Below are 56,160 nucleotides of genomic sequence, written 5' to 3' on the forward strand. Positions count from 1 at the left end.
TCCCCCACCCCCCGGCGACAAACCCACCCCCCCCCCCCCCCCCCTCCTCCCCCCCCCCCCCCCTCCCCCCCCCCCCCCCCCCCCCCCCCCCCCCCCCACAGCCGTGTGTACGGCCGGACGGGCCGGCCCCGTGCGCCGGGGTGCGCCCGTACCCGGGTACGCGAAAGCCGTCCCTGCCGGGGCAACTCCCTCGGCGTGGACGGCTCTTGCGTACCCGGGTACGGGCGGCGGTCGGGTCAGCGGCCGCCGTTGAGGTGCACGCCGCCGAGCAGCGGGGTGGCCTGGGTCAGGAGGTTGCCGGTCTTCAGGGCCTCGGCCGGCAGGTCGTTCTTGGCCTTGTTGACGTCCCCGACGGTTTCCACGGCCGTGTTCACGGCGGAGCCCTGCTCGTCGAACGCGTTGATGAGGTGTCCGCCGAGGTTCTCGCCGAGCGGTGCCGCGGCCTCGGCCACCTCGAACGCGCCCCCGTTCAGGCTCATGGGGACGGCGCCGGCCGCGTCGGCGGCGAAGGCGGGGGCACCGGCGCCGAGAACCGCCACCGAACCCGCGACGACAGCGGCGACCTTCGAGAACTTCATTTCGAATCCCTTTCCCGAAGCGGCGCCCGGTGCGCCGCTTTCGTCCTGGGTAACGAGCCCCGTCCGCCCCGGAAACTCCACCCCTCGCGCTTTCTTGCGGACGTCGGAACGGCAAACGGCCGGAGAATCCGTACGGGGGATTCTCCGGCCGTTTTTCGGATGGCCGTTCTTCCGATCAAACGGAGATACGGGAACGGCGGTAGAGAACGGCTCCGCCGAGCAGCATCGCGGCACCGAACGCGGCCGCGGTCAGCGGCTCACCCGCACCGGTCTCGGCGAGGACGGGGACGTCCGCGGCCGGCCGGGGCGCCGGGGCGGGCGCCGGTGCGGGAGCGGGCGCCGGGAGCGGGGTGACGGCCGGGCCGCCGGGGGCCGGGACGGGCGCGGCCGGCGGCAGGGAGACCGGCCGGTCCTCGTTGGGCCCGGACGGGGGCTGGTCCGCCTGCGGAGCCGCGGGGGCCGCGGGGGCCGCGGGGGCCTCCGGGACCGCGGGGACCTCCGGAGCCTGCGGGGCGGGACGCACGGCCTCCGGTGCCGCGGGCGCCGGGGCGGGGGCGGGGACGACCGGGGCGGGCGCCGGGGCCTCTTCTTCCACGTGCCCGCGGCGGGGACGGGGCTCGGGGACCTCGGCGGGCACCGGGGCGGGGGCCGGGGGCTTCACCTCCGGCACCGGGACGGGTGCCGGGGCCGGGGCCGGAAGGGTGTGCGCCTCGTGGACCGGCTCGGCCGCGGGCTTCGGTGCGGGCGCCGGGGCGGGCGGGGCCTCGTGGACCACCGGGGCGGGGGCCGGCTTCGCCTCCGGCTGCGGCTTCGGGTGGGGCTTGGGGTGCGGGTGGGGCTGCGGCTTCGGGGCCGGCTTGGCGTGCTTGGGCTTGTGCGGCCTGGGCGCGGGCGGGGCCTCGTGGGCGGGCCCAGGCTTGGCGTGCGCCGGGCCGGGCTTCGCGTGGTGCGGCCGGGGGCGCGGGGCGGGAGCGGTGTGGTGCGCCGGCGGGCCCGCGTGGTCGTCGCACTCCTCCTCCTCGGAGCCGTAGCCGGGGCCGGGCTCGTGGCGGGGAGGGGATGCGTGGCGGGGTGCGGGCCGGTGGCCGCGGGGGCCGCCGTAGCCGCCCTCGTCCTCGTGGCGGTCCTCGTGCCGCGCCTCCTGCTCGTGCCGCGGGGGGTAGCGGTCGGCGAGGTAGCGCTCGTAGTCGCGGGCGGTGCCCGGCTCCAGGTAGCGCTCGTAGTCGTAGCCGTGCCCGTATCCGCGGGGCTCGTGCGAGGTGACGTTCGCACAGTTGTTGCCCATCGCCGGGTTGAGCATCCCGACGCCGTCGATGCTGTTGCCGCAGACGTTCGGGGACACCGTGACCGGTACCGCGACGCTGTTGCCGGACAGCACGCCCGGGGAGTGCGAGGCCTCGGCAGTGGCGCCGGGATGCGCGAACGCCGCACCCGCCCCGAGGGACAGCAGGCTCGACGCAGCCGCGGCCGTGAGCATCCCCTTGCTCAGCACCTGTCGGCTCAGTACCTGTCGCATGGGTCCTTCCCTGTCTGCCGGCTCCCTGGCCGGCGCTGGAATTCAAGGTGGCCTCGGAGTGCACCGCCGTGCACTCCGAGGCCACCCCGAGGAGGTTTGCCCTTGCGGGCGCAGACGCGTCGCTGTGTCAGTCGTTGACGCAGACGTTGCCGAACGCGGGGTTCAGCAGGGCGATCAGGTTGGCCGAGTTGCCGCAGACGTTCACCGGGATGTGGACCGGGACCTGCACGAGGTTGCCGGAGAGCACGCCGGGGGAGTGGGCGGCCTTGCCCATGGCCTCGGAGTCGGCCATGGCGGGGGTGGCGGCACCGGCGGCCATCAGGACGCCCGCGGTGACCGCGGCTGCCTTCGTGTACTTCATTTTCTTCAATCCTTCCCGCAGTGGTGGATGCCGTCGCACGCACGACCATCGTGGTGCGCCCACAGTTTTCTGTCCGTCGACACCGCTGCAGTATGAGAACGAGTCCGGAGGGGAAAAGAAACCGGGTTTTGCAGGGGAGGTCGGAGGATTTCACCCCAATGCCCCCGAGGAGGAATTCCGGGACCGGCGTAGCGTTTTTTCGAGATCTTTTTCCGGGGTTCCGGAAGTGCTCGGAATTCGGAATTCCATACGACGAGGCCGCCGCGACCCGCGAGGGTGCGGCGGCCTCGGGTGAGGGGAGCCGGAGGCTCAGCTGCCGGCGGAGACGTTGCCGGACAGGATCGGGATGTTGTCCAGGATGTGCGAGAGCGGCTCGTCGCCCTTGGCCTGGGTGCTGTTCTCGGTGCACTGCTGGGTCTGCGGCGCGGACAGGATCGGGATGTCCTGGACACCGACGTTGAGCAGAGCGACCAGCGACTGGGCGTTGACCTTGGCCGGCAGGGCGACACACGGCTTGTTCAGCGAGCCCTGGATCAGCGCCATCTGCGGGCTCATGTGCCCGTAGGTGGCCTGGTTGCCGTAGACCTGGGCGGCACCGTTGCCGTTGACGGTGGTGACCCCGCCGTCGTTCCCGATAGCCATAGCCTGCGTCGCGCCCATGCCCACGACGGAGGCCGCGGCCACCGCCGTGGCCATCATCTTCTTGATCACTGTCGTCCCTTTTCTGCAGGATTGCCCGGTACAGGAGCACCCGGATCAACGTCCGGCCGCTGGTTTGGGTTGCGTGTGTTCACCCGATTGGCGGCGCCGGCGGAGCAGCCCGGGCGGGTGCTCGAACGGTCGCCTTCGTGGACAAGTGCCTTGTCCGGCGGGCTACTTGCCGCCGCGGGCGGAGCCGGACGCGGGGTCCGGCAGGGCGCACGCGCGCGCGGCGCTGCCACACGCGTTCGCCGGCCCGGCCGCCGGAACCCGGTGCGGGCCGCGGCTCAGGACATCCGGATTCATCTCCGTATTTCCTTTCGTCCGGGGCCTGGTGCCCGGCCTTAACGACGCGCCGTGCGCAAGGGTGCGCACGATCGCCCAAAAGGCCGTACGCGCGAGTCCGGCGTGATTTCCACCCCGATTTCTGACAAAGTGCACTCCTGTTTTGACGCCTTGATCAAAAATGGAGGCCGGGACATGTCGAAGGCTGTGAAGTCGACCGGGCGCACCGCTTTCCGGGCACTTGCCGCACTGTCCTGCCTCGGAGTTTCGATGGCCCTTCCGACGGCCCGGGCGGCCGTCCCCGCGGCGGACGGACCGGGGGAGTCGGCCCGGCTCCCCTTCACTCAGCGCTACCACGCCGTCCAGCACGGCGGGCTGGTGCGCGCCTCCAACTCGGGCATCAGCTGCGGCCGCCGGGCCGACCAGGACTCGCAGTCCTGCCGTGAGGTCAAGCGGGGTGCGGCGGGGGTCAACAGCGAGTTCGACATGTTCTACAGCGACCTGGACAAGGACCCGAACACGTACAACTCCACGCGGGCCGAGCTGCGCGTCCCGGCCGGGGCCAAGGTGACGTACGCACGGCTCTACTGGGGCGGGAACCTGCGGGTCGGCGAGCAGAAGCCGCCGGAGGACAACGGGCGGGTCCTGGTGGCGGAGCCCGGCGGGGAGTACAAGGAGGTCCTGGCCGACACCCGGATCGGCCACCGCACGGGCGGCGGCAGCGACGCCTACCAGGCCTCCGCGGACGTCACCGCCCTGGTGCAGGCGCGCGGGGCCGGGGTGTGGACGGTGGCCCAGCTGAACATCGCGATGGGCCAGTCGGAGGTCGGCGCCTGGGGCGGCTGGACGCTCGTGGCCGCGTACGAGCACGAGAAGGAGCCGCTGCGCGAGCTGTCGCTGTGGGACGGCTTCGAGCCGCTCGCGGGCCGTGCGGACCCCGGCGGGGAGGACGCCGACCGGGAGGCGGGCCGGACCCGGGGGCCGGGGCTGGCGCTGCGGCTCGACGGGATGGCCGTGCCCGCCGGCGGTGGCGGGAAGGTGGGGATCGTCGGCTACGACGGGGACCGCGGGGCCCTCGGGGACTCACTCTCCGTCACGGCGGACAGCGGCAGGCGCGTGAACCTCAGCGATGCCGAAAACCCGTTCAATGATGTGATGAATTCTACTATCACAGAATTCGGCCGACCTGCCTTCAAGCGGCAGCCCGAACACATGAACAGCCTCGGATACGACGCGGACGTCTTCGATCTCGCTCCCGCGCTGTCCAGCGGGGCCCGCAGCCTGAATTTCGGGTTCGAGGCCGAAAGTCAGGGACATTTCCTCGGCGTGCTCTTCGTACAGGCAGACGCACGCCGCTGAACGTACGGAGATCACTCCTCGTGCAGTCGGACTCACACCAGCTCAGCAGCGCGCCGGCCGGGCACCGGCCGACCGTCCTCCACCTCGTCCAGCCCGTGGACGGAGGGGTCGCCCGGGTCGTCACGGACCTGGTCCGGGCCCAGGCACGGGAAGGACTGCGGCCCGTCGTGGGCTGCCCGCCCGGCGGCGAACTCGCCGCCGCCGCCCGCGAGGCCGGGGCGGAGGTGCACGCCTGGCGGGCCGGCCGGGCCCCCGGACCGGCGCTGGCCTCCGAAGTCCTCGGCGCCGGCCGCCTGGTCCGGCGCATCCGCCCGGACCTGCTGCACGCCCACAGCGCCAAGGCCGGGCTGGCCGGCCGGCTCGCCGTACGGGGCGCCCTGCCCACCGTCTTCCAGCCGCACGCCTGGTCGTTCGACGCCGTCGGCGGCACCACCGCGGCCCTCGCCCTGCGCTGGGAGCGGCTCGGGGCCCGCTGGGCCGACCGGGTGCTGTGCGTCAGCGAGTCCGAGCGCCGGGCGGGTGAAGCCGCCGGGATCGCCGCCCGCTGGGCGGTGGTCCGCAACGGGGTGGACCTCGAACGGTTCCGCCCCGGCGGCGGTGAGGAGCAGGCCGTGGCCCGCGCCGCCCTGCCGCTGCTGTCCCAGTCCTCCCCGCAGGGCCCGCTGGCCGTCTGCGTCGGACGCCTGTGCCAGCAGAAGGGGCAGGACGTCCTGCTGCGCGCCTGGCCCGAGGTCACCGCGCACGCCCCGACCGCCCGACTGGTGCTGGTCGGCGACGGGCCGGACGGCGAGCGGCTGCGCCGTTCGGCCCCGCCGGGCGTCCTCTTCGCGGGAGCCGCCACCGACATCAGGCCGTGGCTTCAGGCCGCCGATCTCGTTGTATTGCCGTCGCGTTGGGAGGGCATGGCACTCGCCCCCCTGGAGGCGATGGCCTGCGGCCGGCCGGTCGTGGTCTCCGATGTCAGCGGCGCCCGCGAGAGCCTGCCGCCCGGTCAGGCGCAGCTGTGCCTCGTACCCCCGGAGGACCCCACGGCCCTCGCCAAGGCGCTGGGCCGGCTGCTCTCCGAACCGCGGCTGCTCGACACGCTGGGGCGCCAGGCCCAGGAGCACGCGCGTACGGAGTTCGACGTGCGGCGCACCGCGGCCGCGGTCACCGGCCTGTACCACGAACTGCTGGGCCGGCCCCGGCCCTTGACCGAGGAGCACGACAGCCGATGACCATGGAGAGCGCACACGCTCCGCACACCGGGCGGAAGGCGCGCAGCACCCTGCGGAAGGGCCCCGGCCCCGCCCCGGCCGGAGGCACCGCCCTCCGCCCCTCGGTGACCTCGATCCACCCGCCCCGCGGGCCGCAGGCCGAGCAGGCCCGGCCCGCGGTCCGCCCGCAGCGGGTGCGCCGCCGGTCCCTCGTCCTGCCCCTGATCACCGCCGATGCCCTCGCCACCCTGCTCACCGCCGCGGCCGCACCCGGGCTGGACTGGCCCCGGGAGGCGGCCGCCCCGCTCGCGGTGGGGCTCGCCGCACTGCACGCCCAGGCGGGGCTCTACCGGCCGCGGCTCTCCCCGTCCGCGCTCTTCGAACTCCCCGCGCTGCTCGGACGTTCGGTGGTGCTCTGGTGTACGGCCGCGGCCCTCGTCGCCGCCGCACTGCCCGGCCAGGCCCTCGGCTGGCAGGCGCTCGCCACCGCCGTCGCCCTCCAGACCGTGCTGACCTGCGCCGCCCGCGGGGCCGTCCACCAGCTGCGCCGCCGCTCCGCGGTCCGCCGCCCGCGCTCGGCCCTCGTGGTCGGCACCGGCGCCGGGGCCCGGGCGGTGGCCGCAGCGCTGCACGGGCGCGCCGAGTACGGGCTGCGGCCGGTCGGGCTCGCGGACCCGGGGCCCGCCCCGGAGGGCGAGCCCGGCGGGGCGCTGCCGGTGCTCTGCACCCACGAGGACGTGCGCCGGGCGGTCATCCAGAACTCCGTGCGCGAGGCCGTGTTCACCCGGCCGCCCGAGGCCGACGAGCGCACCGCCGCCCTGGTCCGGCTCTTCCACGACCACGGCTGCCGGCTCTGGCTCGCCGACCCGGCCGGCACCGCCAAGGTCACCGGCATGCGGGTGGCCCAGCCCCACGACCAGCTGTGGGGCTTCGCCGTGCAGGCGATGCTGCCGCGGCCCGCGCGCCCGGTGGAGCGGCTGGCCAAGCGGCTCATCGACACCGTGCTCGCCTCCGTGGCACTGCTCTTCGCGGCGCCCGTGATGGGCCTGTGCGCACTCGCCGTCCGGCTCTCCGACGGGCCCGGGGTGATCTTCCGCCAGGAGCGCGTCGGCCTCTACGGGCGGCCCTTCACCCTGCTGAAGTTCCGCACCCTGCGCCCCGAGAACGAGCACGAGTCCGCCACCCGCTGGACCGTCGCCAACGACCACCGGATGAGCCTGGTCGGCAGCCTCCTGCGCAAGTCCTCCCTCGACGAGCTGCCCCAGCTGTGGAACGTCGTACGAGGTGACATGAGCCTGGTCGGACCGCGCCCCGAACGCCCCTTCTTCGTGGCCAAGTTCGCGAGCGTGCACCCCGGCTACGAGGCCCGGCACCGGATGCCCGTCGGCATCACCGGCCTCGCCCAGATCAACGGCCTGCGCGGGGACACCTCCATCGAGGACCGGGCCCGCTTCGACAACCACTACATCGACACCTGGTCGCTGTGGCAGGACCTGTGGATCCTGGCTCGCACCGCCGCCTCCTTCTTCCGCTTCCGCCTGGGAGGCAGCTGACCATGAGCAGCCTCGCACCCGGCGCAGCGCTCCCGCTGCCCGCCCTCACCGCACTCCGCCGCCACTGGCCGCTGCTGCCGCTCGCCGCCACCGTCCTGCTCCTGCTGCTGCCGCTGCCCGCCGGGGACGCCACCGCCTCCGGCAAGGTGACCCCCGCCGACGCGGCCTCGCTGCTGCTGGTGGCGGTGTGCGCCCTGCAGGCGCTGCGCGGCCGGGTGCAGCCGCTGACCCCGCTCGCCGCGCTGGTGCTCGGCGGGCCCGCCGCCGGGCTGGCCGTGGCCACCGCCACCGCCGGGGACCCGTACGCCGCCCTGCCCGGCTTCGTGCGCTACCTCCAGGTGTTCGTGCTCGTCCCGGCCGCCGTGGTGCTGCTGGTGCGCGACCGGAGCGAGTTCAGGCTCGCGGCCGGCTGCTTCTTCGTCCTGGCGCTGGTGCAGGGCGCGGTCGGCGTGGTCCAGTACGCCACCCACACCGGAGCCTCCTACCAGGGCGAGGACATCCGGGCCGTCGGCACCTTCGGACCCGGCGACGTCATGGGCATGGCCACGGTGGTCGCGTACGGGCTGATCGCCGCCACCGGCGTGGCCCTGGCCCCCGAGGGCACCGTCTCCCGGCGGCTGCGCACCGCGGCCACCGCCGGGGCCCTCGTACTCGTGGTGCCGCTGGTGCTCTCCTTCAGCCGCGGCGCGTGGATCGCGACCGCCGGGGCCGGGGTGGTCCTCATGCTGCTGACCGGCATCCGCCGGGCGGCCGTGGTGCTCGCCGCCCTCACCGCCGCCGGGGTCGTGCTCGTCGGCGGCTTCGGCGTGGGCTCCGCGATGATGGCCGAGCGGCTCACCAGCATCACCCAGGTGAGCAGCGCCCCCGACCAGTCGGTCGTGGACCGGTACACGATGTGGGCCGCCGCCGGCACGATGTGGCAGGAGCGCCCGGCCGCCGGTGTCGGCCTCAAGGGCTTCCCCGCCCACCGCGACGGCCACTCCGGCATCGGCCTGTCCGCCGGCAGCGACACCGCCGGCGCCGGCCAGGCCTTCGTCAAGCAGCCGCTGCTCTCCCCGCACAACATGTACCTGCTGGTGCTCAGCGAGCAGGGGCTGATCGGGCTGACCGCGCTCGCCGGCGGCTGGGCGGCCCTGCTCGTCGCCGGGGTCCGCCGGCTCCTCGCGCCCGACCCCGCGGCCCGCCGGATGCGCGACTGCGGGCTGGTCGCCACCGGCCTGCTGATCTGGCAGCTCACCGACTTCCTGTACGCCGACATCGGCGGCCCCTCCACCGTCCTCACCGGCGTGATCATCGGCCTGGCCGGCTGGTGGGCCCTCAGCTCCCGGGACACCCTCGAAGGAGCGCCCGCGCGGTGACCGACACGACGCCCGCGATGGGGACCCGGCTGCCCGGAGGGCCGCCCGGGAGCCCGCGCGCGGGCCGCCCGCCGGGAAAGCCCGGCCCGCAGCCCTCCGGGCCTGCGGGCCCGGTCCTGCCCTTCAAGGAGCTGGGCCGGCCCCCGGTGCCACCCCGCGAACCCGAGCCCGAGCGGCAGCCGGAAGCCCCGGCCCCGCTCGGGCGGTTCCTCGCCAAAGCGGCCGCGGTCACTGCCGTGATGACCGCGGCCGGAGCCGTGCTGGGACTGCTGCGGGACCAGACCATCGCGCACCTCTTCGGCGCCGGGCACGACAGCGACGCCTTCCTGATCGCCTGGACCGTGCCCGAGATGGCCTCCACCCTGCTGATCGAGGACGCCATGGCACTGCTCATGGTGCCCGCCTTCAGCCACGCCCTGGCCCGGCGGGCGGCCGGCCGGGCCGGGCTGACCCGCCGGGAGGCGCGCGCCCAGGACCCCGTACGGCTGCTCGTCGGGGCCACCCTGCCGCGGCTGGCCGTGGTCCTCGCCTGCGTGGCCGCCGTCCTCGTGGTCGCCGCGCCCCTGGTGGTCGCCGTCCTCGCCCCCGGCCTGCCCGATCCCCAACTCGCGGTCCAGTGCACCCGGCTGACCGCCCTGACCGTGCTCACCTTCGGGATCGCCGGGTACTTCAGCGCCGCCCTGCGCGCCCACCGCAGCTTCCTGCCGCCCGCCTCGATCTACGTCGCGTACAACGTCGGGATCATCGGGACCATGCTCACCCTCCACACCGTGTGGGGGGTGCGGGCCGCGGCCGCGGGGGTGGCCGTCGGCGGGCTGCTCATGATCCTCGTCCAGCTCCCCGGCTTCCTGCGGAACGTGGGCTTCGGCATTCCCCGGCCCCGCCGGGCCGACCGGCACGCCCGCGACCGGGACCGGCCCACCCTCCTCGCGCTCGGCATGCTCGCCCCCGTCATCGTCTTCGCCGTCTGCCGCCAGTCGCAGGTGCTCGTCGAACGCTTCCTCGCCGCCTCCCTGGAGCCGGGGGCCATCTCGCACCTCAACTACGCGCAGAAGGTCGCGCAGATGCCGATGGTGCTGTCCCTGATGATCTGCACCGTCACCTTCCCGGTGGTGGCCCAGGCCATGGCCGGCGGGGAGCGCGAGAAGGCCCGGCGGCGGGTGGAGCAGGACCTCGCCCTCGCCTCCCTCGCCGTGCTGATGGGCACCGCCCTCGTGATCGGCTACGCCCCGCAGATCATCCAGATCCTGTTCGAGCGCGGCGCGTTCACCCACGCCGACACCCTCGCCACCGCCGGGGTCATGCGCGTGTACGCCGTCGGGCTGCTCGGGCACTGCCTGGTCGGGGCGCTCAGCAGGCCCTTCTTCTCCACCGCCAGTCCCACCTGGTTCCCGATGGCCGCCATGGCCGCCGGACTCCTGATCAACATCGTGGCGGGGGCCTTCGCCGTGGACTGGTGGGGCACGTACGGGATCGCCGCCGCCAACGCGGCCGGCATCTCCACCACCGCCGCCCTGCTGCTCCACGGCCTCGGCTCCCGCGTCATCGCCATCCAGGTCCGCCGGGTCGCCACCAGCATCGGCCGGCTCGCCGTGGCCGCCGCCGCGGCCTGCGGCACGGGCTGGCTGGCCGGTCCGATGATCCCGAACCCGCTGCTCAGCACGGCCCTCGGCGCCCTGCTCGTGCCCGCCATGTTCGGGGCCACCGGCATGGCCATACGCGCACTCGAAGTCACCGCCCTGCCCGCCCTCATCACCCAGAGGTTCCGTCATGTCCGCTGAGACGGCGACAGCCGGCGCCCCGCCCGCGCCACCCGCCCGCGCCCCCAGGACCCCCTGGGTGCTGATGTACCACTCGGTCTCCGAGTTCACCGACCCCGCCGAGGACCCGTACGGGATCACCGTCACCCCCCGGGCCCTGGAGCAGCAGCTGCTGTGGCTGCGCGCCCGCGGGCTGCGCGGGGTGTCCGTGCGCGAGCTGCGCGCCGCGCGCGCCGCCGGCCGGGGGGCCGGGCTGGTCGGCCTGACCTTCGACGACGGGTACACCGACTTCCTCGTGCAGGCCCTGCCGCTGCTGCGCCGCCACGAGTGCACCGCCACCCTCTTCGTGCTGCCCGGCCGGCTCGGCGCGGAGAACGTGTGGGACCCGCTGGGCCCGCGCAAGCCGCTGCTCACCGCCGAGGGCATCCGCGAAGTGGCCGCCGCCGGGCAGGAGATCGGCTCGCACGGCCTGCTGCACCAGCACCTCACCGAGCTCCCCGACGACGTGCTGCGCCAGGAGCTCCAGGGCAGCCGCGAACTGCTGCGCGAGCTGACCGGCAGCGCCCCGGAGGGCTTCTGCTACCCGTACGGGACCATCGACCGCCGGGTGGTCGAGGCCACGCGCGCCGCCGGGTACGCGTACGCCTGCGCCATCGGGCCCGGCCGCCTCGGCGGGGCGTACGCCATGCCGCGCACCCACATCAGCCAGGCCGACGGCGCCGCCCGGCTGCGCGTGAAGCAGCTGCGCCACCGGGTGAAATACGCACGGGGGGCCGCCGCGTGAAGGCCCTGCACGTGATCACCGGGCTCGGCATCGGCGGGGCCGAGCAGCAGCTGCGGCTGCTGCTGCGGCACCTGCCCGTGCAGTGCGACGTGGTCACCCTCACCAACCCCGGCCCGGTCGCCGAGGGGCTGCGGGCCGACGGGGTCCGCGTGGTGCACCTCGACATGCAGGGCAACCGGGATCTGCGCGCCCTGCCCCGCCTGGTGTCGTTCATCCGCAGCGGCCGCTACGACCTGGTCCACACCCACCTGTACCGGGCCTGCGTGTACGGGCGGATCGCCGCCCGGCTGGCCGGGGTGGGCGCGGCCGTGGCCACCGAGCACTCGCTCGGCGAGGCCGAGATCGAGGGCCGCGCGCTGACCCGCGGGGTCCGCACCCTCTACCTGGCCAGCGAGAAGCTGGGGGCGGCCACCATCGCCGTCTCGGACACGGTCGCCGCGCGGCTGCGCGGCTGGGGGGTGCCCGCCGCCCGGGTGCACGTGGTCCCCAACGGGATCGAGGCCGTCCGCTTCCGCTTCGACCCGCGGGCGCGGGCCGCCGCCCGGGCCCGCGCCGGGCTGCCCGAGGACGCGTTCGTCGTCGGCGGGGTCGGCCGGCTGGTGCCCGGCAAGCGCTTCGACGTGCTGGTGCGGGCGGTTGCCGCACTCCCCGGCGCGCACCTCGTGATCGCCGGGGACGGGCCGGAGCGGGCCGCGCTGCGGCGGCTGGCCGCCGAGCTCGGCGCCGAGGGCCGGATCCACCTGCTGGGGGAGCGGGACCCGCTCGGCGACAGCGCCGACGGCCGCACCCCGGGGATCCCCGCGCTGCTCTCGGCGATGGACGTGTTCGTCTCCCCGTCCCGCGAGGAGGCCTTCGGGCTGGCCGTGGTCGAGGCCCTCGCCGCCGGGCTGCCCGTCCTGCACGTCACCTGCCCCGCCATCGACGACCTGCCCGCCGAACAGGCCCCCGGGGCCCGCCGGATCGGCACCTCCACCGAAGAACTCGTGGCCGCGCTGCGCGCGCAGCAGGAGGCCGGCCCCCGCCGGCTGCCCCCGCCGCCCGTGGTCCGCCGCTACGACATCGCGCACAGCGCCGAACGCCTGCTCGACGTCTACGCGCACGCCCTGGCATCCCCCTCCCACCCCGCCCCCTCCACGAAGAAGTGAGCACCCCCATGGCAGAGTCGCCCGCCGCCAAGAACACCAAGCCCGCAGCCAAGGGCGAGCCGCCCGCCGCCGCCCGCCCCGCCCGCAGGGGATCCCGGCTGCCCCTGTGGTGGCCGCTGCCCGCCTGCGCGGTCCTCGGCCTCGCCGCGGGGGGCGCGTACGGGGTCCTGAAGACCCCCGAGTACGCGGCCACCAGCTATGTCGTCGCGGTCCCGGACGAGAGCACCGAGCCCGCCACCGCCCTCGGCTTCTCCCAGGCGTACGCACGCATCGCGACCAGCCAGTCCACCCTGGCGTACGCCCAGCCGCGGGCCGGTCTGACCGTGCAGCAGCTGCGCACGCAGGTGCGGGCGGAGACCTCGCCGGAATCCCCGATGATCGCGATCACGGGCACGGCCTCGAAGGGTGCGGCGGCCGCCGACATCGCCAACGCGGTGGCCGACGCCCTGACCCTGAGCAGCAACCAGCAGGCGAAGAACACCGGGGTCCGGCTGCTGCTGTTCAACCAGGCGGTGGCCCCCGCCTCCCCGGCCTCCCCGTCCGCCCCCGTCAGCGGGGCCGTCGGGCTCTGCGCGGGCGGGCTGATCGGCGGGCTGGCCATGCTGGCCCGGCCGCGCGGGCGCCGCGGGGAGCAGGCCGCCGCAACCGCCGCCGCGGGCGCCGCGCAGGGCCCGGCGGAGAGCGCCGCGTACACCTCCGTGCCCTCCCCGGCGCAGGGCGACGCCGCCGAGGCCGCCGCGGTCGCCGCGGTGAAGGAGTCGGTGCGATGACCACGTGCTCCACGGGGACCCGGACCGGGTCCCGGGAGCTGGCGGTGACGCTGTGCCGCGACCCGCGGCAGTTCGCCGCGCTGGAGGAGCCGTGGAACCGGCTGCTGCGGCGCTGTCCCACGGCCACTCCGTTCCAGAGCCACGCATGGGTGCACTCGTGGTGGCTCTCGTACGGCCGGGAGGGGCGGCTGCGGATCCTGCTGGTGCGGCGGGCCGGGGAGCTGGTCGGGGTGGCCGCGCTGATGCTGGTGCACCGGCCGCTGCCGCTGCTGGTGCCCCTGGGCGGCGGGATCACCGACTACTTCGACGTGCTCGTGGACGAGCGGTACGCCGGCGAGGTGGTCCCGGCCCTGGCCCAGGGCCTGCACCGGGCCGCCCGGGCCGCGGTGGTGGACCTGCGGGAGGTGCGGCCCGGGGCGGCGGTCGAGGCGCTGGCCGAGGCGTGGCCGGGGAGCGTGGACACGCTGCCCGACTCCTCGTGCGCGGAGTTCCCCGTGGTGCCGTTCGACGAGCTGGTCAAGCGGATGCCCTCGGCGGGGGCCCAGCGCACCCGGGCCAAGGTCCGCAAGATCGACGCGCTGGGCATCCAGGAGCACCGGGTCTCCGAGCACGAAGTGCCGGACACGGTGCGCACGATGCTGCGGCTGCACGAGAAGCAGTGGCGGGGCCGCGGGGTGACCCCCGAGCACCTGCGGCCCCGGTTCGCGGAGCACCTGACCCGGGCCACCCGGCGGATGGTGCGCACCGGGGACGCCCGGCTCACCGAGTTCAGGCTGGACGGGCAGGTGGTCGCGGCCACCGTGACCCTGATGTCCCCCGGCCTGAGCGGGGGCTACCTGTACGGGGCGGACCCCGAGCTGCGGGCGCGCAAGGTGGACGTGGCGACGATGCTGCTGCGCCACGAGGCCCAGCACGCCCAGGCCGAGGGCCGGGGCGTGCTGAGCCTGCTGCGGGGCAACGAGCCGTACAAGAACCACTGGCGGCCCGACACCGTGGTCAACCGGCGGTTCCTGCTGGCCCGGTCCTCCCACGCACCCCTGCTGCGGCTGCGCGAGTCGCAGGTCACCGGCCGGGAGCGGGCGGTCAGCGCGCTGCGGGAGGCGATGCCCGCGGCGCGCGACTGGCGCAACCGGATCAACGAGTGGCGTGCGGACGGTGCGAGGCGCTGATGGGGTGGTGCACCGGGCCGGCGGGACCGGCCGGGCTAGAAGGGCCAGAAGCTGTCGCTCTCGTCCTCCCAGTCCTCCCAGCCGAAGTCGACGCAGATCTTGTCCTGCTTGCCGATGATCTGGGAGACCCAGTCGCCGAAGTCGAGCGGCAGGCACCATTCCTTGTCGTTGACCGGCGGCTTCGGCGGCACCGGGGGCTCGCTCGGCTTCGGCGGGACCGGTGCGCTGGGGCTCGGCACGGGGACCGGGACCGGCGGCACGACGACGGGCGGGGTCGGTACGGGCGGGACGACGACCGGCGGGCTCGGGACCGGCGGGACGACGACCGGCGGGCTCGGGACCGGCGGGACGACGACCGGCGGGCTCGGGACCGGCGGGCTGGGCACCGGCACGGGGTCCGGCCGGGCGGACATCGTGTCCCGGAACACCTTGGAGGAGCGCGGGTTCTGGTCGCACTGCCACACGCCGTGCGGGCAGTAGTCCGTGATCGTGTGGTACAGCGGCTGCTGCTTGTCGATCCAGGCCAGCATGCGCCGCATGTACTCCGGGTTGTCCCCGTGCCGGAACAGGCCCCACTCCGGGTACGAGATCTGCTTGCCGTGCTCGCGGGCGAAGTCCACGTGGTGCTGGAGCCCGAAGGGCTGGCTCACCATCTCGTCGAAGCTGCGCCCGGGCGCCTGGTCGTACGAGTCCATCCCGACGATGTCCACGTACTCGTCGCCGGGGTAGCACTCGGTCCAGCCGATGGCGTCCGTGCCCCGGTTCGGCGCGAAGTCGAACCGGAACTTCTGGCCGGGCACCGAGCGCATCGCGGTGACGATGCGCTTCCAGTACGCCTTCCAGTTCTCGGGGTCGGGGCTGCACCGGTGGGTGTAGGTGATGCCGTTCATCTCCCAGCCCAGGACGATCACCGTGTCCGGGACCCCGAGGGACACGAGCCGCTGGGCGAGCCGGCGGAAGTGCTCGTCGTACTCCCCCCGGGCGCCGGCGCGGATCAGCCGGGCCACCTCGCGGTCCGGCACCCCGGCCTCGTTGCGTTCCTGCATCGGCACGTTGAGGACGAACAGCCGGTCGCTCTTGGCCCTGCGCCACTGCGCCCAGTCCGCCAGGAAGGTCGGGCTGCCCTCGATGTTCGACCACCGGTCACCGGGCAAGTACGTGTGGCCGACGCGCAGTTCGCGCCCGCCCAGCCACTGGGACAGGGCGTTCATGCGGGCCACCCCGGGCGCGCCGTAGTGCAGATAGGCACCCATGGCGGAGTCCGGAGACCCGGTCGAGCGGTCGTCGGGTGCCGCGATCGCGGCACCCGTGGCGAGCAGGCCGGCCGTCACCGTGCCGATGCAGGTGCTCGCCAGTCTGCGGCGTGGATTGGACATGGCGGTCTCCTGAGCTTCCCGAATCGGTGCGCTTGCAACGACGTTAGGCAGCAAATGTGATTAATGGCCTGTCTGGTGGCCTTGTGGTAGGCCATTCGCGACTGCGCACACCGTCCGCTTCGTCCGACTAGGTGAAAGACACCGTTCCCATGCACGTGTTCGCCACGGATGTGCCCGTACTTCTGCTCAGACTCGACCGGAACCCCTTTCACCACGGAACCCTCGGAGCCGTCAGATCCCTCGGCCGCAGCGGAGTCGAGGTGCACGCCGTGGTCGCCGACGAAGGCGGCCCCGTGGCCCGCTCGCGCTACCTCCACGCGGCACACCGCGGACCGGCCGGCCGGCCCGACCCCGACGCCCTCCTGGACTGCCTGACCGCCATCGCCGACGGCATCGGGCGCCCGGCGGTGCTCATCGCCATGGACGACCTGAGCGCCATCACCGTCGCCCGTCTCGCCCCGCTGCTGACGGGCCGGTACCTGTGCCCCGGTCAGGACCCCGACGTGCCGCTGCGCGTCGCGGACAAGGCGGAGCTCGCCGCGCTCTGCGCGCGCTGGGACATCGGCCACCCCGAGACCGTCGTGCCCTCCGGGGCCGGGGAGGCCGCGCAGGCCGCCTGGCGGCTCGGGCTGCCCGTCGTGGCCAAGTGGAGCCGCCCCTGGCTGCTGCCCGGCGGCCGCGGACTGCGCAGCACCACCCTGCTCGGCACCGCCGCCGAGGCCCGCCGGCTCTACGAGCGCAGCCAGGAGGCCGGCAGCCGGCTGCTGCTCCAGCGCTTCCTGCCCGGCGGACCGGACACCGACTGGTTCTTCCACGGCTGCTTCACCGGCGGCGGGCGCCCGCTGCTCGCCGGCTCCGGCCGCAAGGAGCTGTCCTGGCCGGTGCGCACCGGGCTCACCGCGGTCGGCCGCTGGCTGCCCGACCCGGCCGTGGAGGAGGAGGGGCTGCGGCTGGCCGAACACCTCGGCTACCACGGCATCCTCGACCTGGACTTCCGCCGGGACCCCGGCGGCAGGCTGCGGCTGCTCGACTTCAACCCGCGTCCCGGGGCGCAGTTCCGGCTGTTCACCGACACCGCCGGGCTGGACGTCGTACGCGCCCTCTACCTGGACCTGACGGGGCAGCAGGTACCCGAGCCCGCCGGGGGGCCCGGCCGGGTGTTCGTCGCCGAGAACTACGCCCTGCTGGCGGCGCTCGCCGCACCCCGGGCCGCCGCCCCGCGCGGACGCGGCCGACTGGAGCCCGCCTGGTTCGCGGCGGACGACCCGATGCCGTTCGTGAGCATGGCGGGGGCCTTCCTCGGCCGGGGCGCCCACAAGGGCGGCGGCCGCCTCCTGGGGGCGCTGCGCGGATTCCCCGCGCAGAGCCGCCGTACCGCCCGCGCAGTGGTCCGCGCCCCCCGGCAGCGGGGCGGGGACACCGGGACCGCCCCCGCCGACCTCGGCCAGGAGCGCTCCGCGCGCACCCCGGCCGGCCGCTGACCGCGCGCGGACAGCAGCCACCGAGTCCCCAACCGCACCGAGAGCACTGAAGGAATGGAACGCGCATGAGGCGCATGGACGATCTCGTGGTGGTCGGCGCCGGCCCGTACGGACTGTCGGTCGGCGCGCACGCCGCAGCGGCGGGACTGGCCGTGCGGGTGCTGGGCCGCCCGATGGCCTCCTGGCGCGACCACATGCCGGAGGGCATGTACCTGAAGTCCGAGCCCTGGGCCTCCAACCTGTCCGACCCGGAAGGCCGGCACACGCTCGGCGCCTTCTGCGCGGGCCGCGGGCTGCCCGCCGGGCACGGCCGCCCGATCCCGGTGGCCCAGTACGGGGCCTACGGGCTGTGGTTCGCGCGGCAGGCCGGGCCTCCGGTGGAGGAGCTGACGGTCACCGCCGTGACCCCGTACGGCACGGGCTTCCGCGTGACCACGGCCGAGGGCGAGGTCCTGCTCGCCCGGACGGTCGCGCTCGCCGTCGGGGTGATGCCCTTCGTGCACCTGCCGGCGGCCCTGCGGGGACTGCCGGACACCCACGTCTCGCACAGCAGCGGCCACCGGGACCTGGCCCGCTTCCGCGACCAGGACGTCACCGTGGTCGGCGCCGGGCAGGCGGCCCTGGAGACCGCCGCCCTCCTCGCCGAGCTGGGCGCCCGGCCCCGCCTGGTGGCCCGGGCCGACCGGCTGCGGTGGAACACCGTGCCCGCCCCGCTGGAGCGGCCGCTGCTGCGCGCCCTGCGCAACCCGCACTCCGGGCTGGGCACCGGCTGGCGCAGCTGGGTCTGGTCCGAGCTGCCCTGGGCGGTACGGAAGCTGCCCGCGGCCACCCGCGAGCGGATCGCGGCGAACGCGCTGGGCCCGGCGGGCGCCTGGTGGCTGCGGGAGCGCTTCGAGGGCCGGGTGCCGGTGCTGCTCGGCCACCGGCTCCGGGGGGCGGCGGCGGCCGGCGGCCGGACCCGGCTGGGGCTGACCACCGCCGAGGGCGAGAGCACGGTCCTGGACACCGGGCACGTCATCGCCGCCACCGGCTTCCACCCCGACCTGGAGCGCGTACGGCTGCTGGACGCGGGGCTGCGGGCCGGGCTGCGGCGGGTCGGGGACAGCCGGTCCCCGGAACTGTCGGCCGGATTCGAGTCCTCCTATCCGGGACTGTTCTTCGCGGGGCTGCTCACGGCTCCCTCATTCGGCCCTTCCATGCGATTCGTGCACGGCGCGGGCTTCTCGGCGGGGAGACTGGTGGCAGGAGTCCGCCGGCGCCTCGGGGCCGGGGGCCGGCTGCCGGGCTCCTGCGGTGCCGGTGCGGATCCCGCGGATCTGGGTACGGGTACCGGACACCCGAAGTCGTTCACGCGGTGAGAGGTGGTCCGCCATGAACCCCGAGCGGTCCCAGGGCCGGGGCTGGGTACGCATTCCGGCGAGCCGCGGGGAGCAGCCCCCCGCAGCCGGGTACCCCGGCCGTCCGGAGCACTCGGCGATCTACCTGTCCCTCGTCGAGCGCTGGCGGGAGGCCGGCCGGACCCTTCCCGGGCATCCTGACGAGGAGTGGGAGCGGCTGATCTCCCAGCCCTGCTGGCCCGGACCCTGAGTCACGGCCTGGCGACCTGGCCGTCGGAGGAGGTGCCCCATGACCGAGTCGGAGCCCGGGATCGGGCCGGGAGAGCGGCTGGCCCTGAACCGCATGGGCAGCTTCGTCTGGGACCTGGCGCGCGGAACGCTGGAGCTGGACGCGGGCGGGATGACCGTCTTCGACCTCGCCGAGGGCGAGTTCGACGGCACCGTGGAGGGCATGGGGCTGCGGGTCCCCGAGGAGGACGCCCGGCGGCTCGCCGCGGCCGCCGAGGCGGCCCTGACCGCCGGGGAGTCCTCGTACGGCTCGTACTTCACGGTGCAGCGGCGGGACGGCGAGGAGCAGTGGACGCACACGCAGGGGCGGATCCTGCGGGCCTCGGACGGCTCCGCCGAGCGGATCGTGGGCATCGTGCGGGACGCGACCGCCGAGCTGGCGCACTCGACACTGCTGCGGAAGCTGGAGTCCGCGCGGGCCAAGCAGACCACGATCGTGCAGCGCACGACGGAGGCGCTGTCGCGCGCGGTCACCGTGGACGACGTGACCGCCACCCTCACCGGGGCGGGGGCGCTGGAGCGGCTGGGCGCCGACGGCCTGGCCCTCGGCCTGGTCGAGAACGGCACGATGAAGATCATCGCGCTGAGCGGGGAGTCGCTGGAGATCCTCAGCGAACGGCGCTTCACCCGGATGGACGGGCAGCTGCCGCTCTCGCAGGCGGTGCTCACCCGGCAGGCACGTTTCGTCACCTCCCTGTCCGCCCTCGGCGCCGAGTTCCCGCTGATCGGCCCGTACCTGGAGCGGATCCAGTACGACGCGGCCGCCTACCTGCCGCTGATCGCCCAGGCCAAGGCGATCGGCGGGCTGGTGCTGTTCTACCGGCGGCGCGAGGAGTTCAGCCCCGAGGAGCGCAACCTGTGCCTGGGCCTGGCGGGCATCGTGGCCCAGTCCCTCCAGCGGGCGCTGCTCTTCGACCAGGAGCGCGAGTTCGCCACCGGGCTCCAGGCCGCGATGCTGCCCCGGCGGATCCCCGAGATCACCGGCGGGGAGATCGCGGTGCGCTACCACTCCGCGTGGAGCGGCCGCGAGGTCGGCGGGGACTGGTACGACGTGATCGCCCTGCCCCGGGACCGGGTGGGCATCGTGGTCGGGGACGTCCAGGGCCACGACACCCACGCCGCCGCGATCATGGGGCAGCTGCGGATCGCCCTGCGCGCCTACGCCGGTGAGGGGCACCCGCCGTCCACCGTCCTCGCCCGGGCCTCCCGCTTCCTCGCCGAACTCGACACCGAACGCTTCGCCACCTGCACCTACGCCCAGGTGGACCTGGAGACGGGCGGGGTGCGCGCGGTCCGCGCCGGCCACCTCGGCCCGCTGATCCGGCACAACGACGGGCGGACCGGCTGGCCCAACCTGCGGGGCGGGCTGCCGCTCGGCCTGGCCTCGGTGTTCGAGCAGGAGGAGTTCCCCGAGACCCGCCTGGACCTGGTGCCCGGGGAGACCCTCGTACTGTGCACGGACGGGCTGGTGGAGGAGCCCGGCACGGCCATCACGGCCGGGATGGACGCCCTCGCGCACGCGGTGCGCAGCGGCCCGCAGGAGGCGGGCGCCCTCGCCGACCACCTCTCGGACCGGCTGTGGGAGCGCTGGGGCTCCGGGGACGACGTGGCGCTGCTGGTGCTGCGCCGGGCCCCCGACCCGGGCACCCACCGGGCGCCGCGCATCCACCAGTACGTCCACCAGGCCGACCCCGAAGGGCTCTCGGAGGCCCGCTACGCCCTGCGCCAGGCGCTGCGCGACTGGGGCGTGCCCCAGCTCGCCGACGACGTGGAACTCGCCGCCGGAGAGCTGCTGGTCAACGCGCTGCTGCACACGGAGGGCGGAGCGGTGCTGACCATGGAGGTGCTGCCGGAGCCGGTGCGGCGGATCCGGCTGTGGGTCAAGGACCGCTCCAGCGTCTGGCCGCGGCGGCGCACCCCGGGCGAGGCGGCGACCACCGGCCGGGGACTGCTGCTGGTGGACGCGCTGGCCTCGCACTGGGGCGTGGAGTCCCGCGGCGACGGCAAGGCGGTGTGGTGCGAGTTCGAGGCGCCCGCGGAGCCCGGGCCCTGACACGTAAGGTCACCCGTCCGCTACTACGGGTTGTGGGGCGGGGCGGCCGGGGTGATGATCGGGCTGACCGGGCCGCTCGGGCCCGGGTTCCGGGACGTGCGGGGCCGCGGGGGACCGCGGGAGCCGCGGAGGATCCGAGGGAGCGGCCATGCGGTGGCTCGGGAAGGTGCCCCTGCGGGGGCGCAAGGGGCTGGTGGCGGGCCTGCTGCTGGCCGCGGGCGTGCCCAGCCTGGTCGCGTACGCGGCCGGCCGGGCCCCGGAAGGGCCCGGCTGCCGCTCGGTGGCCTACATGTCGGTGGTCAGCATCGCCCCCGAGTGCCGGTAGCCCCGGCGGGGAGGTGCGCCACCGGGCCCGGGCCGAGCCCGGAAAGGGCCCGGCCCGGCTCGGGAGGGGCCCCGGGTCCGGCTCAGTAGAGGTGGCGGACGATCTGCACCGGCTCCTCGTGGCTCTTCAGGGTGTGCGGCGAAGGCAGGCCGCCCCGGTCGTCGAGGGTCAGCAGCCGGGCCGAGACCGTCGCCGCGCCCTCGTGGAAGTGGACCAGGCCCAGGCCGTCGGCCGGGCCGCTCGTGCTCCACGGGTGCTCCTCGCCGTCGCAGCGTGCCTCGGGGCTGTTGAAGCCCAGCTGCTGCCCGTCCTGCTCCAGGCTGGCGGAGAGGTAGACCGTCCGAGAGGGTGACGCGGTGTGGCAGCGGTAGGCCCCGGAAAGAGTGAGAGTGCCGTCGGGCGAGATGTGCGCCTCGGGGTCCACGTACACCACTCCGTCGAAGGAGTCGTGCCCGGCGGCGGTGGCTGCGGTGGGGCTGATCACGGCCGCTGCGGCCAGTGCTGCCACGGCCAGGGCGGGAATGCGCATGATTTCTCCGGTGGGGGTGAGGAACGGAGTCGGGAACGGCGGTTGAAACCGTCGCAACGAATTGTGCTGATCAAGCACGCGGAACTCACTCGCCGTCACCCGTGTCGTTGGAGGCATTTGCCCGGCCGGGCGCGTGAGGATGGCCGCACCTCGCCCCGAAGGGACCTGCCATGCGACCCGCCACGCGCCCCCTCATGCGTCATTCCGCCCCCCTTTCGCTGACCCTGCTGCCGCTGCTCCTGCTGGGCGCCACCGGCTGCCAGAGCGCCCCGCAGGATGCGCCAGCCGCCCCCGCGGCCGCAGCCGGGGCACCCGCGGCCCCCGCGCAGGACGACCGGGCCGCGGCAGAGGACGGCGAGCGGCAGCCCGCCGGGCCGCAGGAGCGGGAAGCCGCGGCGGCCCGCCTCGGAGAGGCCGTCAACCTGCGGGGACGCAAGGTGGGGCAGCACCTCCAGGCCGTGCTGGACGCGTACGTGGACCCCGCCGTCAGCGCCGAGAAGGGGTTCACCCCCGCCAAGGGCACCCGCTGGGTGGGCGCCGACATGTCCTTCGTCAACGTGGGCGGAGCCTCGTACGGGGCGCTCGGCCGGGTCTGGGCCATCGACGGGGAAGGGCGCCGGCACCCGTCCGTGCAGACCGGGAGGCTCACCACCGGAGAACCCCTCGTATTCGAACCCCTGGAGGTCGGGGGACGGGCCGAAGGGTGGGTGGTGTTCGAAATTCCGGAGAACGTGCGCATTGTTCGTCTCCAGTACAAGGACGCGAACATCCTGCCGAATTCGGGAGCGGGTTACTGGCACGTTTAGGCCGATCCGCATTTCCGTAGCCCGAGGGGGTGAACGGCCGTGAAAGGCTGCGGTGAAAGAGCACTAGGGTGCGCGCATGACTTCGACTCACACCGAATCCGCCGCGACCCGCGGCGCCCGGCTGGGCACCCTTTCCGTCCTCGCGTGGATCGGCGACCCCGACGAAGGCCACGACGTCCCGTACCTGCTCGCCTACAGCCTCGGTGACGGGGAGGGCGGGCCGGCCGCCTCCGAGGCCGCGGCCCGCGAGCTGCTCGAAGAGATCAAGCTCCCCATCGGCGACGAGGTCCTCGACGGCACCACCAGCACCAGCCTCCCGATCAGCGTGCTCGTCGAGGGCGAGCAGGCGGTCCTGACCATGCCGGGGCTGAACGCCAAGTGCACCGCCCCGCCGGAGTGGATCTCGGCGGCCGACGAGTCCGGGCAGGTCTACTTCCTCTTCGCCACCCGCCCGTGGCCCGAGGCCGTCCCGGGCCGGCCGGTCACCGCGGACATGCTCCAGGCCTTCGCGGGCAACGAGGCCAACCTGACGAGCAGCGCGCACATCGTGCTGCCGGTGAGCAAGCTGCGCAAGTAGCAGCGTCCGCGCGGCCCCCGGGGCCGCACCGCGGCCGCCGGGGCCGCACCGCGGCCGCCGGCCGCCGCCGGGCTCCCAGCCTGCCCGGCGGCGGCCGGTCGCGTTGGTCCGGGCGGTGGGCCCGGTCAGTCGGTGAAGGTGAACTTTAGCGAGCGGACCCGGTTGTCGAAGTTGGAGCCCGCCAGGTCGGGCAGCCCCACTGCGCGCAGGTCCCGCGGGCGGGTCAGCAGCTCCCGGAACAGGGCCTTCATCTCCTGCCGGGCCAGGTGCGCGCCCAGGCAGTAGTGCGGGCCGCCGCCCCCGAAGCCGAGGTGCGGGTTGGGGCTGCGGGTGATGTCGAAGGCGTCCGGGTCGGGGCCGAAGACGGCCTCGTCGCGGTTGGCGGAGGCGTAGTAGAGGACCACCTTCTCGCCGGGCCGGAAGGTCCGCCCGCCCAGGGTGTGTTCGGCGGCCACCGTCCGGCGGAACTGGATGATCGGCGTCGAGTGCCGGATCATCTCGTCCACCGCCCCGTCGGCGTACGCGTCGAAGTCCGAGGCCAGCAGGTCCCGTTGGTCCGGATGGTCGGTGAGCAGGGCCAGGCCGTGGGTGATGGCGTTGCGGGTGGTCTCCACCCCCGCGACCATCAGCAGCGAGAAGAACGCGCCCAGCTGCCGGGCCCCGAGGGCCTGCCCGTCCACGTTCGCGCAGACCAGCGCCGAGATCAGGTCCCCGGTGGGGTTGCGGCGGCGGTCCCGGCCGATGCCGGCCACCATCCGCTGCATGCGGGCCAGGGCGCGCAGCCCGCGGCCGGGCATCCGCAGGCGGGCCGCGAGACCGCGCTCCACCCCGATGTTCTCGGAGGCGTGGTTGACCCGGTCGGCGATCTCCGGCCGGAACCGCTCCGGGATGCCCATCATGTTGCAGATGACCTCCAGCGGCAGCCGGGAGGAGACCGCGGCGACGAACTCGTCCGGCCGCTGGGCCAGCATGTCGTCCACGATCCGCGCGGCCACCGCGTCGATGTCCCGCTCCGCCTCGGCCAGCAGCCGCGGGGTGAAGGCGCGCTGCACGATCTTGCGCAGTCGGGCGTGGTCGGGGCCGTCCAGGTTGACCATCGAGTCCCCGAACAGGGCGCGCACCCAGCGGGCCGGCTCGGGGGTGGTGACCCCGGGGGCGCTGGCGAACACCTTGGGCAGCCGGCTGGCCTCCTGCACGTCGGCGTGCCGGACCAGGGCCCAGTGGCCGCGGCCCCGGCCCTCGGCCACGTACACCGGGCCGTCGAGGGCGCGCAGCCGGGCGAAGGCCGCCAGCCGGTGGGCGGGGGGCCCCTGCCAGAAGGCGGGGTCGGCCAGGTCGGGCACGTCCGGGGCGGCGGAACCTTCCGCCGCCGGGCGGGTCCGCCGGCCGGGGTCCGGGTTCGGGCGGGGGCCGTGGGGGCCGTGTGCCGGGCCCTGCGCCGGGATGGTCATGGCCGCACCTCTTCCTGTTGCCGGGCGTCATCCTCAGCTCCAGAACGCCGCCGGGCCCGCAGGTGCGGGCCCGGCGGGCCCAGATTCCCGCCAACGAGTGAGCCCCGGCCGGTTTGGCGTTGACGCGGCCCGCAGATTGACGCGGCCGCACCGTCACATGGCTGCGCGGCGCGGGTGCTCCGCGAGGGCGACGCCCACCCCGACGGCGAGCGCGGCCACCAGACCCGCCCACAGGACCGCGTACGTACCGCTGAACGTGCACAGCAGCACGGCCGCCGCCGAAGCCGGCAGCACCGCCTGCTGGGCCGGGCCCCGCTTGAAGTGCCGGGAGTGCAGCATCCAGACCGCCAGCAGGAAGAGCGCCACCGGCACGGTCACCGCCGCGTTCGCCGCCAGGGTCGAGACGTGCGCCTTGCCCACCGCGTGCTCGACGGCCACCTCGATGCCCGCCCCGATCGCCGCGGCCGCGCCCAGGATCACGAAGTGCCCGTAACCCCACGGGATGGACTCCCGGTTGGAGGTCAGCCGCTCGTGCACCGGGACCGCGAAGTAGATCCACCAGGCGGCGAACACCAGCAGCAGCCCGCCGGCCGCGATCGGCAGCAGCTCGGAGAGCGCCTCGTGCTCGTCGACGGCCGACTGCACGGCCACCGTGGCCGCCGCGATCGTCTCGCCCAGCACGATGAGGGTGAACAGCCCGTACCGCTCGGCGATGTGGTGGGCGTGCCACTGGGTCTGGTACGAGCGCTCGGCCACCACCGGCACCATCAGCTCGGCCGCGACCAGCACCAGGAAGAGCCACTTGCGGGAGGACTCCGGGGCGGCGAGCATCGCCGTCCAGCCGGCCTGGCAGATCACCAGCCCCACCGCGTACGTCAGGGCGCAGCGCCGGGCCGGGCCGCGCTCCCCGGCCGCGGCCCGCAGCCACTGGACGGTGAGGGCCAGGCGCATGATGAGGTAGCCGATGACCGCGATGGTCCAGTCGTTGTCGTTGAAGGCGCGCGGGATCCCGGCGGAGTAGACGAGCACGCCGGAGATCTGGACCAGGGTGGCCACCCGGTACGGCACGTCGTCGGTGTCGTAGGCGGAGGCGAACCAGGTGAAGTTCATCCAGGCCCACCACACGCCGAAGAAGACGAAGAGGTAGCCGGTGATCCCCGTGCCGGGATGGCCCTCGGCGAGGGCGTGGACCAGCTGCCGGCCCGCCTGGGCCACGGCCACCACGAAGCACAGGTCGAAGAAGAGCTCCAGCGGGGTCGCGGCCCGGTGCGCCTCGTCGCGGCTGCGGGCGGTCATCGTTTGATACGCCATCCGTCCAGCACAGCACGGGCGGCGCGGATCAGCAGCCCGGACGCGCGCCGCCGGGTGGTCGCGGGGCGCCGGCGGGGGTACGAACGCACTGCCGGGCATGGGACTTGGTCCCGCGGGCGCGGGTGCGTTCGCCTCTGGGGCGGCCGGAGCGCGCCGCGTTGACTGGACGGGTAAGGCAGCTCGCACCGAGGGCTGCATCCCCGCGGGCTGCGGACCGACGCATCCTGCACCTCTGCAAAGGAACGCGCCATGAGTTCCGCCCCGCCGGCCGTGTCCCCGGCCGCCACGGACACCCGTTCCCCGTCACCCGACCCCGCCCAGTACCGGCCCGGCCGCACGATCACCGACTGGACTCCGGAGGACCCCGCCTTCTGGCGGACCACCGGCCGGAAGGTCGCCACCCGGAACCTGTGGATCGCGGTGCCGGCCCTGCTCGTGGCCTTCGTGGTCTGGCAGGTCTGGAGCATCACCGCCACCAGCCTCAAGGACGTGGGCTTCGGCTTCAGCCAGTCCCAGCTGTTCTGGCTGACCGCGGTCCCCGGGCTCACCGGCGGCACCGCCCGGATCCTCTACACCTTCCTGGGCCCGATGGTCGGCCAGCGGCGGTTCACCGCGCTGTCCACCGTGGTGCTGGTCGTGCCGCTGATCTGGCTCGGGTTCGCCGTACAGGACCCGGACACCCCGTACGGGGTCATGATTGCGATCGCCGCCCTCTGCGGCATCGGCGGCGCCAACTTCTCCTCGTCCCTCGCGAACATCGGCTTCTTCTACCCGAAGCAGGAGAAGGGCAACGCGACCGGCATCAACGGCGGGCTCGGGAACCTGGGCGTCTCCGTGGTGCAGCTGCTGACCCCGATCCTCATCACCACCTCCGTGCTCGCCCTCGGCGCGGGCCAGAAGAAGGCCGACGGCTCGGAGATCTACCTGCAGAACGCGGCCTTCGTGTGGGTCCCCGTGCTGGTGGTCCTGGCGCTGGCGGCCTGGTTCGGGCAGAACGACCTGAAGGTGGCCTCCACCCCCTTCAGCCAGCAGAAGATCATCTTCAAGCGCAAGCACAACTGGCTGATGACCTGGCTCTACGTCGGCACCTTCGGCTCGTTCATCGGCTTCGCGGCCGCCCTGCCGCTGCTCATCAAGACCACCTTCCCGGCGTATCCGGTCGCCACGTACGCCTGGATGGGCCCGGCCCTGGGGGCGCTGGCGCGCTGGGCGGGCGGCTGGATCGCGGACCGGCTCGGCGGGGCGCGGGTGACGATCCTGTCCTTCGTGGGCATGGCGGGCTCGATCATCGGTGTGATCACCTTCCTGCCGCAGGGCTCCTCGCAGGGCGACTTCACCGGCTTCTTCCTCTGCTTCCTGGCCGCGTTCTTCTTCTCCGGCATCGGCAACGGCTCCACCTTCCGGCAGATCCCGGTGATCTTCCGCGGGCAGCACCTGAAGGGGCTCACCGAGGGCACCCCGCAGTACGCGGCCGCCCTGCGGCAGGCGGAGATCGAGTCGGGCGCCGTCACCGGTTTCACGGCCGCGATCGCCGCGTACGGCTTCTTCTTCATCCCGGCGATGTTCGCGAACTTCGCGGTGACCAGCGCGATGTGGGGCTTCGTGGGCTTCTACGCCAGCTGCGTGGTCGTGGCCTGGTGGTTCTACGCCCGCAAGGGCGCCGAGGCCCCGAGCTAGGCCGGCCGCGGGGAGCGCTCCCCGGCAGGCCCTGCGGGGGCGACGGCTCCGGTCGTCGCCCCCGCATTTTCTTGTGAATGCATTCACAAGCGCACAGGGGGCTTTGGTCCCGGGTGAAGGCGCAGGTCGGAGGGGGTGCCTCCGGGGTTGGCCGGGCTCGGGAGGGACCTCCGGTCTTCGATCGGGGACCAATGCGGCGCCAAATGATCGATCAAAGGGCGTGCAATGGAGGCAAGGCAAGCAATGAGGCGACTGAGGAAGGTGCCGGCGATGACTGCCACTCCTGCGGAAGCAACGGTGACCGGCGAGGCCTGGAAGGGCTTCCGGGGCGGCCTGTGGCGCGATGCCATCGACGTCCGCGATTTCATCCAGCAGAACTACACCCCGTACGAGGGCGACGACTCCTTCCTCGCCGGGCCCACCGAGCGCACCACCGCCGTGTGGCGGGCGATCACGGAGAAGTTCCCCGAGGAGCGCGCCAAGGGCGTCTACGACATCGCCCACGACATCCCCTCCTCGATCACCGCCCACGCCCCCGGCTGGATCGACCGCGACAAGGAACTGATCGTCGGCCTCCAGACGGATGCCCCGCTCAAGCGCGCGATCATGCCGTACGGGGGCTGGCGCATGGTCGCCGGAGCCCTGGAGACCTACGGGTACCCGGTCTCGGCCGAACTGGAGAAGGTCTTCACCGAGTACCGCAAGACCCACAACGCCGGCGTCTTCGACGCGTACACCCCGGAGATCCGCGCCGCCCGCAAGGCCGGGGTCATCACCGGCCTGCCCGACGCCTACGGACGCGGCCGCATCATCGGCGACTACCGGCGCGTGGCCCTCTACGGCGTGGACCGCCTCATCGAGGTCAAGAAGGCGGAGCGGGCCGGGCTCGACTCCCTGCCCGCCGGCCCGCGCTCCCTGGAGGAGACCATCCGGCTGCGCGAGGAACTCGCCGAGCAGTTGCGGGCCCTGGGCGAGCTGAAGGCCATGGCGGCCTCGTACGGCCACGACATCTCGGGCCCGGCCCGGACCGGCCGCGAGGCCATCCAGTGGCTGTACTTCGCCTACCTGGCCGCGGTGAAGGAGCAGAACGGCGCCGCGATGTCCCTGGGCCGCACCTCCACCTTCGTGGACGTCTACCTCCAGCGCGACATCGAGGCCGGGCTGCTCACCGAGGAGCAGGCCCAGGAGCTCGTGGACGACTTCATCATCAAGCTCCGCATCGTCCGCTTCCTGCGCACCCCGGAGTACGACGAGCTGTTCTCCGGGGACCCGACCTGGGTCACCGAGTCCATCGCTGGCATGGGCGAGGACGGCCGCCCGCTGGTCACCCGGACCTCCTTCCGCTACCTCCAGACCCTCTACAACCTCGGCCCGGCCCCCGAGCCCAACATGACCGTCTTCTGGTCCCCGCGGCTGCCCCGGGGCTTCAAGGAGTTCTGCGCGCGCGTCTCGATCGACACCTCCTCGGTGCAGTACGAGTCCGACGAGCTGATGCGCCCGCGGTTCGGCGACGACACGGCCATCGCCTGCTGCGTCTCGGCCATGCCGGTGGGCCGGCAGATGCAGTTCTTCGGCGCCCGCGTGAACCTCGCCAAGACGCTCCTCTACGCGATCAACGGCGGCCGGGACGAGAAGTCCGGGGCCCAGGTCGGACCCGAGACCGGCGCGCTGCGCTCGGCGGCGGCCGGGGGCCTCGAAGTCCTGGACTACGAGGAGGTGATGGAGAAGTTCGACGCGCAGATGGAATGGCTGGCGAGCACGTACGTCCACGCCCTCAACGTCATCCACTACATGCACGACAAGTACGCGTACGAGCGCCTCGAGATGGCCCTGCACGACCGCGACGTGCGCCGCACCATGGCCTGCGGCATCGCCGGCCTGTCGGTGGCCGCGGACTCGCTGTCCGCCATCAAGCACGCCAGGGTCACCGTCCACCGCGACGCGACGGGCCTGGCCACCGACTACACGGTGGAGGGGGAGTACCCGGCCTACGGGAACAACGACGACCGGGCGGACGACATCGCGGTGTGGCTGGTCGAGGAGTTCATGCGCAAGGTGCGCCGGCACCCGACCTACCGGAACGCCGAGCACACCCAGTCCGTCCTGACCATCACCTCCAACGTGGTCTACGGAAAGAAGACCGGCAACACCCCCGACGGCCGCCGCGCGGGCGAGCCGTTCTCCCCGGGCGCCAACCCGATGAACGGCCGCGACACCCACGGCTACGTCGCCTCGGCCCTGTCGGTGGCCAAGCTCCCGTACGAGGACGCCGAGGACGGGATCTCGCTGACCAGCACGGTCACCCCCGACGGCCTGGGGCGCACCCCCGAGGAGCGGATCGCGAACCTGGCGGGCGTGCTCGACGGCTACATGGCGAGCGACGGCTTCCACATGAACGTCAACGTCCTCAACCGCGCGGTGCTGGAGGACGCCATGGCGCACCCCGAGAACCACCCGCAGCTCACCATCCGCGTCAGCGGATACGCGGTGAACTTCGTCCGCCTCACCCGCGACCAGCAGCTCGACGTGCTGAACCGCACCTTCCACGGCTCGCTCTAGAGCCTCGCACCGGGAACGGAGCACTGCCATGACCGCCCTCCTCGGTCCGGACCTCCCCGTGGGCCCCGCCCGCCGCCCCGCCGCCTGCGGCGGGCGGACCCCCGCTGCCGCCGCCACCCGGCGGCCCAGCGAGGGCTCGGTGCACTCCTGGGACCTGTCGACCGGGGTGGACGGCCCCGGCACCCGCTTCGTCACCTTCCTCTCCGGCTGTCCCCTCACCTGCCTGTACTGCCACAACCCCGACACCTGGCGGATGCGGGCCGGCACGCGCACCTCGGCCGACGCGGTCATCGCCGAGGCCGCCAAGTACCGGCGGTTCATCGAGGTCTCCGGAGGCGGGGCCACCGTCTCCGGAGGCGAACCGCTCCTCCAGCCCGTGTTCACGGGCGAACTGCTGCACCGCATGAAGCACGAACTGGGCCTGCACACCGCCCTGGACACCTCCGGCTTCCTCGGGGTCCGCGCCACCGATGCCCTGCTGCGCGACACCGACCTCGTCCTCCTCGACATCAAGGCCTGGGACCCCGCCACCTACCGCAAGGTCACCGGCCGCCCGCTCCGGCCCACGCTCGACTTCGCCCGCCGCCTCGCCGGCCTCGGCAAGGAGGTGCACCTGCGCTACGTGCTGGTGCCCGGGCTCACCGACGCCCCCGCCGAGATCGAGGGCGTGGCCCGCTTCGCCGGATCCCTCGGCAACGTCTCCCGCGTGGACGTGCTGCCCTTCCACAAGCTGGGCGAGGCCAAGTGGGAGGCGCTCGGCAGGGAGTTCACGCTCCGCGGCACCCCGTCCCCCGGCCCGCAGCAGGTCGCCGACGCGAAAGCCCTGTTCCAGGCCCAGGGGCTCACGGCCGTCTGACGGGTCCGGCGGGTCGGCCGGACCTGCCGGGTCCCCCGTTCGGCCCAGCGTTCGCCCCACCACAACGGGACGAATCGGTACAGACCACCTAGCGTGGTCCTGTGTCCGAGCCCTCAGAAGCAGTAGCCGCCGCCCCGCCGCCCGCCGCGGACCCCGTACCCGCGCCGGCCGGGCGCTCCGTCACCGCGCGGGCCACCCTCGCCGGCACCGCCGTCTCCCTCCTGCTCGTCGCCGCCATCGTGCTCGGCAGCCGGTTCCTGCGGGACTTCGACTCGGCCCTGCTGCCGTACGCCGTGGCCACCGTCTTTCTCGCCTTCGGCGTCGCCTACCGCTACACCGTGTGGGTCTCCTCCCCGGGTGCGCGCAGGCTGTTCGCCAAGGGATTCGGCAGCCTCTTCTCGGCCGCCAACTTCCGCAAGGCCCCCACCGCCCTGCCCAAGATGGCCGCCACCTACCTGGGCTTCCAGAAGTTCCTCGGCGCCCGCTCCCACGCCCGCTGGGCCGCCCACCAGCTGATCTTCTGGGGCTGCATCCTCGCCGCGCTGATCACCTTCCCGCTCACCTGGGGCTGGTTCACCTTCACCTCCGGCAGCGGCTCCGGCCCCGGCTACGAGATGCGCATCTGGGGGTTCAAGGTCCTCGGCTTCGACTCCCTGAACCTCATCGGCTGGCTCATGTTCCACGGCCTGGACGTGGCCGCCGTCCTCGTCATCCCCGGGGCCTCGTACTTCCTGTGGCGGCGGATGAAGGACCGCGGGGCCATCACCGGCCAGCGCTTCGCCTACGACCTGCTGCCGCTGATCCTGCTCATCGTCATCTCCGTGACCGGCCTCCTCCTCACCTTCTCCTCGATCTTCCTGCACGGCGGCGGCTACGAGTTCCTGGCCGTGCTGCACATGGTCTCGGTGGTCTTCACCCTCATCTACATCCCGTTCGGGAAGTTCTTCCACATCGTCCAGCGGCCCGCGGCCGTCGGCATGCAGCTCTTCAAGTACACCGCCCGCCAGGACGAGCAGATCTTCACTTGCAGGCGCTGCGGGGAGCCCGTGGACACCGCGCCGTACGTGGAGAACCTGCGCGGCACCATGCGCGACCTGAAGCTCGACTTCGACGCCTGGGCCGAGTACTGCCCGCGCTGCAAGCGCGTGCTGCGCGGCAACGCCTACCTGACCCACGTCAAGAAGGGCTTCACCAAGTGACCGCCGCCCACCCGCCGCGCCCGCTGCCCGTCGACCCCTCCATCGCCCCGCCCGGCACCCGCAACTTCCGCGATGCCGGCGGCATCCCCGCCGACCGGTGGCACGCCGACCAGAACGGCGAGACCCTCGTGCCCACCCACTGCTGCTTCTGCGGGGTGCAGTGCGGCATGTACCTGCGGGTGGACAGCGGCGGCAAGGTCTTCGGCGTGGAGCCCCGCAACCACGACATCAACCGGATGCGGCTGTGCCCCAAGGGCATCAACGCCTATCAGCAGGTCAACCACCCCGACCGGCTGACCGCCCCGCTGATGCGCCGCTCCCGCTCGGAGCCCTTCCGGGAGGCCTCCTGGGAGGAGGCCCTCGACTTCACGGTCTCCGAGATCCGGCGGATCCAGAGCACGTACGGCAACGACGCCTTCGGCATGCTCGGCGGCGCCAGCCTGTTCTCCGAGAAGACGTATCTGGTGGGCAAGTTCGCCCGGGTCGCCCTCAAGACCCGGCACGTGGACTACAACGGACGGCTCTGCATGGTCAGCGCCGCGGGCGCCAACAAGCTCGCCTTCGGCATCGACCGCGCCGCCAACCCCTTCTCCGACATCCTCCTCACCGACTGCCTGCTCATCGCCGGGTCCAACGTGGGGGAGTGCTTCCCCGTGATGACCCAGTACCTGTGGGGGGCCCGGGACCGGGGAGCCACGCTGATCGTGGTGGACCCGCGGGAGACGGCGATCGCCCGCACCGCCGACATCCACGTGGCCCTCAAGCCCGGCACCGACTCCGCCTTCTTCAACTCCGTCCTGAACGTGGTGGTCAAGGAGGGGATGGACGACGAGGCCTACGTCGGCGCCCACACCACGGGCTGGGAGGAGGTCCGCGACAAGGCCTCCGAATACCCGCCGGAGCGGGCCGCCGAGATCTGCGGCATCCCCGCCGAGCAGATCGTCCAGGTCGCCCGCGCCTTCGCCGGCGCGGACAAGGCCATGGCCTGGCACGCCCGCGGCATCGAACACCACTCCCAGGGCGTCGAGAACTGCCTCTCCGTGATCAACCTCTGCGTCGCCACCGGCAACCTGGGCAGGCCCGGGGCCGGTTACGGCACCATCACCGGCCAGGGCAACGGCCAGGGCGGCCGCGAGCACGGCCAGAAGGCCGACCTCCTCCCCGGCGGACGGTCGATCACCAACGCCGACCACCGCCGCCAGATCTGCGAGATCTGGGGGATCGAGGAGTCCGAACTCCCGCCCGCCGGCACCTCCATGATGGAAATGGTCTGGCAGATGCAACGCCGCGAGATCCGCGGCCTGATCGGCGTCTGCAACAACCCCTTCGTCTCCCTGCCCCACTACGCAGTGGTCAAGGAGGGGTACGACGCCACCGAGTTCCACGCCCAATTCGACTTCTTCCTCTCCGAAACCGCGGCCAACGCACACGTGGTCTTCCCCGTCACCACCTGGGCCGAGGACGAGGGCGTGATGGCCAACGCCGAGGCCCGGGTGGTCAAGCACAACAAGGCCCAGGAACCCCCCGCCGGGGTACGCACCGACACCTGGGTCATGTGCGAACTCGCCCGGCGGCTGGGGGTGGGGGCCAAATTCGACTTCCCCGGCTCCCGCGAGGTGTTCGAGGAACTGCGCATCGCCTCCGCCGGCACCGTCAACGACTACTACGGCATCACCTACGACCGGCTGGAGGAGACCGGAGGCATCGCCTGGCCCTGCCCGTCCACCGACCACCCGGGCACCCCCCGGCTGTTCGAGGACGGCCGTACCGCCCACCCCGACGGCAAGATCCACATGCAGGTCGTCGAATGGCACCCGCCGATGGACCCCTACACCGAGGAGTACCCCCTCTCCCTCACCACCGGGCGCACCGTCGCCCACTTCCTCTCCGGCAACCAGACCCGCCGCCTGGGCGCCCTCGTCGAGCAGACCCCGCGCCCTTGGGTGGAGGTCCACCCCTCGCACGGCTTCCGCAACGGCGACCCGGTGCGCGTCGTCACCCGCCGCGGCAGCGAGGTGTTCCCCGCCCTGGTCACCGAGGCCATCCGGCCCGACACCATCTTCGTCCCGTACCACTGGCCGGTCCCGACGGCCGCGAACGCCCTCACCCTGGACGCCCTCGACCCCCGCTCGAAGATCCCCGAGTACAAGGTCTGCGCCGCCCGGATCGAGCCGGCCGAGCGCGTGGACGAGGTGCCGCCCCCGCCCACCGCCCCCGGGCACGTGGCGTACCCGGAGACCCAGGTGTCCCGCACCGACCCCCTGCCGCCCACGTCCTCCCAGGGCCGTGGCACGGCCGAGAGGAGCTGACCCCGGCCATGATGGGCAAAACGATCTTCATCGATCCGGGCCGGTGCATCGGCTGCCAGGCCTGCGTCTCCGCCTGCCGCGAATGCGACTCCCACCGCGGCAAGTCGATGATCCACCTCGACTACACCGAACCCGGCCGCTCCGTCGCCTCCCTTCCCACCGTCTGCATGCACTGCGAGGACCCGGTCGCCCCCTGCGCGGAGGTCTGCCCCGCCGACGCGATCCTCGTGACCGCCGACGGAGTGGTGCAGCAGGCCGACACCACCCGCTGCATCGGCTGCGCCAACTGCGTCAACGCCTGCCCCTTCGGAGTCCCGAAGATCGACCTCCAGGCGAAGCTCCAGATGAAGTGCAACCTCTGCTACGACCGCACCGCCTACGGGCTCGCGCCCATGTGCGCCACCGTCTGCCCCACCGGCGCCCTCTTCTACGGCACCCTCGAGGAACTCCGCGCCGAGCGCCCCGGAGTGCAGGTGGCCGACTCCTTCGCCTTCGGCGACGTGGTCGTCAGCACCGGCGTGGCCATGGTCGTCCCCGCCGACAAGGTCCAGTGGCCCGTGCCCGGCGGGCTCCCCGTCGTGGAGATCAATGGAGTGGACGTCCGATGAGCGTCACCGAACAGCCCGCCCCCTCCGCCGGCGGGGAACCCGACGGGGACGCGGCGCAGGCGCACCTGCGCGACCGCATCAGCGCCGACTCCCTCACCACCCGCCGCGACTACCTGCGGATCGTGGCCACCGTCTCCGGCGGCCTCGCCATCGGCGGGATCGGGGTGGCCGCCGGCATCCTGCACCGGCACGGGGACAGCGAGACCGCTCCCCAGGCCAAGAAGGTCACCGACCGGCTGGAGCCCGGCGAGTCCGTGGCCTTCCGCTTCCCCGGAGACGAGGACCGGGCCCTGGCCGTACGCCTCCCGGACGGCACCCTCGTCGGCTACTCGGCCGTCTGCACCCACCTGGCCTGCGCCGTGCTCTGGCGCGAGGACCGCGGCCCCGCGGGCGAGCTGTACTGCCCCTGCCACGAAGGGGTCTTCGACGCGCGCACCGGAGAGGTCACCGCCGGTCCGCCGCCCCGACCGCTGCCCCGGGTCTTCCTCACCGAGGAGGCCGACGGCAGTGTCTGGGCCGTGGCCACCGCCCGGTCCGGAGAACCGGCCAGGGAGGCCCTGTGCCGGCAGTTCAGCGAGACCCGCCCCGAGACGGCCGCCCGGCTCGGCTGCCCCGGTGCGGACCGCGTCGACGAGAGCAGGCGGACATGAGCGAGCAGGCGGACCTGACCGACGACCCGCTGCCGCCGCGGCCCGCATACCGGCCCGGCAGCGCACAGCCGCGGCTCAACCGGCCCGTGCGCGAGCGCTATCCGCAGATCCGCGCCACCAGCGGCTACGGAGACCCCCGGATCCGGCGCACCGGCCCGGGCCCCGGAGCCGGCACCGAGCAGGAGCCCGAGCGCTCCTCGAAGCTCACGGGCCGGCTGGCCCTCGCCCTCACCGTGGTCGTCGGCCAGCTGTGGGGGCTGACCGTGACCGTCAACGAGTGGATGAAGGGAAACACCACCACGGCCTGGTGGGGGGCGGGATTCCTGGTCCTGTCCTTCCTCGTCGTGCTGGGACTGTGGCTCCTCGACCCCAAGGACCGATGACCATGTCGATACGCACCAACCCCGCGCCGGTCCGCTCGCACCGGGCGGACTCCTACCGCCCCGGCACCACGATCGGGGACTGGCGCCCCGAGGACGACGGCTTCTGGCAGTCCACCGGGCGCAAGGTCGCCCAGCGCAACCTGTGGATCTCGGTCCCCGCCCTGATGCTCGGCTTCGTGGTCTGGCAGGTCTGGTCGGTGACCGTGGTCAAGCTCGGCGACGTGGGCTTCGGCTTCTCCAAGTCCCAGCTGTTCTGGCTGACAGCCGTCCCGGGCATCACCGGCGGCACCTTCCGGATCCTCTACACCTTCATCGGCCCGATCTACGGGGAGCGGAAGTTCACCGCCTTCAGCACGATCGTGCTGGTCGTGCCGATGCTGTGGCTGGGTTTCGCACTCCAGGACACCGGCACGCCCTACTGGGAGATGGTGCTGATCGCGGCCGTCTGCGGCATCGGCGGCGCCAACTTCGCCTCCTCGATGGCGAACATCGGATTCTTCTTCCCCAAGCGGGAGAAGGGCAGCGCCAACGGCCTCAACGGCGGCCTGGGCAACCTCGGGGTCAGCGTGGTCCAGCTGGTGGCCCCCCTGGTGGTCACGGCCGCGGTGCTCGGCGCCCCCGCCGGGGACCCCCAGCACGACAGCAAGAAGGACACCGAGATCTGGCTGCAGAACGGCGCGTTCCTCTGGGTCCCGCTGCTGGTCGTCATGGCGCTGCTGGCCTGGTTCCTGATGAACGACCTCAAGGTGGCCGCCGCCCCCTTCAGCCAGCAGAAGATCATCTTCCGGCGGAAGCACAACTGGCTGATGACCTGGCTCTACGTCGGCACCTTCGGGTCCTTCATCGGCTTCGCCGCGGGCCTGCCCCTGCTGATCAAGAACAACTTCGAGTCCCAGGGCTACCAGGCCACCACCTACGCCTGGATCGGCCCGCTCGTGGGCGCCCTCATGCGCTGGGCGGGCGGCTGGCTGTCCGACCGGATGGGCGGGGCCAGGGTCACCCTGCTCTCCTTCGTGGGCATGGCCGCCTCGCTGGTCGTGGTGATCTTCGCCCTCCCCGCGGGCTCCGACCGGGGCAGCTTCTGGACCTTCTTCGCCGGCTTCGTCGCGGCCTTCTTCTTCTCGGGCCTGGGCAACGGCTCCACCTTCCGCCAGATCCCCGTGATCTTCCGGGACCAGCACGCCCGGGCCGCCGCCGGACAGGGGCCCGAGGCCGAGGCCGCGGCGCTCAAGCAGTCCGAGATGGAGGCGGGCGCCGTCACCGGCTTCTCCTCCGCCATCGCCGCGTACGGGTTCTTCTTCATCCCGGCGATGTTCGCGAACCTGGAGGTCACGACCGCGCTGTGGATGTTCATCGGCTTCTACGCGACCTGCCTGGCCGTGTGCTGGTGGTTCTACGCCCGCCCGGGCGCGGAGGCACCCAGCTGAGCCCGGCCGGAGCCGGCCGTACCCTGGAGGCATGAGCAGCGCCCCCGCCCCCGGCCCCCGTCCGAAGCCCGCAGCGGCCCCCCGGCCGAAGCCGAGGCTGGTGTTCGACGACCCGCTGGACCAGCAGTCCTCGGACGACACCGACCGGGGGTGGGGCGAGCGCCCGCCCGCCGACGGCAACAGCGCCGCCGACCTCGCGCGGTTCCTCGACGAGAAGCCGCCCCACCACATCTGAGCCGCCGGCCGGATCAGCTCGTCTGGCGGCTGACCTGGCCGTCCCCGGAGCCGTTGCGCTGGGTGACCAGGGCGTCCCGGATCTCCTTGAGCACCACCAGCTCGGTGACCTCCAGGGTCTCCTGCACCCCTTCCTTCGCCTTGCGGCGGGCCTCCTGCCGGGCCAGGTACTTGGACATCGGCAGGACCATCAGGAAGTAGACGACGGCCGCGGTGATCAGGAAGGTCAGCGTGGCGTTCAGCACCGAGCCCCACAGGATGTTCACGCCGATGGGCTCCCCGGTCGCCGGATCGACCCCGCACTTGCCCTTGAGGCAGGAGGAGTAGGCGTCCAGGCTCCGGGTGCCGATCGCGCCGACCAGCGGGCCGATGATGCCCTTCACCACCGAGTTGACGATGTTGGTGAACGCGGCGCCGATGACCACGGCCACCGCGAGGTCCACCACGTTCCCGCGCATCAGGAAGGCCTTGAAGCCCGCCAGGACGCTCTCCTTCTGCTTCTTCTTGTCGCTCACCACTGAGCCTCTCTCCGCAGGTGCTGCGTGTGTCGTAGGTGCAAGGGGCGGAATCAACGCCTCCGAAAGCTACGGCAGTCGAGGCCGTGCCTGTCCAATCCGTGCACGCATTCAGCTGACTTGCCTGTGCACCTGTACGAATCAGCACAGCGCCACCGCCAGTCGGGACACCGCACCCGCGGCAACCAGCTCCCGGGCCGTCTCCCGGGGCACGGACAGCACCACGAGGGCCCCGCCGGCATCAGCCTGCTCCGGCCCGGGCCGGGGAACCGAGGCCACCCGCGCCGCCGCGGCCACCACCCGGGGCCGCCCGCCGTCCGGCCCGAACCCCCCGGGGGCTCCCGGACCGCCCGCGGCCACGACGTCGACCCGGTCCCCGGCCCGCAGCAGCCGGACCGTCGCCGCGTCCGCGATCCGCACGGGCGCCGACACCAGCCGCACCGCGGCGGGCCGGGGCGGTGGCACCGGGGGCGGCGGCCCGGTCCGCGAGGCCTGTGCCTCGGGCCCCGTGAGGGCCAGTGCGGCCGCGGCCACGGCCAGGCCCGCGGCGGGCACCCGCCGCCTGCGCCGCACCGCCCTGCGCAGCCGGTCCCCGCCCCGCCCGGCCCGCAGCGGAGCGAAGGCGGGAACCGCCCGCGGCGGCGGACACGCGGCCGGAGGACCCGCGACGGAAGACCCGGCCCGGGCGGACGCGGGAGGCGGGGAGGCCGGGAAGGCCGGGGAGGTCGGGGACGCCGGGAAGGCCGGGGAAGGCCGGCAGGTCAGGGAGGACCGGGAGGACCCGGGGGCCGAGGCCGGAGAGGACCGGTACACCGGAGTGCAGGAGGACATGCGGAACACCGCCCGTCGTGAGGGACTTCGAAGCCCGGACCCGTCGCCCGGACACCCCTCACGATCCACCCCCGACCCACCACCCCGCCCGCACCTGTGGACGCCCCGGGCGATGTGGACAACTCACTCACCCCCGCAGGTGAAACCGCCCGCTACGGCAGTTCGATGCCCAGGTCCCAGCCGTCGTGCACGCGCGTGCACAGGCAGTCCCGGGCCTCGGTGGCCGGCAGGGCCGCCACCGCGTCGAAGAGCACCTCGCGCAGCCGGCCGATGTTCTCGCCGAACACCTTCAGCACCTCGGTGTGCGAGACCCCCTCGCCCGTCTCGGCCCCCGCGTCCAGGTCCGTGACCAGCGCCATCGAGGTGTAGCAGAGGCCCAGCTCACGGGCGAGCACGGCCTCGGGGTGCCCGGTCATGCCGACCACCGACCAGCCCATCGCGGTGTGGAACCGCGACTCGGCGCGGGTCGAGAACCGCGGCCCCTCGATCACCACCATCGTGCCGCCGTCCACCGGCTCCCAGCCCCGCCCGCGCGCCGCCCCCATGGCCGCCGCCCGCCCGGCCGGGCAGTACGGGTCCGCGAAGGTGGTGTGCACGACGTTGGGCACGGTGCCGTCGGGCAGGGGCTCGCCGTCGAAGAAGGTCTGGGCGCGGCTCTTCGTACGGTCGACCAGCTGGTCCGGGACCAGCAGCGTGCCCGGCCCGTACTCGGTCCGCAGGCCGCCGACCGCGCACGGCCCCAGCACCTGCCGCACGCCGACCGAGCGGAGCGCCCACAGGTTGGCACGGTAGTTGATCTTGTGGGGCGGGACCTTGTGGCTGCGCCCGTGGCGGGGCAGGAAGGCGATCTGGCGGCCGGCCAGCTCGCCGAGGAACAGGGAGTCGCTGGGCGCCCCGTACGGGGTGTCCACCTGGAGCTCGGAGACGTCCTCCAGGAAGGAGTAGAAGCCCGAACCGCCGATGACACCGATCTCTGCGTTCACCATGGCCCCAACCCTACGGGCCGCCCTCCGCCCACAGCCTGTGGATGCCGGACCGGGTCACGGGCCCGGACAAGCCGAAGGCCCCGCTGCCGGAACGGCGGCGGGGCCTCGTGCGATGCGGGCGGCGGTCAGGCAGCCGGGCTGCTGCTCGACGCCGGGGCGGCGGCCGGAGCAGGGGTGGAAGCGGCCGTCGACGTGGTCGAGGCCGGCTTCGAGGCGGGGGTGCTGCTGGACGACGCGCCGCGGCTGTCGTTCCGGTAGAAGCCCGAGCCCTTGAAGACGATGCCCACAGCGGAGAACACCTTCTTCAGGCGTCCCTTGCAGCTGGGGCACTCGGTCAGGGCGTCATCGGTGAACTTCTGCACGGCCTCGAGGCCCTCGCCGCACTCGGTGCACTGGTACTGGTAGGTCGGCACGAATTTCCTCCTGGCACTCTGACTCAGTGAGTGCTAACGACGCTCCATGGTGACGTATTCCGCCGGATCAGTCCACCGTCACCGGCGTGCGGTGACCGATGCCACGCTCTCCGGCGGCCTGCGGACCGGGGCCCGCGGGGTGGGCGGACGGCCGGTTCGAGCGGTGCTCGACCGGGTCCCGGTCCACCCTCGTGACCCGTCCGGCCTGCGGCTTCCGCGCCGCGGCCTGCGGAGCCCCCGGCGCCTCGCCGGCGGAGGCGCCGGAAGCCCCGGAAGCGGCAGGGGCACCGGAAACCTCCGACCCCGCGGCGGCGTCCGACCCGGCGAAGTCGGCCGGAGCGCCGGCAGCGGCACCCTCGGCGGCCTCCTGGGACCCGCCCACGATCCGGCTCGGCGCCTTCGGCGCGAGCCGCGAGCGCAGCGCGACCACGGTGACCAGCGCCAGCGCGGTGGCCGCGAGCGGCACCAGGAAGCCGGCGTGCGAGCCGTACGCGTCGGTCAGGCGGCCCGCCGTGGTGACGGCGGCGGCCTGGCCGAAGGCGACCGCGCCGGTCAGCCAGGTGAAGGCCTCGGTGCGGGAAGCGGCCGGGACCAGACGCTCGACCATCGTGTAGCCGGTGATCAGCGCGGGGGCGATGCACAGGCCGACGACCAGGCCGAGGGCGCCCAGCAGGTACGCGGAGTGCACGGCCCACAGCACGGACGCGGCGGCGGTGAGCCCGGCGTAGCCGAGGATCAGGCGGCGGCGCGGTCCGATCTTCCAGGCGATGGCACCGCAGGCGATGCCCGCGATCATGTTGCCCGCGGCGAAGACGCCGTAGAGCAGGCCGTTGGCGCCCGGGTTGCCGATCTCCTCGGAGAAGGCCGCCAGGGAGACCTGCATGCCGCCGAAGACGGCGCCGATGCCCAGGAAGGCCACGATCAGGACGCGCACGCCCGGCACGGACAGCGCGGAGGCGTGCTTCTCGCCGGTCAGGGAGGGCCGGCCCGCGGGCTTGGGCTGCGTACCGCGCTGTGCGGCGAACAGCAGGCCGCCGATCAGGGTCAGCGCGGCCTCGGTGATCAGGCCGGCGGAGGGGTGGATCTGGGTGCACAGGAAGGTGGCCAGCACCGGGCCCACCACGAAGGTGAACTCGTCGGTGACCGACTCGAAGGCCGCGGCGGTGGGCAGCAGCGCGGAGCGCTCGCCCTCCAGGCGGGCCGCCCAGCGGGACCGGACCATCGGGCCGACCTGCGGCACGGAGGCGCCGGCCGGGACGGCGGCCAGCGCCAGCGCCCACAGCGGGGCGCCGAGCAGGGCCAGCGCGGTCAGGGCGCCGACGGCGGCGGCGTGCGCGAGGACGACCGGCACCAGGACGGCGCTCTGGCCGAAGCGGTCGGCGAGCTTGCCCATCTGGGGGGCGAACAGCGCCATCGAGACGCCGGTGACGGCGGCGACGACGCCCGCGCTGCCGAAGGAGCCGGTGGTGTGCTGGACCAGCAGGACGATGCCGATGGTCAGCATCGCGAAGGGCTGGCGGGCGGCGAAGCCCGGAAGGAGGAAGCTGAGCGCGCCCGGCGTGCGCAGCAGCTGCCCGTACCCGGCGCGGGACTTTTCGGTGGTCGTGACCGCGGATGCCACGGCCTAGCCTTTCCGCTGCCTGGTAGGTCTCCCCGTCTGCGGACGGTGGCGGCCTTGTGGGCCGTGCACCCGTACGGGAGCCCCGAGAGCTGTCCTCATGCGCAAGAACCGAGTGATACCTCGGCCCCCACTGCGAGGGGGTCCGGGCCGCCGAGCGGTCGCGCCAGCTCTGCGTCAGGCAGAGTTGGTCGATTGGTGTGCCTTCATGGTACAGGGAAAGAGCAAAGGCGCACCTGTGATTACAGCGACAGGCGGTGTCTTCACCTGCGTTTAACGAGCGGTTCGTCGTCCGGGGCCTCTGGCGCCGGAATTGCCTGCACTTCCGCCGTCATGCCCCTCTCCACCGGTTCCCAACCATCCCGCGAGTTTGCCGCCCCGCGCGACCGCCTTGAGCCGTGCCTCGGCCGCGTCCCGCACCGGGTCGGTGGCCACCACCAGGAGGTCGTCCCCGCGCCGCAGCACGGTCGAGGGCAGCGGTACGAAGCTCTCCTCGTCGCGGACGACGAGGGTCACGGAGGCCCCGGGCGGCAGCCGCAGCTCGCTGACCTCCACCCCGTGCATGCGCGAGGCCGCGGGGATGGAGAAGGAGAGCAGGTGCCCGCGCAGCTTCTCCAGGGGGGCCGACTCGATGCCGAGGTCGGTGGCGGCCCGGTCGCCCTCGCCGAGCTTCAGGGTGCGCGCGAGCCAGGGCAGGGTCGGCCCCTGCACCAGGGTGTAGACGACCACGAGGACGAAGACGATGTTGAAGACCCGGTCGCTGCCCTCGATCCCGGAGACCATCGGGATCGTGGCCAGGATGATGGGGACGGCGCCGCGCAGGCCGGCCCAGGACATGAGGGCCTGCTCCCGCCAGGGCAGCCGGAAGGGCAGGAGGCTGACGAAGACCTCCAGGGGCCGCGCGACCATGGTGAGGACCAGGCCGACGAGCACCGCCGGCCAGAAGTCGCCGACCAGCTCGTGCGGGGTCACCAGCAGGCCGAGCAGGACGAACATGCCGATCTGGGCGATCCAGCCGAGCCCGTCCGCGAACCCGCGGGTGGCCGGCCAGTGCGGCAGCTTCGCGTTCCCCAGCACCATCGCGGCGAGGTAGACGGCGAGGAAGCCGGAGCCGTGGGCCATGGCCCCGGCCGCGTACGCGGTGACGGCGATGGCCATGACGGCGATCGGGTAGAGGCCGGAGGCGGGCAGGGCCACGTGCCGCAGCCCGTAGGCGCCGAGCCAGCCCACGGCGAGTCCGATGCCGGCGCCGATCGCCAGCTCCAGGGCGATCTTGCCGAGCAGGACGTACCAGGCGTCCACCGGGCCGACCGTGCTGAAGGCGACGACCAGGATCACGACGGGGGCGTCGTTGAAGCCGGACTCGGCCTCCAGGACGCCGGTGACCCGGGTGGGCAGCGGCACCTTCCGCAGGACGGAGAAGACCGCGGCCGCGTCGGTCGAGGAGACGACGGCGCCGATCAGCAGGGCCTGCCGCCATTCGAGCCCGACCAGGTAGTGGGCTCCCGCCGCGGTCACACCCACGCTGACGGCGACGCCGACCAGCGAGAGCACGATCGCGGCGGGCAGCGCCGGCCTGATCTCCTTCCACTTCGTCCCCAGACCGCCCTCGGCGAGGATCACGACCAGGGCCGCGTAGCCGATGACCTGTGTGAGCTCCGCGTTGTCGAAGACGACGTTGCCTATGCCGTCCTGCCCTATCGCGACCCCGATGCCCAGGTAGACGAGCAGGCTGGGGAGACCGCTGCGGGACGAGATCCGTACCGCGGCGACCGCGCTGAGCAGGACGAGCGAGCAGATCAGCAGGAGCTCGTTGAGCTGGTGGACAGTCAGCGGGCGGCCCTTTCCCTCGAAGTGGTCTGCCGATGCCGGAACGATTCGTCGCCACGGGTCGGGTATGACCCGCGGGGAAGGGGGCCCGGCGGCCAGTACTTCGTTACCTTACCTAAGGTTTGACGATTTCTTGACCCCTTTGCCACATTGTGAAACGCCAGTTCGATGAAGTCGCTGACACCGCGTCCGAACGGGGTGGACGCTGCGCCTATGGTTGCTCCCAGCACTCCAGGACCACCCTGCCCCCTCGAAGGACAGCGATGCCCGCGAACGAAACCGCCCCTTCCGTCAAGAAGAAGGGACGACGTGCCCGTCTGATCGTCGTCCTCCTGGTGCTGGCGGTCGTCGCCGGCGTCGGCTACGGGGCGTACTGGAGCGTCGACACGGTCCGCGCCTCCCACCCGCAGACCACGGGCACCATCGAGCTCAAGGGGCTGAGCGGCCCCGTCGAGGTCAAGCGCGACGCCAACGGCATCCCGCAGCTCTACGCCGACAACGACCTGGACCTCTTCCGGGCCCAGGGCTTCGTCCAGGCGCAGGACCGCTTCTGGGAGATGGACGTACGCCGGCACATGACCTCCGGTCGGCTGTCGGAGATGTTCGGCAGCGGCCAGGTCGAGACCGATGCCTTCCTGCGCACCCTCGGCTGGCGCCGGGTGGCGCAGCAGGAGTACGACTCCAAGCTCTCCCCTGAGACGAAGAAGTACCTCCAGGCTTACGCCGACGGAGTCAACGCGTACCTCAAGGACAAGTCCGGCAAGGAGCTCTCCGTGGAGCACGCCGCGCTCCAGCTCACCGGGGACTACAAGGTCGAGCCCTGGACCCCGGTGGACTCCGTGGCCTGGCTCAAGGCCATGGCCTGGGACCTGCGCGGCAACATGCAGGACGAGATCGACCGCTCGCTGATGACCAGCCGCCTCACCCAGGCGCAGATCGACGAGCTGTACCCGCCCTACCCCTTCGACCGGAACCGGCCGATCGTCGAGGGCGGCTCGGTGGACTCCGCCACCGGCACGTACGACCCCAAGGGCGGCGGCTCGTCCTCCTCGGGCGGTTCGCACTCCTCCGGCTTCTCGGGTTCCAGCGGTGCCGGCGGCTCCTCCACCGGCAGCTCCCGCCGCTCCTCCGGCTTCTCCACCGCCTCGGTCACGAGCGCCCCCGGCGGCGCCGGCGAGGGACTCAAGACCCGGCTCGCCGCCCTGGCCAAGACCCTCGATCAGGTCCCGGCCCTGCTCGGCCCCAACGGCAGCGGCATCGGATCGAACTCGTGGGTGGTCTCCGGCAAGTACACGACCACCGGCAAGCCGCTGCTCGCGAACGACCCGCACCTGGCCCCGCAGCTGCCCTCGGTCTGGTACCAGATGGGCCTGCACTGCCGCAGCGTCTCCTCGCAGTGCCAGTACGACGTCTCCGGCTTCACCTTCTCCGGCATGCCCGGTGTGATCATCGGCCACAACCAGGACATCGCCTGGGGCATGACCAACAACGGCGCCGACGTCACCGACCTCTACCTGGAGCAGGTCACCCCCGACGGCTACCGCTACGACGGCAAGACCCTGCCCTTCACCACCCGTGAAGAGGTCATCAAGGTGGCCGGCGGCGAGGACAAGAAGATCACCGTCCGGACCACCAACAACGGCCCGCTCGTCTCCGACCGCAGCGACTCCCTCGCCGCCGTCGGCGCCCGCGCCCCCGTCACCGGCTCGGCCCCCGACCGCGGCACCGGCTACGGCGTGGCCCTGCGCTGGACCGCGCTGGATCCCGGCAAGTCGATGGACGCCGTCTTCGCGATCAACCGCGCCAAGGACTTCGACTCCTTCCGCGCCGCGGCCCGGAACTTCGAGGTCCCCTCGCAGAACCTGATCTACGCCGACGGCAAGGGCGCGCACGGCAACATCGGCTACCAGATGCCCGGCAAGATCCCGCTCCGCGGCGCCGGCGACGGCCGCATGCCCGCCCCCGGCTGGGACTCGAAGTACGCCTGGAAGGGCGCCACGGAGGGCGCGAAGGGCTGGATCCCGCAGGACGAGCTGCCCTGGGACCGCAACCCCAAGCGCGGCTTCATCGTCACCGCCAACCAGGCGGCGGTGCAGAGCGGCGAGGGCAAGTACCCGTACCCGCTGACCTCGGACTGGGGCTACGGCGCCCGCAGCCAGCGGATCAACGACCTCATCGAGGCGAAGATCAAGGACAGCGGCAAGATCTCCACCGACGACATGCGCACCATGCAGACGGACAACAGCAGCGAGATCGCCGCGCTGCTGGCACCGGAGCTCGCGAAGCTGCCGGTCAAGGACCCCGACGTCCGCGCCGCACAGAAGCTGCTGGAGGGCTGGAACTTCACGCAGGAGCCCGACTCCGCGGCCGCCGCGTACTTCAACGCCGTCTGGCGCAACATCCTCCGGCTGGCCTTCGGCAACAAGCTGCCGAAGGAGCTGCGGGTGGAGGGCAGCTGCCTGAACGTCCGCCCGGCGGGCAGCAGCGGCCCGGCCGACGACCTGGCCGAGCTGGTCCGCGAGTGCGGCGAGCGCAGCGCGGACTCGGCGCAGCCGGACGGCGGCGACCGCTGGTTCGAGGTGGTCCGCAAGCTGATGAAGGACGAGAAGTCCGAGTGGTGGAAGTCGCCGGCGACCCGCCTCGACAAGGCCACCGAGACCCGCGACGAGCTGTTCGCCCGGGCCATGAAGGACGCCCGCTGGGAGCTCACGGCCAAGCTCGGCAAGGACGTCGGCACCTGGAGCTGGGGCCGCCTGCACCAGCTGACCCTCAAGAACCAGACGATCGGCACCGAGGGCCCCGGCTTCATGCAGCGGCTCCTCAACCGCGGCCCGTGGAACCTGGGCGGCGGCGAGGCCACCGTCAACGCCACCGGCTGGAACGCGGCCGCCGGCTACGAGGTCACCTGGGTCCCGTCCATGCGGATGGTCGTCAACCTCAACGACCTGGACAAGTCCCGCTGGATCAACCTGACCGGCGCCTCCGGCCACGCGTACGACGGCCACTACACGGACCAGACCGACCTCTGGGCCAAGGGCGAGCTGCTGGAGTGGCCCTTCGGGAAGGCCGCCGTGGACAAGGCGACCATCGACACGCTGACCCTCAAGCCGTAGCGGGGAAGCGCACGGCCCCTGCGGGGGTCACCACGGCCTGCACGGGGTGGTCGTGCGGTTCCTCCGGGACCCGCGCGACCACCTCGTTCTCGTAGAGGAGCACCACCAGCGCCGGGTGCGCACCGGCCCGCTCCAGCCGGGCCAGCACCCGGTCGTACGAGCCGCCGCCGCGGCCGAGGCGCATGCCGCGGCCGTCCACGGCCAGGCCGGGCAGCAGCACGGTCGCCGCCTCCGTGACCGCCTCGGGGCCGAGCCGCGGGCCGACCGGTTCGAGCAGCTGCATCTTGCCGGCGTGGGCGACCGGGGCCAGGCCGTCCGGTCCTTCGTATACGGCCCAGTCCAGGTCGTTGTCGGGGAGCAGGACGGGCAGCAGCACCCGGGTGCCGCGGGCGCGCAGGGCGTCCAGCAGGGCGGTCGTGCCGGGTTCGGAGCCCACCGAGACGTACGCGGCCACGGTGCGGGCGGCGGCGAGCTCGGGCAGCTCCAGGGCCCGGCGGGCCAGCAGGGCGGCGGCCTCCGCCAGGGCTCCGGCGCTCAAGGAGCGCCGGGCGGCCAGCAGTTCGCGCCTTAGGTCCGCTTTGACGGAACGGTTCTCTACCACAGCTGATTCACAAACCCTTCCAAATCAGTTGCTATTTACCGGAATCTAACCTTGTCCCCACGCGCAGCGGCTATCGTGCGCGCATGACGATGTCGCACCCAGTGATCACCAAGGCTGTCATCCCGGCGGCCGGACTCGGTACCCGGTTCCTGCCGGCGACCAAGGCCACCCCCAAGGAAATGCTGCCTGTCGTCGACAAACCGGCGATCCAGTACGTCGTGGAAGAGGCCGTCTCGGCGGGCCTGAACGACGTCCTGATGATCACAGGACGTAACAAGCGGCCGCTCGAAGACCACTTCGACCGGAACTACGAGCTGGAATCCGCCCTGGCCGCCAAGGGCGACGACGACCGCCTCAAGAAGGTGCAGGAGTCCAGCGACCTGGCCACCATGCACTACGTCCGCCAGGGCGACCCGCGCGGCCTGGGCCACGCCGTGCTGTGCGCCGCCCCGCACGTGGGCCGCGAGCCCTTCGCCGTCCTGCTCGGCGACGACCTGATCGACCCGCGCGACCCGCTGCTCTCGCGCATGGTCGACATCCAGGCCGAGACCGGCGGCAGCGTCATCGCCCTCATGGAGGTCGATCCGTCCCAGGTCCACCTCTACGGCTGTGCGGCCGTCGCACCGACCGACGAGGACGGGGTCGTACGAGTCACCGGACTCGTCGAGAAGCCCGACCCGTCGGAAGCTCCGAGCAATTACGCGGTCATCGGACGGTATGTCCTGAACCCCGCGGTGTTCGACATACTGCGTGAGACCGAGCCGGGCCGCGGTGGGGAGATCCAGCTCACCGACGCCCTGCAGAAGCTTGCCGAGGACGAGTCCGTCGGCGGCCCGGTGCACGGGGTGGTCTTCACGGGCCGCCGCTATGACACCGGCGACCGCGGGGACTACCTGCGGGCCATCGTCAGACTCGCGTGCGAACGTGAGGACCTGGGGCCCGAGTTCCGGGCCTGGCTTCGCCGTTACGTCACCGAGGAGATGTAGCAAACGTGAGCAGCACCGCACCCCAGGACACCGCCGGCCGGCGCCTCTGGTCGGTGGACGAGCACCTGGCCGACATCCTCGCCGCGGTCCGCCCGCTGGAGCCGATCGAGCTGCAGCTGCTCGACGCCCAGGGCTGCGTCCTCGTCGAGGACGTCACGGTGCCCGTCGCCCTGCCCCCCTTCGACAACAGCTCCATGGACGGGTACGCCGTCCGGGTGGCCGACGTCCAGGGTGCGAGCGAGGAGTTCCCCGCGGTGCTGACCGTCATCGGGGACGTCGCGGCGGGCAGCGGGGAGCTGCCCACCGTCGGCCCCGGCCAGGCCGCCCGGATCATGACCGGCGCCCCGCTGCCGCCCGGCGCCGAGGCCGTGGTCCCCGTGGAGTGGACCGACGGCGGGAGCGGCTCCGGCGCCGCCTCCGGCATGGCCCCGGCCAGCGCCGCCCCCGAGGGCGCCGAGGGCGAGGTCCGCGTCCACCGGGCCGCCGAGGCCCGGGCCCACGTCCGGGCCCGCGGCAGCGACGTGCAGGCCGGGGACCTGGCGCTCGCCGCCGGCACCGTGCTCGGCCCCCCGCAGATCGCCCTGCTCGCGGCCGTCGGCCGGGGCACGGTCCGGGTCCGGCCGCGCCCACGGGTGGTGGTCCTGTCCACCGGCAGCGAGCTGGTCCAGCCCGGCGAGGCCCTGGGCGAGGGCGCCATCTACGACTCGAACAGCTTCGCCCTGGCCGCCGCCGCCCGGGACGCGGGCGCCATCGCCTACCGGGTCGGGGCCGTGGCCGACGATGCCGAGACCCTGCGCGCCACCATCGAGGACCAGCTGATCCGCGCCGACCTCATCGTCACCACCGGCGGGGTCAGCGTCGGCGCGTACGACGTGGTCAAGGAGGCCCTGTCCGCCTCCGGGGACGAGGACGAGCCCGGCAGCGGGGTGGACTTCCGCAAGCTCGCCATGCAGCCCGGCAAGCCCCAGGGCTTCGGCGCCATCGGCCCCGACCACACCCCGCTGCTGGCCCTGCCCGGCAACCCGGTCTCCTCGTACGTCTCGTTCGAGCTGTTCGTCCGCCCCGCGATCCGCGCCCTGATGGGGCTGCCGGACCTGCACCGGCCGGTGGTGCGCGCGGTGCTGGAGACGGACAAGGCGCTGGGCTCCCCGGCCGCCCGCCGGCAGTTCCTGCGGGGCGCCTACGACCCCGGCAAGGGCACGGTGAGCACGGTCGGCGGGTCCGGCTCCCACCTGATCGCCGCGCTCGCGCACGCGGACTCCCTGATCGTGGTGCCGGAGGACGTGACCTCGGTCGAGCCGGGCACCGAGCTGGACGTGATCCTGCTCGGCTGAAGCCGCGCGGGTGCGGGTAGCGTGTTGGACCACACAGGCCGTGCAGGAACGTCTGCGGGCCCGGACCGGGAGCTGCACGCAATGAGTACGCAGAGCAGGCTGACGCACATCGACGAGGCCGGAGCGGCCCGGATGGTGGACGTCTCCGAGAAGGACGTCACCACCCGCACGGCCCGCGCGAGCGGACGCGTCCTCGTCTCGCCCCGGGTCGTCGAACTCCTGCGCGGCGAGGGCGTGCCCAAGGGCGACGCCCCCCCCACCGCCCGGATCGCCGGGATCATGGGGGCCAAGAAGACCCCGGACCTGATCCCGCTGTGCCACCCGCTGGCCGTCTCCGGGGTCAAGCTGGACCTCTCGGTCGCCGACGACGCCGTGGAGATCCTCGCGACCGTCAAGACCACCGACCGGACGGGCGTGGAGATGGAGGCCCTGACCGCGGTGGCGGTCGCCGGCCTCACCGTGATCGACATGGTCAAGGCCGTGGACAAGGGCGCCGTCATCACCGACGTGCGCGTCGAGGAGAAGACCGGCGGCAAGTCCGGCGACTGGAGCCGCTCGTGAACGCCCCGCGCGGCGGCGAGGCGCACAGCCACAGCCACGGTCCGGCGGGCACCGACAGCGCCGGCGCCGGCGCCCCGGTGGCCGGGGCGGCCTGGCCGGCCGGGCCCGGGCGGCAGGAGCCGCAGCCCGTCCTGCGCGGGCTGGTCGTCACCGCCTCGAACCGCGCCTCGGCAGGGGTCTACGCCGACAAGGGCGGGCCGCTGCTCGCCGAGGGCCTGACCCGGCTCGGCTTCACCGTGGACGGGCCGCGCGTGGTCCCGGACGGCGACCCGGTCGAGCAGGCGCTGCGGGAGGGGGTGGCGGCCGGCTACGACGTCATCCTGACCACCGGCGGCACCGGGATCTCGCCCACCGACAAGACCCCCGAGGCCACCGCCCGGGTCCTCGACCACGAGGTTCCCGGCATCCCGCAGGCCATCCGCGCCGAGGGCCTGGCCAAGGTGCCGACCGCCGCCCTCTCCCGGGGCCTGGCCGGGGTGGCGGGCCGCACCCTGATCGTGAACCTGCCCGGCTCCACCGGCGGGGTCCGCGACGGCCTGGCCGTCCTCGACCGGATCCTGGTGCACGCCGTCGAGCAGCTCCGGGGCGGGGACCACCCGCGCCCGGGCGCCGCGGACCCGTCCGCGGGAACCCCCGGGAGCACGAGCTGAACCGGCCCTCCTGGCCGGTGGTGCTGGCGGACGGCCCCGTCGTCCTCCGCCCGATAAAGCTGCGCGACCAGTCGGCCTGGCGCGAGGTGAACCGGCGCAACCGGGAGTGGCTGAGGCCGTGGGAGGCGACCATCCCGCCGCCCGCGCCCTGGGGGCCGGTGGTCCAGCGGCCCACGTACCGGCAGATGGTCCGCCACCTGCGGGCCGAGGCGAACGCGGGCCGCATGCTGCCCTTCGTCATCGAGTACGAGGGACGGCTCGCCGGGCAGCTCACGGTCGCCGGGATCACCTGGGGCTCGATGTGCGCGGCCCACGTCGGCTACTGGGTGGACCGGGAGGTGGCCGGCCGCGGGGTCATGCCCACCGCGGTGGCCCTGGCCGTGGACCACTGCTTCCGGGCCGTCGGACTGCACCGCATCGAGGTGTGCATTCGCCCCGAGAACGGGCCGAGCCGCCGGGTGGCGGAGAAACTCGGATTCCGCGAGGAAGGGCTGCGGCCGCGTTATCTGCACATCGACGGGGCCTGGCGGGACCACCTCGTGTTCGCCCTGACCGCCGAAGAGGTGCCGGAGGGGCTGCTCCGCCGGTGGCACCGGGTACGGCCGGGCAGCGCACAGAAATAAGAAGTTTGTTCGAATGGGCTCCTCATTCATCCATAAACTGATCCGAAGAATCACAAAAGAAGTCCGTGATATCAGCCAGATCGTGCGACACACCGGCCCAATTGGCGGATGCCGTCGCCCGAATCCCTCTACGGTGTGAGATGTGAGCAGCAGCGGCCTCATCTACGCAGTCATTGTCGGGGCCTGGGCCGCCTACCTGGTGCCCATGTGGCTCCGGAGGCAGGACGAGCTGAACGAAGCCCGTCCGACGGAACGCTTCTCCACCGCCATCCGGCTGTTGTCCGGCCGGGCGGGCATGGAGCGCCGTTACGCCAAGGAACTGCGGGAGCGCGGTGCAGAGGCGGAGCCCCTCGTGGACCCGGACGCCGTCACGGAAGCGATCAGCTCCGTCGACGTCCGGGCCTTCGCCGTGCCCCCGACCCGGACCGAGCCCAGACCCTCCCAGGCGGCCGTCGCTGCCGGCGCGGCGGCGGCGGAGCGCGCGCGGGCCCGGCGCTTGCAGGTGCTCGCGCGCCGCAGGCGCACCACCGCCGTCCTCTTCCTGGCCTTCACTCTCGGAGCGGTCGCCGCCGCCGTGGGCGGGCTGCACCTGCTGTGGGCGCCGGGCATCCCGGCCGTGCTGCTGAGCGCGTACATCGTCCACCTGCGGGTCCAGGAGAAGCGGCGGTTCGCCTTCACCATGGACCGCCGGCGGGCCGAGGCCGCGGCCCGGCAGCTGCGCGAGAACCGGCCCCGCCGCCGCGAGACCGAGTCCGTGGCCGAGGCCGGATCGGAGCCCGAACCCGCACCCGCGGTCTCCCCGCAGGAAGCGGGCCGCCGCGCCCTGGTCGAGCAGACCGACCACGCCGAGTGGGTGGACCAGCAGCGCGAGCGCGAGCGGGGCCCCGCCCGCGGCGAGAGCTGGGAGCCGGTGCCGGTGCCGCTGCCGACCTACGTGACCGCCCCCGTGGCCCCGCGGGCCACCGGGCCCGCCGAGTCCTGGAGCGCCTCGCGGTCCAGCGCGGCGGAGCCCACCGACCCGCGCCTGAAGGCCCAGCGGCAGGCGGCCGGCACCGAGTCCCCGGAGCAGGCCCCGACCGACCGTCAGCAGCGCCCCGCGGGCGGCCGCCGCCCCCGCGAGCGCGGCCGTACCCCCCTGTTCGACCAGTACGAACCGGAGGAGCGGCCGCGGGCCGCGAACGAGTGAGGCATGACCTGCGGGGATCGGATTTTTGGATCCGCCGATCGGGATGCTAATGTTTCACACGTCGCAAGGGCCTGTGGCGCAGTCTGGTAGCGCACCTCGTTCGCATCGAGGGGGTCTGGGGTTCAAATCCCCACAGGTCCACAGACATAGAGGACCCCGTCCGATCGGAAGATCGGGCGGGGTCCTCTGCTGTGTGCGGACGGCCGGGGCGGCGGACCGGCGGCCGCCCCGCCGGGCCGCCGCGCTCCCCGCCCGGGTCAGAGATTGCCGAGGTGGGCGGTCAGCTCCTCCACGAAGGCCGCCAGGTGGGCCGGACGGGCCCCGCGGCGGGTGGCGATGCACCAGGTGCGCGAGAGGCCCTCGGGGCCCAGCCGGACGAGGCTCAGGGCGTGCGAGGAAACGTACGGGGCGGCCACCCAGTTGGGCAGGACGGTGATGCCCTGCCCCCCGGCGACCATCTCGATCAGGAGATCGGTGATCACCGGCATGGTGGTGATGCGCTCCGGGCGGGCACCGTGCGGCAGGGGCAGCGGGAACGACGGGATGCGGTTCTGGTCGTAGCCGTCGTAGAGCACCAGGTGGGTCCCGGTGAAGTCCTCGGCCGTGACGTGGGCGCGCCCGGCCCAGGGATGGCTCGCGGGGACCACCGCCACCATCTCGTCCTCGAACAGGCGGGTCATGCTGACCCGGTCCATCTCCAGGTCCGGCTTGGTCACCAGGGCCACGTCCACCCGGTCGGCGAGCAGCGCGGGCACCGGGGCGTCGTCGGGCACCGAGGCGATGCGGACCTCCGCCTCGGGGTGCCGGCCGCGGAAGGCGCGGATCACCGGCGGGAGGAACTGGAACGTGGTGCTGCACTGGGCCGTGAAGCGCACGTGCCGAGCCGGGCCCTCGCGCATCTCGCGCAGGTCGCGGGTGGCCGCCTCCAGCTCGCCGAGCACCTGACGGGCCGCCACCAGCATGCGGCGGCCCGCCGCGTTGGGCACCAGCCGGCGGCCGCGGCGGTCGAACAGCTGCTGGCCGAGCCGGTCCTCCAGGCGGGTGAGCCGCTGGCTCAGGGCCGGCTGGCTGACGAAGAGCCGCTCGGCGGCGCCCGTGAGGGTCCCGGTGTCCGCGGTGGCGGAGAGGAGTTCGAGGTCGCGCAGGTCCATGTCCAGTCCCATAACCATGGATTATGGCAGGCTCCATTCTTCGTCGTGGTGTTATGAGCGGCGCACTCCTAGGTTCGTGGGTGTCAGGCGGCGCCGGGTCCCGGCCCCGCAGCACATCCCCGAACGGCCTCATCGGCAGGGAGAGTTCGCCATGTCCAGCAGCACCACCGCCACCACCGTCATCGTCACCGGCTCCTCCAGCGGCATCGGCCTCGACGTCGCCCGGGCCTTCCTGGCCGAGGGGGCCAACGTGGTCCTCAACGGCCGCGACCCCGAGCGGCTCGCCAAGGCCGCGGCCGGGCTCGGGCACCCCGAGCGGGTCGCCGCGGTCGCCGGGGGCATCGGGGAGGCCGCCACCGGCCGGGCCCTCGTGGCCGCCGCGGTCGAGCGCTTCGGCGGGGTGGACGTCCTCGTCAACAACGCGGGCACCTTCGCCTCCAAGCCCTTCACCGAGGTCACCGAGGAGGAGCTCGACGGCTTCCTCGACGGGAACCTGCGCGGCACCTACCTCACCACCCAGGCCGTGGTCCGGCAGCTGCGCGCCCAGGGCCGCGGCGGCGCGGTCGTCAACATCGGGACGGTCCTGGTCGACCACGGCCTCGCCGGGTTCCCCTGCTCCGCCCCCGTCGTCAGCAAGGGCGGGGTGCACGCCCTCACCACCAGCCTGTCCGCCGAGCTCGCCGCCGACGGCATCCGGGTCAACCTGGTCGCGCCCGGGATCGTCCGCAGCCCCCTGCACGAGGGTGCCGACGTGGACTCCTTCGGCGGGCTCCACCTCATGAACCGGGTCGGTGAGGTCTCCGAGATCTCCGAGGCGGTCCTCTACCTGGCCGGCGCCGGCTTCGTCACCGGGCACGTCCTGCGCGTGGACGGCGGCCACGTCACGGGCCGCGCGCTGTGAGCCTCCGTGCCTCCGCCGACACCCGCCCCGATCCGGAAAGGAAGTCCGAGCCGTGCCGTACGTCAACGTGAAGATCACCCGGGAAGGCGCCACGCCCGAGCAGAAGGCGCAGGTCATCGCGGGGATCACCGACCTGCTGGTGAAGGTCCTCGACAAGAGCCCGGCCACCACCTTCGTGGTCATCGACGAAGTGGCCCTGGAGGACTGGGGGGTGGGCGGACTGCCGGTGGAGGAGTACCGGCGGCAGGCCTGACCGGCGGCCGCCGGGCCCCGGACCGGCACGCCCCCCCGGGCCGTGACGAACTCCACTGTGCCGGGCAGCGGTTGGCGGCTCAGAATGGGGCATGACCGCGAAGAACGAGCAGGTGGACGGGGCGACGGCGCAGGCCTGGGCGGCACTGGGCGGGGATCCGGAGCGGGCCGCGCTGGTGGCGTACCGGGGCGGCAGCGCGCTGGGCGGCGGGCGGCTGCCCGTGCGGGAGCTGGCCCGGGCGACCGTGGGCGTGTGCTCGCTGGCCGCCGCCGAGCTGGCCGAGGCCCGCAACGGGACTCCCGTACCGCCGCCGGCGGTGGACGAGGGGGCGGTGTCGGCGGCGTTCGTGAGCGAGCGGCACCTGCGGGTGGACGGCCGGGCGCCGGTGAACTTCGCCCCGCTGTCGGGCTTCTGGCCCACCGCGGACGGACTCGTGCGCACCCACGCCAACTACCCGCACCACCGGGCCGCCCTGGCCGCCGCCCTCGGACTCCCCGAGGAGAGCCCCGAGGCGCTGCGCCGGGAGCTCGCCGGGCGGAGCGCGGCCGAGGTTCAGGAGCAGGTGTACGCGGCGGGCGGGCTGGCCGTGGCGGTGGCCGCGGAGCTCGGCGCCCCGCAGCCGCTCGTGGAGTGGCGGGA

51 protein-coding genes, 1 tRNA gene and 1 pseudogene (1 of these 53 only partly in view) are annotated in these 56,160 nt (G+C 73.4%); 37 read left to right on the top strand and 16 right to left on the bottom strand.

Features of this window, described 5'->3' with window-relative positions; genetic code table 11:
* Window positions 1-236 precede the first annotated feature (236 nt).
* The 4 genes from ACZ407_RS11970 to ACZ407_RS11985 all read right to left on the bottom strand — a co-directional run bounded on the left by ACZ407_RS11970 (window position 237) and on the right by ACZ407_RS11985 (window position 3,166).
* Window positions 237-578 carry a hypothetical protein gene (locus ACZ407_RS11970; protein ID WP_468127722.1) on the bottom strand — a complete coding sequence of 114 codons (342 nt, stop codon included), beginning with the start codon at window positions 576-578 and terminating at the stop codon, window positions 237-239.
* 175 nt (window positions 579-753) lie between these two features.
* Complete coding sequence (locus ACZ407_RS11975) at window positions 754-2,094, bottom strand: chaplin (protein ID WP_468127724.1); 1,341 nt, start codon at window positions 2,092-2,094, stop codon at window positions 754-756.
* A 127-nt stretch (window positions 2,095-2,221) separates the two neighbouring features.
* Window positions 2,222-2,455 (bottom strand): chaplin, encoded by a 234-nt coding sequence (locus ACZ407_RS11980; protein WP_468127726.1) that lies wholly within the window; start codon window positions 2,453-2,455, stop codon window positions 2,222-2,224.
* Window positions 2,456-2,764: 309 nt separating this feature from the next.
* Window positions 2,765-3,166, bottom strand: a complete 402-nt coding sequence (locus ACZ407_RS11985; protein WP_468127727.1) for a rodlin — start codon at window positions 3,164-3,166, stop codon at window positions 2,765-2,767.
* A 543-nt stretch (window positions 3,167-3,709) separates the two neighbouring features.
* Here ACZ407_RS11985 and ACZ407_RS11990 point away from each other — a divergent pair.
* The 9 genes from ACZ407_RS11990 to ACZ407_RS12030 are packed head-to-tail and all read left to right on the top strand — an operon-like array spanning window position 3,710 to window position 14,533.
* A complete protein-coding gene (locus ACZ407_RS11990) occupies window positions 3,710-4,798 on the top strand; it encodes a DUF3344 domain-containing protein (protein WP_468127729.1) in 1,089 nt (362 codons plus the stop codon).
* A 20-nt stretch (window positions 4,799-4,818) separates the two neighbouring features.
* Window positions 4,819-6,015: a glycosyltransferase gene (locus ACZ407_RS11995; protein WP_468127731.1), complete on the top strand. Its 1,197-nt coding sequence runs from the start codon at window positions 4,819-4,821 to the stop codon at window positions 6,013-6,015.
* Window positions 6,012-7,547, top strand: a complete 1,536-nt coding sequence (locus ACZ407_RS12000) for a sugar transferase (RefSeq protein ID WP_468127733.1) — start codon at window positions 6,012-6,014, stop codon at window positions 7,545-7,547. Before ACZ407_RS11995 ends, ACZ407_RS12000 begins: the two co-directional genes overlap by 4 nt.
* A gap of 2 nt (window positions 7,548-7,549) precedes the next feature.
* Entirely contained in the window at window positions 7,550-8,905 is a 1,356-nt protein-coding gene (locus tag ACZ407_RS12005) for an O-antigen ligase family protein (protein ID WP_468127734.1), read from the top strand.
* Window positions 8,902-10,686 carry a murein biosynthesis integral membrane protein MurJ gene (gene murJ, locus ACZ407_RS12010; protein WP_468127736.1) on the top strand — a complete coding sequence of 595 codons (1,785 nt, stop codon included), beginning with the start codon at window positions 8,902-8,904 and terminating at the stop codon, window positions 10,684-10,686. Before ACZ407_RS12005 ends, murJ begins: the two co-directional genes overlap by 4 nt.
* On the top strand, window positions 10,676-11,449 hold the full coding sequence (locus ACZ407_RS12015) for a polysaccharide deacetylase family protein (RefSeq protein ID WP_468127738.1): 774 nt from the start codon (window positions 10,676-10,678) through the stop codon (window positions 11,447-11,449). Before murJ ends, ACZ407_RS12015 begins: the two co-directional genes overlap by 11 nt.
* Window positions 11,446-12,594: a glycosyltransferase gene (locus tag ACZ407_RS12020; RefSeq protein WP_468127739.1), complete on the top strand. Its 1,149-nt coding sequence runs from the start codon at window positions 11,446-11,448 to the stop codon at window positions 12,592-12,594. The genes ACZ407_RS12015 and ACZ407_RS12020 overlap by 4 nt, the downstream gene beginning before the upstream one ends.
* Before the next feature lie 8 nt (window positions 12,595-12,602).
* Window positions 12,603-13,364 carry a YveK family protein gene (locus tag ACZ407_RS12025; RefSeq protein WP_468127740.1) on the top strand — a complete coding sequence of 254 codons (762 nt, stop codon included), beginning with the start codon at window positions 12,603-12,605 and terminating at the stop codon, window positions 13,362-13,364.
* The gene (locus ACZ407_RS12030; RefSeq protein WP_468127742.1) at window positions 13,361-14,533 is read left to right on the top strand and encodes a GNAT family N-acetyltransferase; all 1,173 of its coding nucleotides are present in this window, start codon (window positions 13,361-13,363) and stop codon (window positions 14,531-14,533) included. The genes ACZ407_RS12025 and ACZ407_RS12030 overlap by 4 nt, the downstream gene beginning before the upstream one ends.
* A gap of 35 nt (window positions 14,534-14,568) precedes the next feature.
* On the opposite strand, the gene ACZ407_RS12035 is transcribed toward ACZ407_RS12030, so the two are convergent.
* Entirely contained in the window at window positions 14,569-15,909 is a 1,341-nt protein-coding gene (locus ACZ407_RS12035; protein ID WP_468127744.1) for a glycoside hydrolase family 26 protein, read from the bottom strand.
* Window positions 15,910-16,058: 149 nt separating this feature from the next.
* Here ACZ407_RS12035 and ACZ407_RS12040 point away from each other — a divergent pair, with 149 nt between their 5' ends.
* From ACZ407_RS12040 to ACZ407_RS12060, 5 genes are all read left to right on the top strand, one after another.
* A complete protein-coding gene (locus ACZ407_RS12040; RefSeq protein WP_468127746.1) occupies window positions 16,059-17,390 on the top strand; it encodes a carboxylate--amine ligase in 1,332 nt (443 codons plus the stop codon).
* 74 nt (window positions 17,391-17,464) lie between these two features.
* Window positions 17,465-18,748 (top strand): NAD(P)-binding domain-containing protein, encoded by a 1,284-nt coding sequence (locus ACZ407_RS12045; protein ID WP_468128035.1) that lies wholly within the window; start codon window positions 17,465-17,467, stop codon window positions 18,746-18,748.
* 13 nt (window positions 18,749-18,761) lie between these two features.
* Window positions 18,762-18,977, top strand: a complete 216-nt coding sequence (locus tag ACZ407_RS12050) for a hypothetical protein (protein ID WP_468127747.1) — start codon at window positions 18,762-18,764, stop codon at window positions 18,975-18,977.
* 39 nt (window positions 18,978-19,016) lie between these two features.
* A complete protein-coding gene (locus ACZ407_RS12055; RefSeq protein WP_468127749.1) occupies window positions 19,017-21,068 on the top strand; it encodes a SpoIIE family protein phosphatase in 2,052 nt (683 codons plus the stop codon).
* Window positions 21,069-21,216: 148 nt separating this feature from the next.
* Window positions 21,217-21,393, top strand: a complete 177-nt coding sequence (locus ACZ407_RS12060) for a hypothetical protein (RefSeq protein WP_468127750.1) — start codon at window positions 21,217-21,219, stop codon at window positions 21,391-21,393.
* Window positions 21,394-21,475: 82 nt separating this feature from the next.
* Here ACZ407_RS12060 and ACZ407_RS12065 read toward each other — a convergent pair whose 3' ends face one another.
* Window positions 21,476-21,922: a DUF6299 family protein gene (locus ACZ407_RS12065; protein WP_468127752.1), complete on the bottom strand. Its 447-nt coding sequence runs from the start codon at window positions 21,920-21,922 to the stop codon at window positions 21,476-21,478.
* 194 nt (window positions 21,923-22,116) lie between these two features.
* Between ACZ407_RS12065 and ACZ407_RS12070 the strand changes: the two genes are divergently transcribed.
* Together ACZ407_RS12070 and ACZ407_RS12075 are read left to right on the top strand one after the other, a co-directional pair.
* The gene (locus ACZ407_RS12070; protein ID WP_468127754.1) at window positions 22,117-22,728 is read left to right on the top strand and encodes a DUF4352 domain-containing protein; all 612 of its coding nucleotides are present in this window, start codon (window positions 22,117-22,119) and stop codon (window positions 22,726-22,728) included.
* A 76-nt stretch (window positions 22,729-22,804) separates the two neighbouring features.
* Window positions 22,805-23,305 (top strand): DUF5949 family protein, encoded by a 501-nt coding sequence (locus ACZ407_RS12075; protein ID WP_468127756.1) that lies wholly within the window; start codon window positions 22,805-22,807, stop codon window positions 23,303-23,305.
* A gap of 125 nt (window positions 23,306-23,430) precedes the next feature.
* Here the strand turns inward: ACZ407_RS12075 and ACZ407_RS12080 are convergent, their stop codons facing one another.
* Together ACZ407_RS12080 and ACZ407_RS12085 are read right to left on the bottom strand one after the other, a co-directional pair.
* Window positions 23,431-24,756, bottom strand: a complete 1,326-nt coding sequence (locus tag ACZ407_RS12080) for a cytochrome P450 (protein ID WP_468127757.1) — start codon at window positions 24,754-24,756, stop codon at window positions 23,431-23,433.
* 153 nt (window positions 24,757-24,909) lie between these two features.
* A complete protein-coding gene (locus ACZ407_RS12085; protein WP_468127759.1) occupies window positions 24,910-26,067 on the bottom strand; it encodes a low temperature requirement protein A in 1,158 nt (385 codons plus the stop codon).
* A gap of 249 nt (window positions 26,068-26,316) precedes the next feature.
* On the opposite strand from ACZ407_RS12085, the gene ACZ407_RS12090 reads away from it, so the two are divergent.
* The 10 genes from ACZ407_RS12090 (at window position 26,317) to ACZ407_RS12135 (ending at window position 37,970) form a co-directional block, all read left to right on the top strand.
* Window positions 26,317-27,744, top strand: a complete 1,428-nt coding sequence (locus ACZ407_RS12090; protein ID WP_468127761.1) for a NarK family nitrate/nitrite MFS transporter — start codon at window positions 26,317-26,319, stop codon at window positions 27,742-27,744.
* 270 nt (window positions 27,745-28,014) lie between these two features.
* A complete protein-coding gene (gene pflB, locus ACZ407_RS12095) occupies window positions 28,015-30,303 on the top strand; it encodes a formate C-acetyltransferase (protein ID WP_468127762.1) in 2,289 nt (762 codons plus the stop codon).
* A 28-nt stretch (window positions 30,304-30,331) separates the two neighbouring features.
* The gene (gene pflA, locus ACZ407_RS12100) at window positions 30,332-31,159 is read left to right on the top strand and encodes a pyruvate formate-lyase-activating protein (protein ID WP_468127764.1); all 828 of its coding nucleotides are present in this window, start codon (window positions 30,332-30,334) and stop codon (window positions 31,157-31,159) included.
* Window positions 31,160-31,260: 101 nt separating this feature from the next.
* Window positions 31,261-32,358, top strand: a complete 1,098-nt coding sequence (locus tag ACZ407_RS12105; RefSeq protein WP_468127765.1) for an MFS transporter — start codon at window positions 31,261-31,263, stop codon at window positions 32,356-32,358.
* Entirely contained in the window at window positions 32,355-34,667 is a 2,313-nt protein-coding gene (locus tag ACZ407_RS12110; RefSeq protein WP_468127767.1) for a molybdopterin oxidoreductase family protein, read from the top strand. Before ACZ407_RS12105 ends, ACZ407_RS12110 begins: the two co-directional genes overlap by 4 nt.
* A gap of 8 nt (window positions 34,668-34,675) precedes the next feature.
* A complete protein-coding gene (locus ACZ407_RS12115) occupies window positions 34,676-35,275 on the top strand; it encodes a 4Fe-4S dicluster domain-containing protein (protein WP_468127769.1) in 600 nt (199 codons plus the stop codon).
* The gene (locus tag ACZ407_RS12120) at window positions 35,272-35,925 is read left to right on the top strand and encodes a QcrA and Rieske domain-containing protein (RefSeq protein WP_468127771.1); all 654 of its coding nucleotides are present in this window, start codon (window positions 35,272-35,274) and stop codon (window positions 35,923-35,925) included. The genes ACZ407_RS12115 and ACZ407_RS12120 overlap by 4 nt, the downstream gene beginning before the upstream one ends.
* Window positions 35,922-36,308, top strand: a complete 387-nt coding sequence (locus tag ACZ407_RS12125; protein ID WP_468127772.1) for a hypothetical protein — start codon at window positions 35,922-35,924, stop codon at window positions 36,306-36,308. The genes ACZ407_RS12120 and ACZ407_RS12125 overlap by 4 nt, the downstream gene beginning before the upstream one ends.
* A 2-nt stretch (window positions 36,309-36,310) precedes the next feature.
* Window positions 36,311-37,735, top strand: coding sequence for a NarK family nitrate/nitrite MFS transporter (locus ACZ407_RS12130; protein ID WP_468127774.1), 1,425 nt, complete (start codon window positions 36,311-36,313; stop codon window positions 37,733-37,735).
* Window positions 37,736-37,766: 31 nt separating this feature from the next.
* Window positions 37,767-37,970, top strand: a complete 204-nt coding sequence (locus ACZ407_RS12135) for a hypothetical protein (protein ID WP_468127776.1) — start codon at window positions 37,767-37,769, stop codon at window positions 37,968-37,970.
* A 13-nt stretch (window positions 37,971-37,983) separates the two neighbouring features.
* Here ACZ407_RS12135 and mscL read toward each other — a convergent pair whose 3' ends face one another.
* The 6 genes and pseudogenes from mscL to ACZ407_RS12165 all read right to left on the bottom strand — a co-directional run bounded on the left by mscL (window position 37,984) and on the right by ACZ407_RS12165 (window position 44,210).
* A complete protein-coding gene (gene mscL, locus ACZ407_RS12140; protein ID WP_468127778.1) occupies window positions 37,984-38,484 on the bottom strand; it encodes a large conductance mechanosensitive channel protein MscL in 501 nt (166 codons plus the stop codon).
* Between the two features lie 141 nt (window positions 38,485-38,625).
* Complete coding sequence (locus ACZ407_RS12145) at window positions 38,626-39,039, bottom strand: hypothetical protein (protein ID WP_468127780.1); 414 nt, start codon at window positions 39,037-39,039, stop codon at window positions 38,626-38,628.
* Window positions 39,040-39,467: 428 nt separating this feature from the next.
* Complete coding sequence (locus ACZ407_RS12150; protein WP_468127782.1) at window positions 39,468-40,301, bottom strand: S-methyl-5'-thioadenosine phosphorylase; 834 nt, start codon at window positions 40,299-40,301, stop codon at window positions 39,468-39,470.
* 125 nt (window positions 40,302-40,426) lie between these two features.
* Window positions 40,427-40,714, bottom strand: coding sequence for an FmdB family zinc ribbon protein (locus ACZ407_RS12155; protein ID WP_468127784.1), 288 nt, complete (start codon window positions 40,712-40,714; stop codon window positions 40,427-40,429).
* A 379-nt stretch (window positions 40,715-41,093) separates the two neighbouring features.
* A pseudogene (locus ACZ407_RS12160) lies at window positions 41,094-42,335 on the bottom strand (MFS transporter); the annotation flags it as partial.
* 270 nt (window positions 42,336-42,605) lie between these two features.
* Entirely contained in the window at window positions 42,606-44,210 is a 1,605-nt protein-coding gene (locus ACZ407_RS12165; RefSeq protein ID WP_468128037.1) for a potassium/proton antiporter, read from the bottom strand.
* A 215-nt stretch (window positions 44,211-44,425) separates the two neighbouring features.
* Here ACZ407_RS12165 and ACZ407_RS12170 point away from each other — a divergent pair, with 215 nt between their 5' ends.
* Window positions 44,426-47,275 (top strand): penicillin acylase family protein, encoded by a 2,850-nt coding sequence (locus ACZ407_RS12170; protein WP_468127786.1) that lies wholly within the window; start codon window positions 44,426-44,428, stop codon window positions 47,273-47,275.
* Here the strand turns inward: ACZ407_RS12170 and ACZ407_RS12175 are convergent.
* Complete coding sequence (locus ACZ407_RS12175) at window positions 47,265-47,876, bottom strand: 5-formyltetrahydrofolate cyclo-ligase (protein WP_468127788.1); 612 nt, start codon at window positions 47,874-47,876, stop codon at window positions 47,265-47,267. The genes ACZ407_RS12170 and ACZ407_RS12175 overlap by 11 nt on opposite strands.
* Window positions 47,877-47,959: 83 nt before the next feature.
* On the opposite strand from ACZ407_RS12175, the gene galU reads away from it, so the two are divergent.
* The 7 genes from galU to ACZ407_RS12210 all read left to right on the top strand — a co-directional run bounded on the left by galU (window position 47,960) and on the right by ACZ407_RS12210 (window position 53,357).
* Window positions 47,960-48,862, top strand: coding sequence for a UTP--glucose-1-phosphate uridylyltransferase GalU (gene galU, locus ACZ407_RS12180; RefSeq protein ID WP_468127790.1), 903 nt, complete (start codon window positions 47,960-47,962; stop codon window positions 48,860-48,862).
* Between the two features lie 5 nt (window positions 48,863-48,867).
* Window positions 48,868-50,196 carry a molybdotransferase-like divisome protein Glp gene (glp, locus tag ACZ407_RS12185; protein WP_468127792.1) on the top strand — a complete coding sequence of 443 codons (1,329 nt, stop codon included), beginning with the start codon at window positions 48,868-48,870 and terminating at the stop codon, window positions 50,194-50,196.
* An 81-nt stretch (window positions 50,197-50,277) separates the two neighbouring features.
* Window positions 50,278-50,757: a cyclic pyranopterin monophosphate synthase MoaC gene (gene moaC, locus ACZ407_RS12190; RefSeq protein WP_468127794.1), complete on the top strand. Its 480-nt coding sequence runs from the start codon at window positions 50,278-50,280 to the stop codon at window positions 50,755-50,757.
* 77 nt (window positions 50,758-50,834) lie between these two features.
* Entirely contained in the window at window positions 50,835-51,407 is a 573-nt protein-coding gene (locus tag ACZ407_RS12195; protein ID WP_468128039.1) for a MogA/MoaB family molybdenum cofactor biosynthesis protein, read from the top strand.
* A gap of 17 nt (window positions 51,408-51,424) precedes the next feature.
* Complete coding sequence (locus ACZ407_RS12200; protein ID WP_468127796.1) at window positions 51,425-52,030, top strand: GNAT family N-acetyltransferase; 606 nt, start codon at window positions 51,425-51,427, stop codon at window positions 52,028-52,030.
* A gap of 142 nt (window positions 52,031-52,172) precedes the next feature.
* Complete coding sequence (sepX, locus tag ACZ407_RS12205) at window positions 52,173-53,216, top strand: divisome protein SepX/GlpR (RefSeq protein WP_468127798.1); 1,044 nt, start codon at window positions 52,173-52,175, stop codon at window positions 53,214-53,216.
* A gap of 67 nt (window positions 53,217-53,283) precedes the next feature.
* A tRNA-Ala gene (locus tag ACZ407_RS12210) sits at window positions 53,284-53,357 on the top strand.
* A 116-nt stretch (window positions 53,358-53,473) separates the two neighbouring features.
* Here the strand turns inward: ACZ407_RS12210 and ACZ407_RS12215 are convergent.
* Window positions 53,474-54,379: a LysR family transcriptional regulator gene (locus ACZ407_RS12215; RefSeq protein WP_468127799.1), complete on the bottom strand. Its 906-nt coding sequence runs from the start codon at window positions 54,377-54,379 to the stop codon at window positions 53,474-53,476.
* A 139-nt stretch (window positions 54,380-54,518) separates the two neighbouring features.
* Between ACZ407_RS12215 and ACZ407_RS12220 the strand changes: the two genes are divergently transcribed.
* The 3 genes from ACZ407_RS12220 to ACZ407_RS12230 form a co-directional block, all read left to right on the top strand.
* Window positions 54,519-55,268, top strand: a complete 750-nt coding sequence (locus ACZ407_RS12220; protein WP_468127801.1) for an SDR family NAD(P)-dependent oxidoreductase — start codon at window positions 54,519-54,521, stop codon at window positions 55,266-55,268.
* A 52-nt stretch (window positions 55,269-55,320) separates the two neighbouring features.
* Complete coding sequence (locus tag ACZ407_RS12225; protein WP_468127802.1) at window positions 55,321-55,521, top strand: tautomerase family protein; 201 nt, start codon at window positions 55,321-55,323, stop codon at window positions 55,519-55,521.
* A gap of 91 nt (window positions 55,522-55,612) precedes the next feature.
* On the top strand, window positions 55,613-56,160 hold the beginning of the coding sequence (locus ACZ407_RS12230; protein WP_468127804.1) for a CoA transferase. It continues 784 nt past the right edge of the window; 548 of the gene's 1,332 nt are visible here — the first part of the coding sequence; the start codon lies at window positions 55,613-55,615; its stop codon lies off the right edge, out of view.

This window comes from Streptomyces sp. NPDC030809, from assembly GCF_055572195.1.

Excerpts from the sequence above, each read along its gene's own strand:
- pflA (WP_468127764.1), top strand. The coding sequence starts at position 30,332 with ATGACCGCCCTCCTCGGTCCGGACCTCCCCGTGGGCCCCGCCCGCCGC.
- ACZ407_RS12135 (WP_468127776.1), top strand. The coding sequence starts at position 37,767 with ATGAGCAGCGCCCCCGCCCCCGGCCCCCGTCCGAAGCCCGCAGCGGCC.
- ACZ407_RS12085 (WP_468127759.1), bottom strand. The coding sequence starts at position 26,067 with ATGGCGTATCAAACGATGACCGCCCGCAGCCGCGACGAGGCGCACCGG.
- ACZ407_RS11970 (WP_468127722.1), bottom strand. The coding sequence starts at position 578 with ATGAAGTTCTCGAAGGTCGCCGCTGTCGTCGCGGGTTCGGTGGCGGTT.
- ACZ407_RS12025 (WP_468127740.1), top strand. The coding sequence starts at position 12,603 with ATGGCAGAGTCGCCCGCCGCCAAGAACACCAAGCCCGCAGCCAAGGGC.
- ACZ407_RS12035 (WP_468127744.1), bottom strand. The coding sequence starts at position 15,909 with ATGTCCAATCCACGCCGCAGACTGGCGAGCACCTGCATCGGCACGGTG.
- ACZ407_RS12045 (WP_468128035.1), top strand. The coding sequence starts at position 17,465 with ATGGACGATCTCGTGGTGGTCGGCGCCGGCCCGTACGGACTGTCGGTC.
- ACZ407_RS12055 (WP_468127749.1), top strand. The coding sequence starts at position 19,017 with ATGACCGAGTCGGAGCCCGGGATCGGGCCGGGAGAGCGGCTGGCCCTG.
- ACZ407_RS12120 (WP_468127771.1), top strand. The coding sequence starts at position 35,272 with ATGAGCGTCACCGAACAGCCCGCCCCCTCCGCCGGCGGGGAACCCGAC.
- ACZ407_RS12080 (WP_468127757.1), bottom strand. The coding sequence starts at position 24,756 with ATGACCATCCCGGCGCAGGGCCCGGCACACGGCCCCCACGGCCCCCGC.
- ACZ407_RS11980 (WP_468127726.1), bottom strand. The coding sequence starts at position 2,455 with ATGAAGTACACGAAGGCAGCCGCGGTCACCGCGGGCGTCCTGATGGCC.
- ACZ407_RS12075 (WP_468127756.1), top strand. The coding sequence starts at position 22,805 with ATGACTTCGACTCACACCGAATCCGCCGCGACCCGCGGCGCCCGGCTG.
- ACZ407_RS11990 (WP_468127729.1), top strand. The coding sequence starts at position 3,710 with ATGGCCCTTCCGACGGCCCGGGCGGCCGTCCCCGCGGCGGACGGACCG.
- ACZ407_RS12220 (WP_468127801.1), top strand. The coding sequence starts at position 54,519 with ATGTCCAGCAGCACCACCGCCACCACCGTCATCGTCACCGGCTCCTCC.
- ACZ407_RS12060 (WP_468127750.1), top strand. The coding sequence starts at position 21,217 with ATGCGGTGGCTCGGGAAGGTGCCCCTGCGGGGGCGCAAGGGGCTGGTG.
- ACZ407_RS12125 (WP_468127772.1), top strand. The coding sequence starts at position 35,922 with ATGAGCGAGCAGGCGGACCTGACCGACGACCCGCTGCCGCCGCGGCCC.
- ACZ407_RS12065 (WP_468127752.1), bottom strand. The coding sequence starts at position 21,922 with ATGCGCATTCCCGCCCTGGCCGTGGCAGCACTGGCCGCAGCGGCCGTG.
- ACZ407_RS12030 (WP_468127742.1), top strand. The coding sequence starts at position 13,361 with ATGACCACGTGCTCCACGGGGACCCGGACCGGGTCCCGGGAGCTGGCG.
- ACZ407_RS12015 (WP_468127738.1), top strand. The coding sequence starts at position 10,676 with ATGTCCGCTGAGACGGCGACAGCCGGCGCCCCGCCCGCGCCACCCGCC.
- ACZ407_RS12130 (WP_468127774.1), top strand. The coding sequence starts at position 36,311 with ATGTCGATACGCACCAACCCCGCGCCGGTCCGCTCGCACCGGGCGGAC.
- galU (WP_468127790.1), top strand. The coding sequence starts at position 47,960 with ATGACGATGTCGCACCCAGTGATCACCAAGGCTGTCATCCCGGCGGCC.
- ACZ407_RS12215 (WP_468127799.1), bottom strand. The coding sequence starts at position 54,379 with ATGGGACTGGACATGGACCTGCGCGACCTCGAACTCCTCTCCGCCACC.
- ACZ407_RS12115 (WP_468127769.1), top strand. The coding sequence starts at position 34,676 with ATGATGGGCAAAACGATCTTCATCGATCCGGGCCGGTGCATCGGCTGC.
- ACZ407_RS11975 (WP_468127724.1), bottom strand. The coding sequence starts at position 2,094 with ATGCGACAGGTACTGAGCCGACAGGTGCTGAGCAAGGGGATGCTCACG.
- ACZ407_RS12005 (WP_468127734.1), top strand. The coding sequence starts at position 7,550 with ATGAGCAGCCTCGCACCCGGCGCAGCGCTCCCGCTGCCCGCCCTCACC.
- ACZ407_RS12090 (WP_468127761.1), top strand. The coding sequence starts at position 26,317 with ATGAGTTCCGCCCCGCCGGCCGTGTCCCCGGCCGCCACGGACACCCGT.
- ACZ407_RS12170 (WP_468127786.1), top strand. The coding sequence starts at position 44,426 with ATGCCCGCGAACGAAACCGCCCCTTCCGTCAAGAAGAAGGGACGACGT.
- ACZ407_RS12070 (WP_468127754.1), top strand. The coding sequence starts at position 22,117 with ATGCGTCATTCCGCCCCCCTTTCGCTGACCCTGCTGCCGCTGCTCCTG.
- moaC (WP_468127794.1), top strand. The coding sequence starts at position 50,278 with ATGAGTACGCAGAGCAGGCTGACGCACATCGACGAGGCCGGAGCGGCC.
- ACZ407_RS12040 (WP_468127746.1), top strand. The coding sequence starts at position 16,059 with ATGCACGTGTTCGCCACGGATGTGCCCGTACTTCTGCTCAGACTCGAC.
- ACZ407_RS12000 (WP_468127733.1), top strand. The coding sequence starts at position 6,012 with ATGACCATGGAGAGCGCACACGCTCCGCACACCGGGCGGAAGGCGCGC.
- ACZ407_RS12150 (WP_468127782.1), bottom strand. The coding sequence starts at position 40,301 with ATGGTGAACGCAGAGATCGGTGTCATCGGCGGTTCGGGCTTCTACTCC.
- pflB (WP_468127762.1), top strand. The coding sequence starts at position 28,015 with ATGACTGCCACTCCTGCGGAAGCAACGGTGACCGGCGAGGCCTGGAAG.
- ACZ407_RS12050 (WP_468127747.1), top strand. The coding sequence starts at position 18,762 with ATGAACCCCGAGCGGTCCCAGGGCCGGGGCTGGGTACGCATTCCGGCG.